The organism is Kribbella koreensis (assembly GCF_039525325.1).
In the GTDB taxonomy this organism is placed as follows: domain Bacteria; phylum Actinomycetota; class Actinomycetes; order Propionibacteriales; family Kribbellaceae; genus Kribbella; species Kribbella koreensis.
The window spans coordinates 320,476-378,146 of sequence record NZ_BAAAHK010000017.1 but is presented as its reverse complement, the minus strand read 5'-3'; the positions used below and the strand labels follow the sequence as shown (position 1 = coordinate 378,146).

Genomic DNA, 57,671 nt, shown 5'->3' with positions numbered 1-57,671 from the left:
CCTTCTCGAAGTGCCGCCGCTGACTCGACGGAAACCGGTACGTCGCAACCTCCGACACCCACTCGCACCGCCCGATCAGCTGCCCAACCACCGGACTGGGCAACGACTCCGCGAACGCACGCACCCCGTCCTCGTCCCCAGGCGGCACATCCCCATGCACCCCCGCCAACGTCACCTGCCACCGCTCCCCCTCAACCGGCAGTACGGATCCACCCCGAAACGACCCCGGATTGTCCACACACGCAATGAAGTCCCCCTCGAAGTCCCCCGCCGAACGACGCATGAGGAAGGACGCGTACCCGATATCGATGCCCACCCGCGTAACCGGCACCTCAAGCCGCCCGGAGCTCGCCAGGTCATGGACGATCCGCGAATTCCGGCCCGAGCAATCGACCACCAGCTCAGCCGCCCGCTCCGCACCTCCGACCACAACCCCACTCACCCGCCACTCCCCGGCACCACCGCGGATTGCCTCGCCCGCTCCGGCCGGAGCCGCCCTGCGGTCCACAACGGTCAGCCGCTCGACCAGGGCGCCGTCTTCGATCGCCACCCCGGGCAGGGCTGCGACTCGTGCCCGGATCACCTGCTCCAGCAGGGGTCGGGTCATGCAGAGCACTGGCCGACCCCAGTCGCCGCGGGCTCGGTAGGCCCCACCCTGGTACACCCAAGCATTGCGGCCGTCGACTCGTACCGCGCCTCGGGTGACCAGCTCATCCTCGATGTCCGGGAACCAGTCGCAGAGCCGGTCCAAGCCGGCCGCGAGCAGCAGATGCAGGTGCCGGCCCTGCGGGACGTGGCCACGAGGTGCGACGGCACCTGGGAGCCGCTCGCGCTCCAGCACGACCACCGAAGCAGCGTGCTCAGCAAGGGCTCGGGCGGCGAGCAGCCCGGCAATGCTGCCTCCGACAACAATCACGCGCCCCTCACGCGACCTCGCCACGGCCCACCTCCCTCTCGTACTCAGGTTAGATCGCCGTAACCGCCCGCTCCCTTGACTGCCACGCCCGCCAGGTCAATCGTCAGAAGGAGGGGGATTTCCGATGACCACAAAACCTGAGCCCGACGACCGGGTGTTGCCCTACACCCGCATCCTGTCGCTCGCCATCGTGCCGTTCCTGATCGCGGGATTCGTGATCCTGTACCTGTTCCCGCACCACACCGCCCACCTCTGGGCCTGGCCGCTCCGCCCGACGATGACCGCGATGGTCCTCGCGTCGGCGTACCTCGGCGGCGCCTACTTCTTCGTCCGGGCAGCCCTCGAACGCCACTGGCATGTCCTTGCCCCCGGCATGCTCTCGGTCACCGCCTTCGCCACCCTCCTCGGGCTGGCGACCGTCCTGCACTGGAACAAGTTCACCCACGACAACCCAGCCTTCTGGATCTGGACCGCCCTGTACTTCGCCGCCCCCGTCCTCGTCCTGACCGCCTGGCTCCTCAACCGCCGGTACGCCGCCCCCGCTCGCACCCCCGACGACCTGCTACCACCGTCGTTGCGCGCGGCCGTGGCCGCCATCGGCACTCTGGCCCTCGTCCAAGGCGCCGCCATGTTCATCACACCAACGACCTTCATCGACCTCTGGCCCTGGCCTCTCACCCCACTCTCAGCCCGGACCCTCGCTGCCGTCCTCTGCCTGGGCGGCGCAGGACTCGGTATCTGGCACGACCCCCGCTGGTCAACCCTCCACCGAATGCTCGAGGTCGAACTGGTCATGGTCACCCCGATGCTGCTCGCCGCCGTCGTCGCCCACGATCAACTCGATGCCGGCAAGCCACTCGCCTGGCCCCTGCTGACCGGCTTCGCCCTCCTTTTCGTCACCTCGGCGGTGGTAGGAGGACGCCGAAGCCAGCGACCGCTAGTCGCAGCAGGACCTGGCCGGGTGTGAGCAGGTCGGCGATCTTGGCCGCGCTCAGTAATTCGAGTTCTGCGAGCCGGATGGCATAGGCCTCCGCGGAGATCACCCGAGCCTGGTGGAGCTCGACGGTGTTGTGCCAGACCTTGCGGCGGGATTCGCGGAGGAAGCGTTTGGAGGCTCGTTGGTTGAGGGGGCGGAGGGCGCGGTCGAGGAGGGTGCGCGCTGAGCGGGTTGCGAGTTCGGCGTCCTCGGCGGCTACCCGGTCGGCCAGCACACCGTCGATTCGTTCGTGGTCGCGGCGTCGGCGGTCGAGTAAGGCGGCGTCGTCGAATTCCTCGGCGGAGATCACGGCGAGCAGCGACTGCGGCAGGTCGTAGTTGATGTGGGCGTTGACGCCGAGCAGTACGTGCGCCAGCGGCGGCAGGGTCGCGGGTGCGTCGAATGCCAACCGCCACGGGCGCGGGACACTCTCACCGGCCCGGTCGGCGTCGAAGGCCTTCAGGTAGAGGCCGGCGAAGTCGACGTCCCAGACCTCGACCCAAGCGGGATCCTCGAAGGCTCCACGATCGACAGCGCGGGCCACCGCGCTCGTTGTGCGCTGGTAGGTCGCGAGGAACTCACGGCGCGACTCCTCGGCGGGCGTGAGGCTGTCGAGCCGCTCCTGCAGAGCGGCGACAACCGCCGCGATGTCCCCCGATTGCTCCATGACATTCAGTATGTTCTCGCCGAGCTTTCCCGGCGAGAACATACTGAATGCGCTACGCCGGGAGCTGGGCCTCGATCGCGGTGATGATCTCGTCCGACTCCGGCAGGGTCTGCGGGCGGAAGCGGGCCGCGACGGTGCCTTCGGGGGTGACGAGGAACTTCTCGAAGTTCCACTGGACGTCGCCTGCAGCACCGTCCGCGTCGGGGGTCAGGGTCAGTTCGGAGTACAGGGCGTGCCGGCCGTCGCCGTTGACCTCGAGCTTGTCGAGCATCGGGAACGTCACGCCGTACGTGGTCGAGCAGAACGTCTCGATCTCCTCGGCCGTGCCGGGCTCCTGGCCGCCGAACTGGTTGCAGGGCGCGCCGAGCACGGTGAAGCCGCGGCTCGCGTAGCGCTTCTGCAGGTTCTCCAGGCCTTCGTACTGCGGGGTGAGACCGCACTTGGAGGCGACGTTCACGAGGAGCACCGCCTTGCCCTTGTACTCGGCCAGCGAGGTCTCGGCGCCGGAAAGGGTCTGCAGCGGAATGTCGTACAGGCTCATCAAAATCCTTAGGAGGTCGGCAGGTTGCGGGAGAGGAATTCTTCGGTCCGGCTCCACGCGAGGGCTGAGGCCCCGGCGTGGTGGAAGGCGGGCATCGGGTTGTCGAAGGCGTGCCCGGCCCCGGGATAGCGATGGATCTCGGTGCGGGGACCGTCGACGGCCGCGATGATCTTGTCGACGACGTCGCTCTTCAGGTAGTCGTCGGCGTCCCCGAAGTGATGCAGGCTGACCGCGTCGACGGAGGGAGCCAGCTCCAGCAAGTTGGGCAGCGCGGAGCCGTAGTAGCTCACCAGTACGTCGGGAGACGACACAGCGGCCACATTGAAGGCCAGTCCCCCGCCGAAGCAGAAGCCCACGATGCCAACACCCTGCTCGCGGCTACGCAGGTAGTCGAGCGCGGCGACCGAGTCCGACACCGCGGTCGGCCAGTCGACGCGCTGCATCAGGCCGACCGCCTGGTCCAGGACGTCCGGCGCCGACTCGTCCAGTTCGGCGCCGTCCAGGCGCCAGTAGATCTCCGGTGCGATCACGTAGTACCCGAGGGCGGACAGATCGAAGGCCCGCTGCCTGATGTAGTCGGAGACCCCGAAGATCTCTTGCAGCAGCAGGATGCCGGGCCCGGATCCGTTGGCAGGTTCCCACACGTGTGCCGGCATCAACCCCGTGCCGGTATCAATCTCCAAGGTCACACCTTGGAGCCTACTTCGCGTCGACAGACTCCCGTCGCGACACCTGCTCGGCTGGTGCGGGCATCCAGCGCTGGGACTCCGCTATAGCCGCCCGCAGGAGCTCGTAGAGCCGCTCATCCGGGTTGGAGACACAGGCCTGCGAGATGCCCTCCACAGCACACGACACAGCCCGTGGAGCCGTCCGGCGCGCGAAGTCCGGAGTACCGCGGTGTGGTCGCGCAGTGAAGGTCTTGGCCCACTTGGTAGCCGCCGGTACGCCGTCCAGCGCCTCCTGAGCCTCAGGTCGCAAGCTGTCCAGCGGACGGCCGTCCAGCCCAGCCAGGTGGCGCTCCCCCACGAGCAGGGCGACTGCCAGGATGTACTGCCGCTCCTGCGACACCACCGGCAACGCATGCTCGATGCAGACCGCGGTCACCATCGGTATGACGTGCGGGTCCTCCGGGACCAGCCCGATCACCGAGGGGATCATCGGCGCCAACCGGGCCCGTCCTGCGTCCGTCGTGCAGTCATTGACGTCGCGGGCCACTCCGGCCAGCAGTGGATGGGTACAGGCCGGATGATCCGACCAGGGCTCGCCCGCGAGATACGAGGCGAACTCCATGAAGCAGGCACCCTTGCGAGGGTTTCGGTGTTTGCCCCGCGACAGAACCGGGACAGCAAGCTCGGAATTGTTCATTGCGGCTCCTGAGACGCTCCTCGTCCCAGAATGCGCCCGAAATCCCGTGGATGCCACGGGTTACCGACATCGGCTTGTGAGCAGCGGCACAGGCGTGGCGGGTTGGGGTGGAGTGTTACCGACGGGTAGCCTTGGTCCTGCTCCCACTCCTGGAACCCAGAGGAGGGCCTCGTGCCCCGTGAGATCCGCGATGTCGTCTTCGTCGACGGCGTTCGCACCCCGTTCGGAAACGGCAAGGCCACCGGCCTGTACGCCGAGACGCGCGCCGACGATCTGGTGATCAAGTGCATCCGGGAAATTCTCCGGCGCAACCCGTCGCTGCCGCCGGAGCGGGTGGAGGAGGTCGCCATCGCGGCCACCACCCAGCTCGGTGACCAGGGCCTGACCATCGGCCGGACCGCGGCCCTGCTGGCAGGTCTGCCGAACACCACGCCGGGCTACGCCATCGACCGGATGTGCGCGGGCGCCATGACGGCCGTGACCACGCTCGCGTCCGGGATCGCCTTCGGTGCCCAGGACGTGGTGATCGCCGGCGGTGTCGAGCACATGGGCCGGCACCCGATGGGCGAGGGCGTCGACCCGAACCCGCGGATCATCTCCGAGAAGCTCGTCGACACCAGCGCGCTGGTGATGGGCTCCACCGCGGAGAACCTGCACGACCGGTACCCGAGCATCACCAAGGCCCGGGCCGACGCCTTCGCCGTCCAGTCCCAGGAGCGCGCCGCCAAGGCGTACGCGAACGACCTGATCCAGCCGGACCTGGTCCCGATCGCGATCCGCTCGGCCGAGCACGGCTGGGGTCTGGCGACCGCCGACGAGCCGATGCGCCCGGGCACCACGCTGGAGGACCTGGCCAAGCTCAAGACCCCGTTCCGCCCGCACGGCCGGGTCACCGCGGGCAACGCGGCCGGTATCAACGACGGCGCCACCGCCGCCCTGCTCACCTCGGCCGAGGCCGCCGAGGAGCTCGGCCTCAAGCCCAAGATGAAGCTGGTCTCCTACGGCTTCGTCGGCGTCGAGCCCGAGGTGATGGGCTTCGGCCCGATCCCGGCCACCGACAAGGCGCTCAAGCTGGCCGGTCTGACCATCGACGACATCCAGGCCTTCGAGGTGAACGAGGCGTTCGCCGTCCAGGCGCTGGCGTTCCTCGAGCACTACGGCATCGCCGACGACGACCCGCGGGTCAACCCGTACGGCGGCGCGATCGCCTACGGCCACCCGCTGGCCTCGTCCGGCATCCGGCTGATGACCCAGCTGGCCAAGCAGTTCGAGCTGCGCCCCGAGGTCCGGTACGGCCTGACCACGATGTGCGTCGGCCTCGGCATGGGCGGAACCGTCATCTGGGAGAACCCGAACTTCGAGGGGAACAAGGCATGAGCTTGCAGGACCTCATCGACGAGGCCGTCGCGATCGAGAACGACGAGCTGGTCACGCTCGCGCCGAGCCGCGACGTCGTACTGCCGAACAAGGCCGGCACGCTGGCCCTGATCACCCTCGACAACGGCCAGGACCACACCAAGCCGAACACCTTCGGCCCCAAGGGTCTGGCCGAGCTGAACAAGGCGATCGACGCCGCCCTGGCCCGCGAGGACATCGTCGCGATCGGCGTCACCGGCAAGCCGTTCATCCTGGCGGCGGGCGCGGACCTCAGCGGCGTACCGAAGCTGGCCGGGCGCGAGCAGGCGCTCAACCTGGGCAAGATCGGCCACGGGGTGATGCGCAAGCTGCTCGACGGTGGCAAGCCGTCCTTCGCGTTCGTCAACGGGGTCGCTCTTGGTGGCGGCCTCGAGGTGGCGCTGCACGCGCAGTACCGGACCATCTCGGTCGCGGCCGGGATGATCTCGACGCCCGAGGTCTTCCTCGGGCTGCTGCCGGGCTGGGGCGGCAACTTCTTGCTGCCGAACCTGATCGGCGCGGACAAGGCCGTCAAGGTCGTCGTCGAGAACGCCCTGAACCAGAACAAGATGCTCAGCGGTCCCGAGGCGGTGAAGTTCGGGATCGGCGACGTGCTGCTGGACTCGGCCGACTTCCTCGAGCAGTCGCTGATCTGGGCGAGCAAGGTGCTGACCGGCGAGATCGTCGTCGAGCGGCCCGAGATCGACCGGGGCGAGGCCTGGGACGCGGCGGTTGCCCGCGGTAAGGCGTTCGCCGACCTCAAGGTGAGCGGCGCGGCGCCGGCGCCGTACCGGGCACTGGACCTGATCGCGGCGGCCAAGGACAACGACCGCGACCGTGGCTTCGCGGCCGAGGACGAGGCGCTCGCCGACCTGATCATGAGCGAGGAGCTGCGCAGCGGCCTCTACGCCTTCGACCTGGTCAACAAGCGCGCCAAGCGGCCCGCGGGCGCGCCGGACAAGTCGCTGGCCCGCAAGGTCACCAAGGTCGGCGTCGTCGGCGCCGGTCTGATGGCCGGCCAGCTGGCACTGCTGTTCGTCCGCCGGCTCGAGGTGCCCGTGGTGCTCACGGACCTCGACCAGGAGCGCGTCGACCGCGGTGTCGGCTATGTGCACGGTGAGATCGACAAGCTGCTCGGCAAGGGCCGGATCCGGCCGGACAAGGCCAACCAGCTCAAGGCACTCGTCACCGGCTCGGTCGACCGCTCGGTCTTCGCCGACGCCGACTTCGTGATCGAGGCCGTCTTCGAGGAACTGCAGCTGAAGAAGACGATCTTCGCCGACCTGGAGAAGATCATCCGGCCGGACGCGATCCTCGCGACCAACACCAGCTCGCTGTCCATCACCGAGATGGCGGCCGATCTGGAGCACCCCGAGCGGGTCGTCGGGTTCCACTTCTTCAACCCGGTCGCGGTGCTGCCGCTGCTGGAGATCATCCGCGCGGACCAGACCGACGACGCCTCGCTGGCGACTGCCTTCGCCGTCGGCAAGACGCTGAAGAAGTCCTGCGTGCTGGTCAAGGACGCGCCGGCCTTCGTGGTCAACCGGCTGCTGACCCGCTTCCTCGGCGAGGTCAGCGCGGCGGTCGACGAAGGTACGCCGATTCCCGAGGCGGACAAGGCGCTGTCGGCGCTCGGTCTGCCGATGCCGCCGTTCGTGCTGCTGCAGCTGGTCGGGCTTCCGGTCGCGCTGCACGTCGCCGAGACGATGAACCGGGCGTACCCGGATCGCTTCGCGGTGTCGGCGAACCTCGCCAAGGTAGTTGCTGCAGGCAAGAGTTCGTTCTACGTCTGGAGCGCCGAGGGCAAGCCGTCGGTCGACCCCGAGGTCGAGGCCCTGGTGACCGTCGGCGACAAGCCGTCGACCGCCGAGGAACTGCGCAGCCGGGTGCTGTCCGCGCTGGCCGAGGAGATCCAGATCATGCTCGACGAGGGCGTGGTGGCGCAGGCGCAGGACATCGACCTGTGCCTGCTGCTCGGTGCGGGCTGGCCGTTCCACCTCGGTGGGATCACGCCGTACCTGGACCGTAGCGGCATCGCCGAGAAGACCAACGGCAAGCGATTCCTGCCCAAGGGGCTCGCGAGCCTCGCGTAACACCTTCGGTCTGCTGGGGGTCGGTCCGGTGCCGGAAGCCCGGTCCGGCCCCCAGCATCTTTTCCCCACGACTTCTGCTTTTTCTTCTTTTTGCAACATGCGTCGCGGAACTTCCACCCAGTGTCATCAGTTGTCCTTCATGGACTGAACCAGAGCTGGGGAGAAAATGAGCAAGCGCGTGGAACAGAAGTCTCAGGCTCGCGAGCGGGCGGCCTCACTGGCCTCCGAGCAGGCGCGGGCCGAGCGCCGCCGGAAGCTGCTGATCGCGATCAGCGCCGTCGTGGTCGTGATCGTGGTGATCGGCGGACTCGTCGCCGTCCGCCTCGCCGGCGGCGGCAAGAAGGACGAGGCGGCCGGCCCCTCCGGTACGGCGGATTCGAGCCTCGTCTCCACGCTCGCCAACATCCCGCCCGCGACCTTCGCCGCGGTCGGCAGCGACGCCGTGAACGCCTCCCCCGCGGCCATCACCGCCCCGCCGCTGACCGCCAACGGCAAGCCGAAGGTGCTCTACATCGGCGCCGAGTTCTGCCCGTACTGCGCCGCCGAGCGCTGGCCCGTCACGGTCGCGCTGTCCCGCTTCGGCACCTTCAGCAACCTCGGGACGACCCACTCGGCCTCGGCCGACGTCTTCCCGAACACGGCGACGCTGTCCTTCCACGGCTCGACCTACACCAGCCAGTACCTGTCCTTCACCGGCGTCGAGACGACGACCAACGAGCAGGTCAACGGCCAGTACGCGCCGCTGGACACACCGACCGCCGAGGACCAGAAGACGTTCGCGACGTTCAACCAGCCGCCGTACGTGAAGAGCGGCGGCTCGATCCCGTTCGTCGACCTCGGCGGCAAGTTCGTCGGCTCCGGCGCGACGTACTCGCCGGAGATCCTGGCCGGCAAGACCCAGACCGAGATCGCCGACGCGCTGAAGGACGCGAACAGCCCGATCGCCAAGGCGATTGACGGCTCGGCCAATGTCTACACCGCAGCCATCTGCGCCCTCACCGACAACCAGCCCGCCGCGGTCTGCTCGACCGACGCGGTCAAGGCAGCGGCCGGCAAGCTCGGGAAGAGCTGATCCGGTGAGCTCCGGTGTCGCGACGCAGCAAAAGTCGATCGGCTGGCTCCCCTGGACGACTTTGGTGTTGTCCGTCGCAGGGGTCGCGGTCGCGGCGTACCTGACCTACGAGCACTACACCGCCGGTACGACGCTCGCCTGCCCTGACACCGGCGTCGTGAACTGCCTGAAGGTGACCAGCAGCCAGTACTCCAAGCTGTTCGGCATCCCGGTCGCCCTGCTCGGCCTGCTGTTCTTCGTCGGGATGACGGCGCTGTCGCTGCCGCCACTGTGGCGCACGGCGTCCCCGTGGCCGAGCCGGCTCCGGCTGGCGGCGGTCGTCGTCGGAGTGGTCTTCGTCTGCTACCTGATCTGGGCCGAGCTGTTCCAGATCGACGCCATCTGCCTGTGGTGCACGGTCGTCCACGGCCTGACCATCGTCCTGTTCGGGCTGGTCGTCATCCGTCAGGCTCTGCCACCTCTCGAGGACTAACCCCGGAACTTCTTCACTGCGGTGACCAGCTCGGCCGTTGTCTTGCCCGTGTGCTTCTTGATGATCGCGGCGTCGGCGGCCGGGCTGACACCGTGCTGGGCGAGGTCCGTGTAGAGCGCCGCCATGCCCTTCACGCCCTCGGTGGAGACCAGGTACTCCGTCGCCCACCAGGACTGCCCGTACGACCGGTCGCCGCTGGCGTCGAACTCCTTCTCCCCCGGCAGCACCTTCATCGACGGCAGGTACTTCGTCTTCACGATCGAGCGATACGGATCGACGGTCCAGCGCGGGTCGTCCTCGATCGACCGGCAACGGACGTACTCCGCGACGCCCTCGACCAGCCATGTCGGCGTACCGAGGCCGATCGGCACCGTGGCGACATGCGTCATCTCGTGCACGAGCAGGTCCTCTTCGAGGTCCTTGCGGACAGCCGGGTTGATCACGATCCTGCTGCCCACCGGCGCGACGGCCTTCACGCTCAGCGGCTCACCGTCGTACAGGGTGACGGCCTTCGCCGCGATCGTCCAGCCCGCTCCGTTGCCGGTCGTCCAGTGCATCGACATCACCCGGGGCTCGGGCATCGCGATCACCATCACCTTGCCGTTCCAGGGCCGCGGCCAGTGCTTGCGGACGGCGGCGACGGCGTCCTGCGCGATGCCGGCGATCTTCTTGCCCATCGGGATTTCCTTCTTGTCCACCACGACGGTGACCGTGCCGCGGTGGACCACCTTGACCGGCTGGAAGTCCCACGGCTGGCGATGGCCGTCCTCGCTCAGCGACTCCTCGATCGCGTCGTCCGCGACCAGGATCCAGTGGCCGGAGCGGAGTACGAAGGTGTAGCCGAGGTCGGTCTGGACCGGCTTCGGGTCGAGCCCGGTCAGCTCGTAGCGCATCATCACGCGGGTGGTGAAGGCCGTCTTGCCGTACTTCGCGACCATCTTCGGCGCCGGTTTCTCGTCGGCGACGAAGTACCGCAGATTGGTGAAGTCGAACTGCCGCAGATTGCCGAACAGCACCCGCTGCTCGGCGACGAGCTTCGGCTGCTTGGGATCGACGGAGGCGATGAAAGCCTTCTCGTCGTCCTTGAGGACTGCGGTCGCACGCTTGGCCAGGACCGCATCCACAGCGGCCTTCCGGGACTTCGACGAGCCGGTTTTGGCGGTGGCCTCCGCGGCGGCCGCAGTACCGCCAGGAGACCTGCCGACGTCCGGCTTGGTCACCACGACGACGCCGACGGCACTCGCCAGGACCAGCGCGGTGGCGCCCGCGAAGAGGCGTCCCCGCTTCATCGTCATCTCGCGCTCCTCGCCCGCCCCGATCCGGCCGGACGGATATTACTCCCCAAATCCCTACTCCGGGGTTGCGAAGAGGCCGCGCCCTGGCGGACACGGCCTCTTCGTGAGGTGGACGACTACGCCCTGGTGCTCTCGCCGGTGCGCTCCGTCTCGCCGACACGGCTCTTGCGATAGCCGTAGACCGCGTAGACGGCGAAGCCCAGCACCATCCAGACCAGGAACCGGATCCAGGTCTCCAGCGACAGGTTCAGCATCAGGTAGATGCAGATCAGCGCCGCCAGGATCGGCACCACCGGGTTGCCCGGCACCCGGAACGAGCGCGGGATGTCGGGCCGGCTGCGACGCAGCAGCGGCACCGCGATGGAGACCAGGGTGAACGCGGCCAGGGTGCCGATGTTCACCATTTCCTCGAGCTTGCCGATCGGGGTCACACCGGCCACGATCGCGACCACCACGCCGATACCGATGGTGAGGCGGTACGGCGTACCGAACTTCGGGTGCGTCTTGCCCAGCGTGGCCGGCACCAGGTGGTCGCGGCTCATCGCGAAGACGACACGCGCGGCGCCGATCATCAAGGTGAGCACGACGGTGGTCAGACCGGCGACCGCGCCGGCCGAGATCAGCGTCGCGAAGCCGGGCTTGCCGACCGACCGGAAGGCCTCAGCCAATGCCGCTTCACCACTGATGTCGGTGTACTTGACCATGCCGGTGATGACGATGCAGACCAGCACGTAGAGCACCGTGCAGATCGCGAGCGACCCGAGGATGCCGCGGGGCAGGTCGCGCTGCGGGTTCTTCGCCTCTTCCGCGGTCGTCGCGACCACGTCGAAGCCGATGAACGCGAAGAACACCAGCGAGGCGCCGGACACCAGGCCCATCACGCCGAACGTCGACGGCGCCCCGAAGATCCACTGGATCAGCGGAGTGGTGATGGAGGCGTCGTCGTTGGCGGCCGGCACGCTCGGCGGGATGAACGGGGTCAGGTTCGAGCTCTTGATGTAGAACAGCCCGGCGATGATCACGAACAGCACGACGAACAGCTTGACCGCGACCAGCGCGAGGTTGACCCGCAGCGACTCCTTGATGCCGACCGTGGCCAGGATGGTCAGCACGATCACCAGCAGCATCGCCAGGACGTTGACGTTGGCATCGGGCCCGATCGAGTCGGGCCAGCCCAGTCCTATCTCGTCGAGGAAGAGCTTCGCGTAGGTGGACCAGCCCTGGGAGACGACGCTTGCCCCGAGCATCAGCTCGAGCAGCAGGTCCCAGCCGATGATCCAGGCAAAGATCTCGCCCAGCGAGAAGTACGAGAACGTGTACGCCGAACCGGAGACCGGCACGGTCGAGGAGAACTCCGCGTAACACAGCGCCGCCAGCGCGCAGCAGATCGCCGCGAACACGAACGACAGCGCGATGCCCGGACCCGCGTAGGCCTTGGCGGCGCGGCCGGTCAGGGTGAAGATGCCGGCGCCGATGATGACGCCGATGCCGAAGACGGTCAGGTCGAGGGCGGTGAGGCGTTTCTTGAGCTGGTACTCCGGCTCGTCGGTGTCCGCGATCGACTGCTCGATCGTCTTGGTTCGCAACAGACTCATCTGTACGCCTCCTCAAACTCGGACGGAACCCTCCGAACCCTGCCAACCTGACGGGTTGAGGTCAAACCGCCACTCAGCGTTGAGGCTCGTAGTCCTTAAGGTAGATCCACAGTGTCGCCTCGGTGAACCCGGTGCGAGTCAGCAGGATCCGGTCCCGTGCCGCCTGATCGGTGCCGTGCCTGGCCAGATCCTCGTACAGGTCCTCGACAGCCGCCAGTCCGAGGCGTTTCACCAGGAAGCGGACGGCCAGCCAGCTCACGCCGTACACGTCGGCGTTGTTGTTGTAGAAGCCCTGGTCGGTCGGCAGCGCGCTGAGCAGCGGCAGGGCGTCGTCGATGACCTCCTGCTCCCATTTGCCGACCTCGCCGGGTCCGCTGATCGCCTCGATCCCCCGCCAGGACACGTACTCCGCCGCGCCTTCGGCCAGCCACAACGGTTCGTAGCCACCGAGGTCGGCGGTCGCGACGTGAGTGATCTCGTGGGACAGCAGGATCTCGTCGACGCGGTCGCGTTCCTTGGGATTGACCACGATGTACGCGCCGGCGACCGTACCGTCGGCGGTGTCCTGGCCGGGCAGCGACGAGAAGGTCGACCCGGCGCTCGCGGCCGACTCCACGTCCTCGTCGTTGAAGCGCGCGTCGCGGACATCGGAGTCGTCCAGCGCCGCGATCAGCACGGAGCCATGCCACTTGCGCGGCCAGTACGCGGTGACCTCGCCGAGCGCCTCGGTGGCCTCGGTGACGATCGAGCGGCCGCGTTGGGTGTCGCCCTTGTCGACCAGCACGAGCACACGCGGGCCGCGATGGACCTCGAAGCGGCCGAGGTCCCAGGCCTCCTGGTGCGCGCCCGGGCCGAGCTCGTCGTCGAGGTCGTTGTCGTCGGCCATGATCCAGCGGCCGCCGCGATGCACGAACGTGTAGCCGAGCTCGGTCGTCACCGGCACCAGATCGACCTCGTGGATCTGGTACCTCATCAGCACCCGGACCAGGTACGTCGAAGCGCCGTGCGCGCGGACCGCCTTCTGGTCGAACCGCTCCTCGGCCTGGCTGTAGCCGATCTCGTCGAGGCCGAGCTCGACCAGGTTCGCGAACAGCACCTTCTGCTCTTGCCGCAGCTTCTTGTTCGCCGGGTCGACGTCCTGGAGGAACATCTTCTCGTTGACGGTCCGGACGGCCTTGGCACGGCGGAGCAGGATCGTGTCGACGGCCAGCCGGCGGGCAGCGACGGCCGCGGCGGTCTTGGACGGCGGCTTGGTGCCGTTGTTCGGCTGGGTCGTCGGCGGCTTGGTGAGGGCCGCGCCGGGCCTGGCCCGGGCATCCTGCTCGCGGTCCTCGACCGCGTAGACGACGCCGGCGGAGACCACGGCCACGGCAATGAGCAGGCCCAGCCAGCGGCGGGGCCCGTGGGGCGGAACCTGAGCGCCGGACGGTGCGGCGCTAGGTGTTGTCGAACTCACGTCGGGTCGATTCCTCCGGTCCGCCCGTCCTGCTACAGCCCGGCTACCCTACTCGCTCCTACAGTTTCCACCACCGACACGCCGGGTATACAGACTGCCCCTAAATGCCCGCCTCTTTTTTCAGAGCGAGAAAGAGGCGGCCCTCGGTGAGGTTGAGGTGCTCCAGCATGATCCGGTTGCGCTCGGCCTGGGTGCTGCCGAGCGAGGCCATCTCCTGGTAGAGCGTGCCCACCTCGACGCCGCCGAAATGTCGGAACAGGTAGTCGACCGCGAGCCACGACATCGGGTACGAGCTGTCCGAGTCCTTGAAGAACACGTTGTCCGCGGGCAGCCCCTTCGTCTTGGCCAGGTACTTCGTCTGGACCTCCTTGCGGTACTTGTCCAGCGCCAGGTTCTCCTCGCCGGCCATCGGCAGGAACTCGACGTACGTCGCCGCGCCCTCCACCAGCCAGCGCGGCGCGTACGCCCCGTACGGCGCCGTCGCCACGTGCGTGAACTCGTGGGCCAGCGTCCGGGCGTCGACCTTGTCGCGGTTGCGCGGGTTGATCACCACGTACGAGTCGGCCCGCTCCCCCATCGCCGTCACCTCGCCGGGCAGCGTCCGGTACACCCAGGTCGCCATCGCGAGCGCGTCCTCGGCGTTCTTCGGCACGGTGTAGTCGGCGCCGCGGACGATCTTGTCGTCCAGCGCGATGACCACGCCCGAGCCCGTCCAGCCACCCGGCCAGGCCTTGCTGACGGCCTGTACCGCGCTGACCGCTTTCGCCGCGAGGTTGTTCGCGAGCTTGGTCTGGTTGTGCTCGACCACGATCAGCACCCGCGGCGCGCGCTTCACCAGGATCTGGCCGAGGTCCCAGGCCTCCTGGTGCGATCCGCGCGGAAGCAGATGGTCCATGTCGCTGTCGGACACCAGTAGCCAGCTGCCATCGGACTTCTGGGTGAAGGTGTAGCCGAGCATCGTCCGCACCGGCTGCGGGTCGATGCCCTTGATCTGGTACCTCATCACGACACCGACCAGGTAGGTCGACGGGCCGTACTTGTCCACGAGCCGCTGGTCGAACTGCTCCTGGAGCTGCTCGTACTGCAGGGTCGCGAACCCGAACTGCCGCAGGTTCTCGAAGAGCAGCGTCTGCCGTTGGCGCAGCGTCTTGTTGGCCGGGTCGACGTCTTGCAGGAACTCCTGCTCGTTGTTGCGCTGGACCGCCTGGGCGCGGCGGAGCAGCACCTTGTTCACTCCGGCCGCGCGGGCCGTCTCGTCGATCTCCGGCGGGCCGGACGTCTTCGGCGAGGCGATGGCCTGGTCGGAGTCGGCGCTGGACTTGTGCAGGGCGAGCCCACCGGCGACGGCTCCGGCGACGAGAACCAGCGAGAGCAGCAACGGCCAGAGCCGGCGCTGCCGGGGAGCCGCGGAGTGGCGCCCCCTCGCCGGTCCCCCGTCAGGCCCCGCCCGGCCTGCCGCTCGCGGTGTCTGACTCACTGGTGATCGCGTCCCCTTGCTTGGCGATCAGCTCTATCACGTCCCGGGCCAGCCCCTGGCCGGTCAAACCGATCTCCTGCAGGATCTTGTCCCGCTTGGCGTGCTCGAGGAACTCCTGCGGGATGCCGAAGTCGCGCACCGGGGTGGTCACACCCGCGTCGCGCAGGGCCTGCGAGATCGCGGCGCCACAGCCGCCGGCCCGGCCGTTGTCCTCGATCACGACGACGAACTTGTGCTTGCCGGCCAGCTCGACCAGCGCGGGGTCGACGGGCTTCACCCAGCGCGGATCGACCACGGTGACGCCGAAGCCCTGCTGTTGCAGCCTGGTCGACACGTCCACGGCCGTCGCGGCCATCGAGCCGATGCCGATGATGAGGACGTCGGTGCCGGTGCGGACCAGGACGTCGCTGCCGCCGACGCGGTCGATGGCCTCGATGTCGGGGAACACCTCGCCCTTGGCGTAGCGAAGTACCGTCGGGGCGTCGTCGACCTCGATCGCCTCGTTGAGCAGCTCACGCAGCCGGGTGCCGTCGCGGGGCGCGGCCAGCCGCAGGCCGGGGACGACCTGGAGGATCGACATGTCCCACATGCCGTTGTGGCTCGCGCCGTCGTCACCGGTCACGCCGGCCCGGTCGAGCACGAAGGTGACACCGCACTTGTGCAGGGCGACGTCGAGCAGCAGCTGGTCGAAGGCGCGGTTGAGGAACGTCGCGTAGAGGCCGACGACCGGGTGCAGTCCGCCCATCGCGAGGCCGGCCGCACTCGTCACCGCGTGCTGCTCGGCGATACCGACGTCGAAGATGCGGTCGGGGAACTGCTCGGCGAACGGCGCCAGGCCGGTCGGGTGCAGCATCGCGGCGGTGATCGCGACGACATCCGGGCGGCGGTGGCCGATCTCGATGATCTCGTCGGCGAACACGTCGGTCCAGCCGCGCGGCTTGCTCTTCGGCCGGACCTGGTGGAAGTTGTCTTCCTCGTCCTGCTCGGCAGCGGCGTACCCGAAGCCCTTCTGGGTGACCGCGTGCACGATCACCGGGCCGCCGAACGCCTTGGCCTTGGTGAGCGCGTCCTCCATCGCCTGCCGGTCGTGGCCGTCGACCGGGCCGACGTACTTCAGGCCGAGGTCCTCGAACATGCCCTGCGGGGCGAGCATGTCCTTCAGGCCCTTCTTGACGCCGTGCAGCACCTCGTACATCGGCGGGCCGACGTACGGCGTGCGGCCGAGGTTCTTCTTGACCAGGTCGAGGATCTTCTCGTACCGCGGGTTGGTGCGCAGGCTGGTCAGGTGCGTCGCGAGGCCGCCGACGGTCGGGCTGTAGGAGCGGCCGTTGTCGTTGACGATGATGACGAGTTTGAGGTCCTTGGCCGCGGCGATGTTGTTGAGCGCCTCCCAGGCCATCCCGCCGGTCAGCCCGCCGTCACCGATCAGCGCGACGACGTGGCGGTCTTCTTTTCTGAGCCGATAGGCCTTCGCCAGCCCGTCGGCGTACGAGAGGCTGGTCGAGGCGTGGCTGTTCTCCACCACGTCGTGCTCGGACTCGGCCTGGCTCGGGTAGCCGGACAGGCCACCCTCCTGACGGAGCGTGTCGAACCTGGCCGCCCGGCCGGTGAGCAGCTTGTGGACGTACGTCTGGTGCCCGGTGTCGTAGATCAGCCGGTCCCGGGGCGACTCGAACACCCGGTGCATTGCCAAGGTGATCTCGACCATGCCCAGGTTGGGCCCGAGATGCCCACCCGTCCGGGACACCGTCTCGACCAGAACGTCACGGATCTCCGAGGCCAGCTCACGCAGTTGCGAGTCGGTCATCCGTTTGAGGTCCGCCGGGCCATCGACGGTCTCCAGAACGCGCATCGAGCTCCTCCGCAGGTTGTCCTCGAACGCTTGAGTCTATGCACGGACAGCGACGATTCCGAACTCAGCAGGCCGTCAGATGCGTTTCTCACACTCCCCCAGGCTCACCGACCCCGCTTGCTCGCTTGTGATGCCACCCTCACCTAAAGTCACACCTATGGAGATGGTGAGGACACTCTTCTGCAAGTACGACGGCACGCCCCACCGCCTCCTGGAGTCCATCAACCTCGGCGAGGACGAACACGGCCTCTGGGTAGGCTCCCTCCCCGGCTCCCGCGGCCAGCGCGCCGACGGCACCTGGGTCACCATCGACCACCACCGGGTCCGCCTCTACCCAAGAGGCCAATGGTGGAGCGCCCTCTTCAACGACACCCCGCACCCCACCCGGATCTACTGCGACATCACCACCCCACCCGTCTTCGGCGTCGACTCCGTCACCACGGTCGACCTGGACCTCGACATCCGCCTCCTCCGCGACGGCACCATCAAGGTCATGGACGAAGACGAATTCCTCCACCACCAGAAGCTCTACAACTACCCACCCCAAATCATCGCCACCGCCCAAGCAACCTGCGCCTGGGTAGTAGCCAACATAGCCACCGCCGAACCCTTCACCACGGTCTACCAGACCTATCTGGAAAAGCTCCGCGCGATCGCGCTCAACTGTCCGGGATGATCGAGTAGTTCGGTGGGTTGAGGGTTCCCCAGGGGGTTGTGGAGGCTTGGGGTGGGAGGGGGGCCGGGGCCGGCATCGGGCCGGTCAGGCAGGTGTTGCACCAGAAGTAGGCGGTGCCGTACGCGGCGCAGGGGTCCTTGACCTCGAATTCGAGGCGCAGATTGTGGGCGCCGCAGTTGGGGCAGCCGAGGGTGGGCAGGGACGTCGGCTGGTGGTGAGCCAGGCTGTAGGCGTCCATCCAGCGTTGGTACGGGGTGTCGTTCGAGCAGAGCCGGATGAAGATCTGCCAGACGGCCCACAGATCGTCGGCGCGGCCACGGGCCTGGGCGTAGGTGTCGGCGGCGTCCACGGCGTCCTGCAAGTGGCTCAGCAGGAACTTCTCGCGCTCGTGCACGATGCCGGCTGGCAACGAAACCTCAACCGACAGCGTGGAGCCCTCCAGACCTTTGACTCGTACGCCGATGCAGTGGTCCGGGCTACGAAAGTGCACTCTCAGCCGGAGACTGGCAACGAGTCCAGTCTCCAGCTTCTCCGCGCGTGTTTGCAGGTCGGCGATCTCCCGCTGCCACCCCTGCGCCGCATCCACCAGCGACAGCACGCGCTCACACGTTGCCATCGCGCCCCACCATCAATCGAACTCTCATCGGACCATAGAAAGGTCAGGAGCCGCAGTTGTCGAGACCTGGGTAGTCTTCGCAGAGCCTCGTTTGCGATGCGACACCGGCGTACAGCCGGAGATCGTCCACGCTGCCGGCGAAGGACTTGCCGCTGGTACGGCCCGCGCCGACCACCGTGCTGCCGGCTCTCGGCGGGCTCGCCTGGTACGAGGTCTGCCCGATCGTGCGGATGTCCAGGGCCAGCCCGATGCTGGCGGAGGAGCCACCCGCCCGGGCGTCATAGGTGGCGCTGATCAGATGCCAGCCGCCGACTTCCTCGCGGTCGACGGTCCCGATCGCGAGCGTCTCGGTGGTCGATGCCGTGTCGCCCCGGGCGAACACCCACTGGCTGCTGAACTGGTCGACCGGGCGGTACTCCAGCCGCCAGCTGTCCTTGCCGGTGGTTCCCTGTCGCGCGACCACCATCGGCTTGGCCGGATCGCCGACCTTGACCCAGACCGCGAGGGTGAAGCTGCCGCTCGCGTCGACGACCGGGCGGTCCAGGCTGACGGCTTCGCGGGACCGGCCGGTCAGCTGCAGCACCCGTCCGCGTTCGGCATCGTTGACGAAGGCGCCGGACTGGTTGCTGCCGGCACCGAAGCCCGCGACGGTGAGGTCTGCGCCACGCACCAGCTCCGGGGTCCGCCAGGCGTTGCCCGAACCCTGAAGAGCGTTGTCCAGCGGCCAGTACGCCGCCGTACCGGCAGCAATCCGGTCGTTGCCGCTCGGGCCCGTCCGGGGCTCCACCAGATTGGGGAGTTCCTCGGCGACGAGCAAGCGCTGCCAGATCTGGAGCTGGTCGATGGATCCCGCGAACTGGCCGGCGAAAGCGCCGGCGTACTTGGCCCGCCCGACGGTCAACGGGCCGACGGCGTGCCAGGCCACGGCCGTCGGTGAGGATGCCGTCTGCTGCAGCCGACCGTTGACGAACAGCTCGAGCGATCCCGTCGCGGCGTCGTAGCTGCCGATCAGGTGGGTCCACGCGCCGTTGACCGGTGCTTCCGTCGACAAGGCACGGTACAAGGTCGGGTTCTTGACGTCGGCGGAGCTGCGGGCGAAGGCCCATCGCTTGGCGGACGCGTCGTAGTACAGGCCGAAGGCGCTGCTGTTGGTGCCGGCAACGGCCGCGATCACGCCGGTCTGGCCGGCCTTGGTCGGCCTGGCCCAGGCTGAGATCGTGAAGCTCTTCGAGGTGTCGACCACCGGCTCGGTCGCCTCGGCATAGTCGTCGGTCCCGTCCAGCGCGAGCGATCCGGCGATCCGGCCCTTGCCGTCGAAGGCTCCGCCGTTGACGACCGTGAGCGGATGCGCCGGAGTGGCGGAGTCGGCGGCCGTCGTCCCGGAGCCGTCGTCGAAGGACCACGAGCCGATCGGTCCCGGCCGCGGTCCGGCGTTGAACAGGAAGTTCGCCGAGGTACCGAACTGGCCGATCTCGTTGATGCTCTGCACGTCGAGGGTGTTCCAGCCCGCACTGGGCGGGATCAGGGACAGCGTCAGGTTCGCGCCGTCGAGGTCCTCGACCGTGGAGTTGAACCGGACCCGGTGCCTGACCACGTTCGGCGAGGTGGCGGTGATCGTGACGGTCACCGGCTCACCGGCGACGGCCGTCTTCGGGCAGACCGTCTGGTTGAAGCAATTGGCGATCTCGACGCCGTTGTAGCTCAAGGTGATCTGCGGTGCGGCCGGCGGGACCGGTGGATCCTCAGCCGCGGCCGGCAGCCCGGTCAGCCCTGAGATCACGAGCCCCAGCGCCGCGACCACACCCAGTCCGCGCGCGCCGCGTACACCCCACCAGCCCATTGAGCCCTCCCCATGACACACCGGGCTCCAGTAGCCGGTCGGCCGCAACAGCCTGAGGGCTACAGAGGCGAGCGTCTACCGAACCGTGGAAAGTTGCAGCAACCTGCAACGGCGGGGTCAGCGGCCGAGGAGTTTGTACTTGGCTTCGGTCTGGGATTTGGCGGGTTTCCACCAGGTGGGGTTTTCGCGGTACCAGGTGATGGTGGCGGTGAGGCCGGTGGTGAAGTCGTAGGTGGGGTGCCAGCCGAGTTCGGTGCGGAGTTTGGTGGTGTTGTTGGAGTAGCGCAGGTCGTGGCCGGGGCGGTCGGGGACGTGGTCGTAGGCGTCGGCGGGCTGGTCCATCAGGGTGAGGATCTGTTCGATGATCTGTTTGTTGCTGCGCTCGTCGCCGGAGCCGATCAGGTAGGTCTCGCCGATGGTGCCGTTCGCGATGATGCGGTGGACGGCCTCGTTGTGGTCGTCGACGTGGGTCCATTCGCGGACGTTGTCGCCGGCGCCGTAGAGCTTCGGCCGGTCGCCGAGCAGGACGTTGGTGATCTGGCGCGGGATCAGCTTCTCGACGTGCTGGTACGGGCCGTAGTTGTTCGCGCAGTTGGAGAGGGTGGCGGCGACGCCGTACGAGCGGACCCAGGCGCGGACGAGCATGTCGGAGCTCGCCTTGCTCGCGGAGTACGGGCTCGAGGGGTCGTACGCCGTCTGCTCGGTGAACTGCTCCACGGAGTCCAGCGGGAGGTCGCCGAACACCTCGTCGGTGGAGATGTGATGCAGCCGCTTGTCGTGGCGGCGGACCGCCTCGAGCAGGGTGAAGGTGCCGAGGATGTTGGTCCGGATGAACGGCGACGGGTCGTTCAGCGAGTTGTCGACGTGGGACTCGGCGGCGAAATGCACCAGTACGTCGGTGTCGCGGACCAGCCCGTCGACCAGGTCGGCGTCGCAGATGTCGCCGTGGACGAAGGTGATCCGGTCGGAGACCTGGTCGAGGTTGCGCTGGCTGCCGGCGTACGTCAGCAGATCGAGCACGGTGATCGCGAGGTCGGGGAAGCGCCGCAGCGTGTCGAGGACGAAGTTCGAGCCGATGAATCCTGCCCCACCCGTGACGAGCATCCGCTGCATGCGGCTCAGGATAGCCAGCGCGGAAATCCGGCGGCGGGGTGACCGCGTGCACCGGTACGGTGACGCCATGCGGAACGTCCGGGTGGTCTATCGCAAGTTCGACGAGAAGCTTCACTGGCATCAGTGGATGCAGTACCTGGGCGAGGACCGGTACGGCGTCTGGCTCGGCGCCCCGCCGAGCTCGGTGTCCCAGCGCGGCGACGAGCCGGAGGTGCACCACGACCAAGCGCACGTCCAGCTGTTCCCGCGGGACCTCTGGTTCACCGCCATCTTCAACGACGAGCCGCGCTCGACCGAGATCTACTGCGACGTGACGACACCGGTCGAGTTCGGCGACGACGTCTTCACGATGATCGACCTCGACCTGGACGTCATCCGCAAGCGCGACGGCTCGATCTACATCGACGACGAGGACGAGTTCGCCGAGCACCAGGTGAAGTACAACTACCCGCCGGACGTGATCGCCCAGGCCCAGGCCACCGCCGACCGGCTGGTCACGGCGGTCGCCTCCGAAGAACCCTTCCTCACCGTCTTCAAGACCTACCTGGACAAAGTGCGCTAGCAGCGCGGCGAACAATGCGCCCTCCCCCGGCGTCAACCAGGGAAACGATCTGGGGGTCAAAGTGGCGATGCGACGAATTGCGGCCGGTCTGGCCGTAGTACTGGTGACCACCGGAGGTGTGCCGGCGACGGCGCAGGAGCCGGCGAAGTACCAACTGTCTTTCACGGTGATCGGCCCGGACGGCCGGCTCGCGCGCAATGCCGAGCTGCTGTTGTCTCCGCTCACCGAATCGGGCGAGGACCCGGGCACCATCACGGTCACGAACGGCCATGCCCGGGTCCGGGTGCCCAAGGGCGGCTATCTCCTCGACAGCAGTGTGCCGGCGGCCAACGGCGACAGCTACCGCATCCTCCAGCCTGGACTGCAGGTGAACGGTCAGCAGGTCATCGTCGTGGACGCCCGGCAGGCGAAGCCGGTGAGCACCACGGTCCCGCGGAAGTCGGCGCGGGTGATGGACGCCATCCACGTCGACTACATAGCGCGGCTGGGCGACGCCGGGGTGGCAGACACGGCGCACGCCGAGCCCGGGCATCGGTTGTTCACCGCACAGGTCGGCCCGATCCCCACCGGGATGAGCCTCGTATCCCATATCAGCTCGCACTGGGCCGTCCCCGGGCCGAAGGGCGACTTCGCCGACACCCCCTTCAGCTACGACCTCTCGCAGCGGATCTCGGGCTTTCCGACTGGCTATCAACGGGTCGTCCGCGAGTCCGGCCTGACGAAGGTCGTCTCACAGCACACGAGAACCTCCGACCGGCCGTTGGTGAAGCTGATGTCCGCCTCGGCAGGCGAGATTCCCGGAGCGGTCGCGGAGTTTCCTTTTCGCCACTCGGGCACCGTGACGCACTACCTGGATCCGGTTCGGTGGGACGTGGAGCTCACCGAACTCGGCGGCTCGCGCAGTACCGATGTCTTCGGCTATGACGAACTCCCTGCCGCCGGCCGCCGCTGGAACGCGGCCCCCTTCTATCCCACGTGGCGCTTCCTCGGCCGGGCCGAGCGGCAGCACAACCAGATGATGTTCGATCTGATGTCCCACAGTGATCAGGACGGCCACCCCGGCTACTCTCCCCTCGATACCGACGCGATGCGGCTGTACGCCGATGGCCGCCTGGTGAAGTCATCGGCCGACCTGAGGCTCACTGCGACTGGTCTGCCCAGCAAATCCACCAGCTACCGCCTCGAAGCCGAGTACTCCCGGCCGAGCTGGTCGCAGCTGTCCGTGCGCGGCTCGGCGGTTTGGACCTTCCCCTCGCAGTCTGTCGTCGCAGTGACGGACCTGCCCCTGCAGACCGTCCGCTTCCGCCCGTCGATCGATGCCGCCAACCTGGTACGACGTACGCCGCTGACCGTGCTGCCCTTCCAGGCCGACTCGCGGGACGGGGTACCGGCGCCCAAGGCAGCCAAGCTGCAGTACTCCGGTGACGACGGCAAGACCTGGCGTCAGGCGGCCGTGATCCGGCGGAAGAACGGCACCTTCGTCGCCGTGTTCGGCACTCCGAAAGGCGCCTACGTCTCCCTGCGGGCACAGCTCACCGGGACCACGGGAGCCACCGTCGACCAGACGCTGATCCGCGCCTACCAGCTGAAGTAGCGGGTCACCGGACTCGATGCAGGCGCAGCGACACGTCGTCGAGCCGCAGCGAACTCGGCACCTGACCGTTCTGTCCGGCGAACATGTCAGCCACCGGAGAGACGGTCAGGAAGAGCGTCTTGCCGGCCGGTACGTCGACCGCGATCCCTGGCAGGTCGACCGTGCGCCGGGCGCCGTGGACGGGACGCTTCTCGCGCAGCGGCATCGTGTTGTTCTGCACGATCTTCGCGTCCAGCGGAGTCGTGCCGACGCTGAGCGCGAAGAAGGCGGCCGCGTTCGGCAGCAGACTGCTCACCCGGGCCCTCAGCTGTGGCACGCCCGCCACCGTGATCGGCCCTTGAGCCACAGCAGTCGTCAACGCCTTGACAGCCCCCAACCGGTACTGCGAATTGACGCCGAGTTGTCGTTGCGTAAGGCAACGGCCATCCGCGGTCGCCAGGTGATAGCTGCCGAAGCCGCTCAATCCAGTGGACTCGTGCTTCAAGTTCAACGCCATGAACCGTTGCTCCAGCGCCGCGAACGTCGGGCTCCCCAAAGCGATCGAGCAAGGATCCCCGGGCGTCACGAACCCCGGCGGCACGATGCTCGGCAGCGTGTGACCCGCGTTGTAGCCCACGAAGATCGACTTCGACCGAGCCCGCGGGGTCAGCGCCTGGTCGAAGTTCTTCAGCCCCTGGTTGAGGTTGAACAGGTTGTCCGACAGCCCTTGCCCGATGATCACCGGGATGTCGAGCTTGCGCCCGTGCGCGACCTGCCAGGACGGCCCGTTCTTCCGGAAGAACGCATCCAGGTCCCGGCCCGCCTGGCCGACCGGCCATTGCCCCGTCGTGATCAGCGCGACGAACCCGGCCTGCACCGCCGGCGGCAGATGCGTGCCGCCACCCGCGTAGAGCAAGGACAGCCACATCGTCCGGGCCGCCTCCGACGGCGCCAGGCTCTCCTTGAGATCCCACCAAGTGATCTCAGGCGCCAGCGCGTCGAAGCGAGTCCGGCCCTTGTCACGCACCTCGGCAAAGGCCCCCGCAAACTGATAGCCACCCCCGTACGACCCACCGATCGCCCCGATCAGCGGATCACCGGGCCGTTGTTTCGTCACCCAGTCCAGCCCGGCGACGAGATCGACCAGCTTCACCACGTCACGCCCCTCGAGCTCCGGGTTCATCACGTGCGCGACCCCGGTCGACTCCCCGAAACTGCGCTGGTCGAAGCTCAGTACGCCGTACCCAGCGTCCAGCCACGACTTGAAAGCAGCCGCGTCCTTGGTCCGGCTCCCGCCCCACCCATGACTGTGGAAGATGAGCGGCACGGTGTGCGCCGCCGACGCCCCGACAGGTTGGAAGAGCGAGTAGCAGATCCGCACCGGCGTCGTCGTACCAGGCTCAGGCACGCTCGCGACGCATCCGTTGGTCGTCACCGGTCCGGCCGCGTGGGCCGGTGCGGCGATGACCACCGACCCGATAAGCGCGAGGCTGACGGCCGTACGGAAACTGACGCTGCGGAGCGGGCGGCGGGACATGTGACCCCCAGTGATCAGAGTGTGCCGATGCGCACACGCTAGATGATGGCAGGCCGCTCGGACAGTTCGTGATCTCCGCTGTGGGCGAACCATGCAACAGCAGTCCGCGTGGCCTGCGACACTGTGCGCGTGGATATCGCGATCGAGATCGTTGCTCTCGTCGCCGTGGTCGCGGCCGGTGCCGCTCTCGCCCGGCGGATCGGGATCTCGGCTCCTCTCTTGCTCGTCGTCATCGGGATCGCGGCCTCGTACCTGCCGTTCGTGCCGCGGGTCGAGCTGTCCCATGAGGTCGTCCTGGTCGGCTTCCTGCCGCCGCTGCTGTACTCCGCGGCGATCAAGACCAGCCTGGTCGACTTCTCCCAGCACCGCCGCTCGATCGGACTGCTGTCCGTCGGACTGGTCGCGTTCACGACCCTCGGTGTCGGCCTGGTCGCGTACTGGCTGCTCGGCCCGTCGATGGTCAGCGACGACCCGCTGCCGCTGTGGGCCGCCTTCGCGATCGGCGCCGTCGTCGCGCCGCCCGACGCCGTCGCGGCCACCGCGATCGCGAAGAAGGTCGGCCTCCCCCGCCGGGTCGTCACGATCCTCGAGGGCGAGAGCCTGCTGAACGACGCGACCGCCCTGGTCTGCCTGCGGACCGCGATCGCCGCTGCCCTGATCACGCCGACCTTCCTGCACGTCGGACTCGACTTCCTCCGCGCGGCCGGTGGCGGCGTCGCGATCGGCCTGGTGTGCGCCTTCGTGCTCGCCAAGGTCCGCAAGCGCTTCACCGATCCGGTACTCGACACCACGCTCAGCCTGACCGCGCCGTTCATCGCGTATGTCGCCGCCGAGAACCACTACGTGCATGCGTCCGGCGTGCTGGCTGTCGTCGTGACCGGTCTGCTGCTCGGCCACAAGGCGCCGATCATCCAGTCGGCGGCGTCGCGGATCTCCGAGCGGACCAACTGGCGCACCTTCCAGTTCCTGCTCGAGAACACGGTGTTCCTGCTGATCGGCCTGCAGACCCGGTGGATCCTCGACGACCTCTCCCGCAGCCCGCTCTCGGCCTGGACCATCGCGACGGCCACCTTCGGCGTCTTCGCGGCGACCGTCCTGCTCCGCCCGATCTGGCTCTTCCCGGTCACCTATCTGTCCCGGCGCATCCTCGGCCGCTCCCGGCCCGGGCCGGTCTCCGTCCAGGCGCTCGTGGTCGTCTCCTGGGCCGGCATGCGCGGTGTGGTGACGCTGGCGGCCGTCTTCGTGCTTCCCGAGGACACCCCGCATCGCGAAGTACTGGTCTTCATGGCCCTCGTCGTCACCGCCGGGACGCTGCTGCTCCAAGGGTCGACGCTCCCCTGGCTCGTACGCCGGTTGCGCCTGCCCGGCCCCGACCCGGCCGAAGACGCGCTGCAGGAGGCCGCAGTACTGCAGGGCGCTCACCGTGCTGCAGAGGAGACCCTCGACCAGCTCGTCACTCCGAGCGACCCGCCGGAGGTCGTCAGCCTGCTGAGGCAACGTGGCGAATCCCGCGCACTCGCCGCGTGGGAACGGCTCGGCCGGCCGGAGACCGATCTCGAGACGCCGAGCGAGGCGTATCGCCGGCTGCGGATGGCGATGCTGGAGACCGAGCGGGCGCACATCCTCAAGGTCCGCGACGACGGCCTGGTCGCCGACGAGGTGCTGCAGCGCGCGCAGATCGCGCTCGACATCGAGGAGTCGATCCTGGACCGCGCCGAGGCCGACGACGTCGGCGGTACGTCGGAGAACCTCAGCGCTCCCCCGTCGCCCGTCGCCGAGTGCGAGCACCTGGCCAGCGCGCCCTGCGTACTCACCCCGAACACGCCCGACGGCTGCGAGGAGTGCCTGCGCGACGGCGGCACCTGGGTCCACCTGCGGCTGTGCCTGGGCTGCGGTCACGTCGGCTGCTGCGACTCGTCGCCCGCCCGCCACGCGAGCAAGCACTTCGACGAGACCACGCACCCGGTGATGCGCAGCTTCGAACCGGGCGAGACTTGGCGCTGGTGCTTCGTAGACGAGAAGCTGGGCTGATGGCGGACTGTCTCTTCTGCTCGATCATCGCCGGCTCGACACCGGCCCACATCGTCTACGACACCCCAGAGGTGCTCGGCTTCCTCGACATCAGGCCGGTCTTCAAAGGCCACACCCTGCTGGTCCCCCGCGAGCACATCGCCACCCTGGTCGAGCTGCCCGACGACCTGATGGTCCCGCTCTTCAGCGCTGCCCGATCAGTCGCGGCTGCGGTCCGTACGGCGTACGACGCCCAGGGCTCCTTCGTTGCCGCCAACAACGTCGTCTCCCAGTCCGTGCCCCACCTCCACGTCCACGTAGTCCCCCGCACCAAGGGCGACGGCCTCCGCGGCTTCTTCTGGCCCCGCACCAAGTACACCGACGACGCCGAAGCAGCGCAGTACGCCGAGAAGTTGCGCGACGCACTCTAGGATCCGTCCGAGTTCAGCCCAGTTCGCGGTCGAGCCGGCGCTCCAGTCTCTCCAGTGCGCGCTCGACCGCGACCCGGACCGCGTTGTCCGGATCATCGCGCAAACCCTCGACGGCACGGGCGTGTTCGTACTCTCCCGCCGCGCCAATCGCCCGTACTGCGGCCGCCCGGACGCGCGGTAGCTCGTGATCGAGCATCGGCAGCAGTGCGTCGACGAGCTGGCCGAGCTCGCGTTGGGCCGTGATCCGGGCGACGTGTTCGCGGACTCGCCAGGCTGGGTCGTCGGCGACCGCGGCCAGCGCCTCGACGGCGTCGTCGCGCCAGACGTAGAGCAGGGCTCGCGCTGCCCAGACCCGGATCCAGTAGTAGTTCACCGGATCGACCGGTTGGGACCAGCCGCCCGGGTTCGCCGAGCCGGTGATCGCCACCAGTTTCGGCAGGTCCGGGCCGTAGGCGTCCTCGCCCGAGATCTCGCCGGTGAGGAACGCGACGCACCAGTCGATCACCACGTCCTGGCCGTACTGCGCGCAGGCGGCGGCGATCACCTCACGCGGATGCTCCCGTTCCATGCCATTCAGTAAATCGGACCCCGCCGACAGTTTTGAGCACCACAGCTCAGCCGCGCGCCAGCACCTCGATCATGAATGCCTTGATCGTGCCGACGCTCGAGTTGCTGCCCGCCCCGGAGATCTGCACCCCGGTCAGGACGCCGGCGTGTTCGACCGCGGCGTACCAGATCGGGATGCCGCTGACCGACGCGCCGATCGCGAAGCCCTGGTCGCCGACGCCTTCGAGCAGCTTCTTGCCGCGGGCCTTCTTCGCCTTCGCGTCGGCGATCATCTTCTGCGTGAAGGCGCCGTACAGCGAGCCATCACCGCGGGTGATCGTGACGACGCCGGGACCCTCCACCGGCTTCACCGTGTTCCAGGTGCAGGTGATGTACGGCCCGTTCTTGCTGGTGACGGCCTTGCGGACGGCGAGGCCGAGTGTCTTGGTGATCTCGGCCGTACTGAAGATCTCGCACAGCGGCTTCGGCGGCGCGGTCGACTCCTCCACGATCGGAGGCAGCGTCGACTCGTCGATCGGCGCGGTGGTCTTCGGCCGGATGGTCGGCCCGGCGGTGGTCGGGCCGTAGGTGGTCGGCTCCTCGGCCGCGCAGCCCGCGACCAGCAGCACCACGGCGAGCAGAATCGCTGGGTAACGCAACGTATCCCCCCGGATCTGGAACCCCGACCCGCCCGGCCGAGGCACCGTTAGCTAACCAGGACTTTGTTACCAAGAGCAACCTGTGCCGTGAACAGACCGGTACGGCGTACCACGGACGACAGCCCGCGGTACGCCGTACCGGCTTCTGACTCAGTTCGCGATCAGCGAGCGCAGCACGTACTGCAGGATGCCGCCGTTGCGGTAGTAGTCGGCCTCGCCGGGGGTGTCGATCCGGACCACGGCGTCGAACTCCTTGACCGAACCGTCCGTGCCGGTGACCTTGACGTGCACCGTGCGCGGGATGCCGCCGTCGTTGAGCGCGGTGACCCCGGTGATGTCGAAGGTCTCCTCGCCGGTCAGGCCGAGGGTCTCCGCGTTCTCACCCTCGGGGTACTGCAGCGGCAGGACGCCCATGCCGATCAGGTTCGACCGGTGGATGCGCTCGAAGGACTCGGTGATGACGGCCTTCGCGCCGAGCAGTGCCGTGCCCTTCGCGGCCCAGTCGCGCGACGAACCCGAGCCGTACTCCTTGCCGGCCAGGATGACCAGCGGCGTACCGGCGGCCAGGTACGACTCCGACGCCTCGTAGATCGAGGTGACGGGCGCGTCCGGCTTGGTGAAGTCGCGGGTGAAGCCGCCCTCGGTGCCGGGCGCGATCTGGTTGCGCAGCCGGATGTTGGCGAACGTGCCCCGGATCATCACCTCGTGGTTGCCGCGGCGGGAACCGTACGAGTTGTAGTCCTTGCGGTCCACGCCGTGCTCGGCCAGGTACTTGCCGGCCGGGCCGTCGGCCTTGATCGAGCCGGCCGGGGAGATGTGGTCGGTGGTGACCGAGTCGCCGAGCTTGGCGAGCACCCGCGCGCCGGTGATGTCGGTGACCGGCGACGGCTCCTTGGCCATCCCGTCGAAGTACGGAGGCTTGCGCACGTAGGTCGATTCGGCGTCCCAGGCGAAGGTCTTGCCCTCGGGCGTCGGCAGCGACTGCCAGCGCTCGTCACCGGCGAAGACGTCGGCGTAGTCCTTGGTGAACATCTCCTTGTTGATCGAGGAGGCGATCACCTTCTCGACCTCGTCGGCCGCCGGCCAGATGTCCCTCAGGAACACGTCGTTGCCGTCGGTGTCCTGGCCGAGCGCATCGGTCTCGAAGTCGAAGTCCATCGTGCCGGCCAGCGCGTAGGCGATCACCAGCGGCGGCGACGCGAGGTAGTTCATCTTCACGTCCGGGTTGATCCGGCCCTCGAAGTTGCGGTTGCCGGACAGTACCGACACGACCGCGAGGTCGGCTTCCTGGACACCGGCCGAGACCTCCTCGGGCAGCGGGCCCGAGTTGCCGATGCAGGTGGTGCAGCCGTAGCCGACCAGGTGGAAGCCGAGCTTCTCCAGGTACGGCGTGACGCCGGCCTTGTCGTAGTAGTCGGTGACGACCTTCGACCCCGGGGCGAGCGACGTCTTGACCCACGGCTTGCTGGTCAGGCCCTTGTCGACCGCGTTCTTGGCCAGCAGCGCGGCGGCCAGCATGACGGACGGGTTCGACGTGTTCGTACAAGAGGTGATGCTGGCGATCACGACGTGGCCGTGGTCGAGCTCGACCTCCTGGCCGTTCAGGCTGATCTTGGTCTTCTTCACCGGGCGGCCCGCGTCGCCCGCACCGTGCGGCACGTGCGGGTCGTCGTCGGTGTGGCCGTGGCCGTTCGGCGCGTCACTGGCCGGGAAGCTGCCCAGCTCGGACGGGTCGACCTCGGCGCCGTCCTCGTGGCTGGCGTAGTCGGCCAGCGCGCCGCGGAAGCCTTCCTTGGCCTCGCTCAGCGAGACCCGGTCCTGCGGCCGCTTCGGGCCGGCGATCGACGGCACGACGGTCGACAGATCCAGTTCCAGGTACTCCGAGAAGCGGGGCTCGATCGCCGGGTTGTGCCACAGGCCCTGCTCCTTGGCGTAGGCCTCGACGAGGGCGACCTCGTCGTCGCCGCGGCCGGTCAGCCGCAGGTACTCCAGGGTGACGTCGTCGATCGGGAAGATCGCGCAGGTCGAGCCGAACTCCGGGCTCATGTTGCCGATCGTGGCGCGGTTGGCCAGCGGCACCGCCGCGACGCCGTCGCCGTAGAACTCGACGAACTTGCTGACCACACCGTGCTTGCGCAGCATCTGGGTGATCGTCAGCACCACGTCGGTCGCGGTCGCGCCGGCCGGCACCGAACCGGTGAGCTTGAAGCCGACCACCTTCGGGATCAGCATGCTGACCGGCTGGCCGAGCATCGCGGCCTCGGCCTCGATACCGCCGACGCCCCAGCCGAGCACGCCCAGGCCGTTGACCATCGTGGTGTGGCTGTCGGTGCCGACACAGCTGTCCGGGTACGCCTGGCCGTTGCGGACCATCACGGTCCGGGCCAGGTGCTCGATGTTCACCTGGTGCACGATGCCGGTGCCCGGGGGGACCACCTTGAACTCGTCGAACGCGGTCTGGCCCCAGCGCAGGAACTGGTACCGCTCCTTGTTGCGGCCGTACTCCAGCTCGACGTTGCGCTCGAAGGCGTCCTGCCGGCCGAAGACGTCGATGATGACGGAGTGGTCGATGACGAGCTCGGCCGGCGCCAGCGGGTTGATCTTGGTCGGGTCGCCACCGAGCTCGGCGACCGCCTCGCGCATGGTGGCCAGGTCGACGACACACGGCACGCCGGTGAAGTCCTGCATGATCACCCGGGCCGGGGTGAACTGGATCTCGGTGTCGGGCGCCGCGCTCGCGTCCCAGTTGCCGAGCTTGGTGATGTGCTCGGCGGTGATGTTCGCGCCGTCCTCGGTGCGCAGCAGGTTCTCGAGCAGCACCTTGAGCGAGTACGGCAGCGTCTCAGCGCCTTCGATACCCGCCAACCTGAAGATCTCGTACGACGTTCCGTTGACCTCGAGTGCACCCTTGGCACCGAAGCTGTCGACGCTGGCCATCAACCTGCTCCTCTATCCGGTCCTGTATCCGCTGAACCCATCCTGCCGAGCCACCGGCCCGGCCGCGAGGTCAGGCTCCCCTAACCTCGCCGTACAAACTCTCTCGACATCAAGATACACGACATCGAGCCACTTCCGCTGCTTCTGGCCTCCGGATCAAGACACCTTGGGGAGGACCTCGGCAGCGATCAGCTCCAGCTGGTCGAGGTCGGTCAGGTCCAGGAACTGGACGTACTGGCGCTGGGATCCGGCGGCCGCCAGGTGGCCGAGCTGGTCGATGACCTGCGCGGGGGTGCCCATGATCGAGTCCGGCTGCGGGTTGTCGGGGTTGCGGCCCACGGCGGCGGCGCGGCGCTTCACGTCCGCGTCATCCTTGCCGACGACGACGCAGTGCGCGGTCGACAGGGTGAGGGTCTTGGGATCGCGGCCGGCCTCGTCGCAGGCTGCCCGGACCCGGCCGAAGATCGTCTTGATCTCGTCGACTGAGCGGAAGCCGGCATTGAACTCGTCGGCGTACTTCGCGGCCAGCGCCGGCGTGCGCTTCTTGCCGGCGCCGCCGATGATGACGGGCGGGTGCGGCTGCTGGACCGGCTTTGGGAGCGCGGGCGAGTTGACGAGCTGGTAGTGCTCGCCATCGAAGTTGTACTTCTCCCCTACCGGTGTGTCCCACAGGCCGGTGATGATCTCGAGCTGCTCGGTCAGCAGGTCGAAGCGACCGAGGGTGTCAGGGAAGTCGAGTCCGTAGGCCTGGTGCTCCTCCTCGAACCAGCCGGCGCCGAGACCGAGCTCGACGCGGCCGCCGCTCATCTGGTCGACCTGGGCGACGGAGATCGCCAGCGGGCCGGGGTGGCGGAAGGTGACCGGGCTGACCAACGTACCGAGCTTGATCCGGCTGGTCTCGCGGGCGAGTCCGGCGAGCGTGATCCAGGCATCCGTCGAGCCGGGGAGGCCGTCGCGGTCGCCGAACGCGACGTAGTGGTCCGAGCGGAAGAACGCGTCGAAACCGCACTCCTCCGTCTTGCGGGCGACCGCCAGCAGGTCGTCGTACGAGGCACCTTGCTGGGGTTCGGTGAAGATCCTGAGCAACATGCCGCAACGCTATCTCGCGCTGGTGTACAGCTTCTCCAGGTACGACGGTTGCCAGTCGGCGCCGCGCCCGTTGAGCCGCCGCACCAGGCCGTCGACGTCGAGCCGCGGCTCGACCGGGTTGTCCCACCAGTCGGGCACGCTGTCGTACCAACGGTCGATCCGTAGCGTCCGGCCGGCCGCGTCCATCCGCGCGAACAGCCAGCCACCCTGCTCACTCTGCGACTCTGCGAGCCACAGGTCACCCAGCAGCTCGGTGAGCCTCTCAGCCCCGTACTCCGGGTCGTCGACCTCCGGCGGCTCCAGATCGAACCGGTAACTGGGCGCCGCCGGGTCGAGCACCTGCACCTGGATGGTGAAGCCGGACGGTACAACCTTGGTCCGCGCCCGGCACCACTCTCGCAGCGCCCTGAACGCGTCCGATTCCTTGGGCCGCGGCCGAGGACGCTCAACCTCGGCCCGCATGGCTTCCTCGATCGAACCAGCCGGTGTCTCGACCCGCGGCCCTTCCCCGCCCACGACCCCAACCCCTGGGATCGCGACAGGACGGCCTTCGTCCGGTACCACCAGCTTCTCTGGGCGCTCTGGCTGCGCGTCGCCCTCGACCGCAGCCGCAGCCATGTCTTCCGGCTGCGGCTCGTACTCGTCCCGGATCGCCTCAAACTGGGCCGTGACATCATCGTCAGCCGCCGGCTCCTGCTCTTCCGACTGCCGCGCCTCGGCCTCCGCACCAACCTCGAGCACGCCCTCCTGCTCCGGCGCCTCGCCCTGCGCTGCCTCGTCGTCCTGCCCTGCCGCCTCGCCCTGCGCTGCCTCGTCGTCCTGCCCTGTCGCCTCGCCGCCGCCCAGCCCTTGCGCCTCGCCTAGCTGGTGCGCCTTGCCTAGCTGGTGCGCGTCGCCCAGCTCATCCTGCTCGCCCGGCGTTTGCACCCCGCTCAGTTCATGCGGCTCGCTCAGCTCATGCGGCTCGCCCAGGGTTTGCGGCTGCTCGCGTGGCTCGTCCGCCTCGTGCGCAGCCTGCTGCAGCGGCTCTTGAGGCCTGTCGCCTGCCTGCTGCGGTTCGCCCAGCTGGTCGGCGGTCCAGTCGGGCTCGCCGAGGATCTCGTCATGGAAGTTCTCGCCCAGCCGGTAGTCGAAGTCGCCGAGCGGCTCGAGACTGCTGAACCCGCCCGGCGGGATGTCCCGCGCTTCCGGCGCGAACGGTGACCGCTGGTCCGCGTAGTACTCGTCCTCAGGATCCTGCTCGACCACCACCGGAATCTCGGCCGTAGGAGCATCACCCTCAACCTCACCCTGAGGTTCCCCGACCAGCTGATCCCCGCCCGTCAGTCCGTCCCCGGGCTCCTCCGGCTCAGCCTGTACTCCCGCCAGCCGCTCCTCAGCCGCCGCATCGCCAGACCCCCTGGCCGCGACTCCGAAGACTCGCTCGGCGGCCTGCTCGAACGGGTTGACCGCTTGAAGGTGTTCCTCGGTCACCGGCTCCTCGACGGCCCGAACCTCATCGGCACGCTCCGAGAGCCCGTCCCCCGACCCGCCGTCAGCCGCCAGCTCGAACCGCTCGTCGTAGTCCGACCCCTCTTCAGCCGCCCCTTCAGCCGCCGACTCCTCAGCCGCCGACTGGTCACCCGGCGCCTCGTCGCCCGCCCGCGCGAACGGATCGACCCCTTGGACCTGCTCCGCCGCCGGCTCCCCGGCGGCCTCGAACTGCGCGAGATCCAGCAACCGCTCCTCGGTCGGCGGCTCGTCAAGCGCCGAACCTGCCGGCCCCTGGTCGAGACCGGAGACCCCGACCACCCGCTCCTCAGCCGACCGACCCTCCGGCACAAAAGCTGCCGGACCCTGGTCGAGACGATCCAACCCGAGCACCTGCTCCTCGGTCGGCGGCTCGTCGAGCGCTGAATCCGCCGGCCCCTGGTCGAGACCAGCGACCCCGACCACCCGCTCCTCAGCCGACCGACCCTCCGGCACAAAAGCTGCCGGGCTCTGGTCGAGACGATCCAGCCCGAGCACCTGCTCCTCGGTCGGGGGGTCGTCCGAGGCTTGCTCGTGGGGTGTGGGTCCGAGGACGTGTTCCTCGGTCGGAGAGTCGTCAAGCGGCGGGAGTTGGCTGAAGTCCTCCGTGGGCAGCTCTTCTACCGAAGGTTTGGCCGGACCAGCGGCGTGCTGAGCCGCGAGGTACGCGGCGACGTCCTCCACCCACACGCCATTGATCCAGGCGCCCCCGATCCACTCCGGTTTCGCCGGCTCAGCCCGGCCCTCCGGCACATACTCCGCCTCCGGCTCCGACCCTGCCGATCCACCTGACTCCGGCTCCGACGCCAGCTCCGCCGACGGCACCAGCCCCGACTCCACCGCTGGTCCGGGCTCCCGCCCTACCTCTTGCCCCGGCGCCAACTCCCGCTCCGACGCCAACTCCCGCCGTCGCTCCGACGCTAGTTCGCGCTCCGGCGGGAACTTCCGCTCCGACGCTAGTTCCCGCTCCGGCGCTAGCTCCCGCTCAGGGGCTAGCTCCGGCGCTAGCTCGCGCTCCAGCGCGGATCCGGCCAGCTCCCGCCCCGGGGCTAGCTCCCGCTCCGGCGCCAACTCCCGCTCTGGCGCTAGCTCGTCCTCCGGCGCGGATCCGGCCAGCCCCCGCCCCAGGGCTAGCTCGCGCTCCGGCACGGATCCGGCCTCGGGCGCGACCTCGGACCCGCCCACCGACGCCATGCGCTCGTCGCCGGCAGCGGCCTCCGGTACAGGCTCGGGGCTGGCCTCCAGCAGTTCCGTACGATCCTCGAAGGCTCCCGTAGCCTCACCCGGCCCGCTCCCCGGACCACCCGCATCGAGCCGCTCCGGCCCCTCGCCCGGCAGCCCGACGCCGACCCCATCCGCCGACCGCGTGCCATTCGTCATCCCGCCGACGGCTGCCGTCCGGGCGGCATCGCCGTCGCCAAAGCCCTCGACCGAATGCAGCGACGAGCCCCCACCGGAGCCCAGCTGCGCATCCCCACCTGGCCCTGCACCGAAGCGCCCGTCCGAGGCATCCGCGTCGACGGCAATCAGCCCGTCCTGATCGGCGTCCGATGCACTCTCGGCGCGGCCGGTGCCCGCGCTCGGAGCCGACCCGGCGTCCGTGAGCCGTCCGGTGTCGGTTGTCGACCGCGCTTCCAGCGCGCCGGGACCAGCAGTCGGCTGGGCGTCCTGCGCCGACCTAGCGTCCGCTGGCGGCTCAGCCGCCGCGCCAGGCCAAGCGTCGGTGTCCCCGGCCCCGCCGGGGAAGTCTGGGTGGCTGGCGAACGGGCTCCGGGCGGCCGGAGATGCGGCTTCGGGAGTGGATGAGGGCGCGGCAGGTGAGCCCGGATGGCCGACCGACGCAGACGGAGCAAAGGGGCTCTGCGCAGCCAGAGGCGCAGCTTCGGGAGTGGATGAGGGCGCGGTAGATGAGCCCGGATGGCCGACCGACGCAGACGGAGCGAAGGGACTCTGCGCAGCCAGAGGGGCAGCTTCGGTGGATGAGGGCGCCGTGGATGAGCCCGGGTGGCCCGCCGACGCCGGCGGAGCAAAGGGGCTCTGCGCAGGCGGAGGTGTTGCTTCGGGGATAGGTGAGGGCGCGGCAGGTGAGCCCGGATGGCCGACCGACGGGGGCGGGGCGAAGGGGTTTTGGGGAGTGGGGAGCTCGTTTTCGGGGGCGGGGACCGGGGGGATCACGCCGGTGTCGTCGGCGGCGGAGATGCTGGGGACCGGCGGGACTTCGCCGGTTTCGTCGGAGATGGCTGCGATCTCGTTGGTGGCGTCGTCGGCAGACCAGGGCTCGTCACCGGCAGGGGTGTCGCGGATTACGTCCGGTACGTAGGTAGCGGCGGCCGGCGCGTCGGCGAAGAGGCTTGCGTAGAAGTCCTCGCCCTCGTTGAGCGGGCCGCCGACTCGGGGCTCGGATGACGGCAGCTGGGCCATCGCTGGAGTGCCCGCGTCGGCCTGCGCGGGCTGGTCGCCGGTGGAGCGCCCGTACTGGTCGCCTGCTGCCGGCGTGCGCGGGCCGTCGGTTGGTGAGCTGTACGGCACGGGTGACCGGTATGGCTCACCGGCAGCCGGCGCGTGCGGCGTGCTGGGCTGGGATGTGGTGGCGGGTGGGGGGTTGGGGTCTTCGTGTTTGCGGCGGCGGAAGAGGCGGGGCTTCTTGGCGACGACGCCGTAGTCGTCGTTGTGGGCGGCGGCGTCTTCCGGCTGGTACGGCGGGTCCGGGTCGGGCTCCGGGGTGAACGGGGGCTCGGGGGTGTACGGCGGTGGGTCCGGCGCGAAGGGCGAGTCCGGGCGGAACGGGGGCTCGGGGTTGAGCGGCGGTTCCGGGGTGAAGGGCGGCTCGGAGGCAACCGGTGGCTCGGAGATGTAGGGGTCGTTGCCGCCGATGATCAGGTTGGCGTCGTCGCCGATCGGCTGGCCGGTGAACGGGCTGATGCCCGGCGGAACCGCGACGGACTCCTCGTCGTCCGCTTCGTCAACCAGTGCCTCCACAGCCGGATACGCGTCGCGCTGCCCGGCCTGCGTCGAGTACTGGTCGGAAGGGGCGGGCTGATAGGTCGCCTCGGGGGTGGCCCCGCCCTGCGGGGATACGCCAGCTGGCTGGCCTGGTGCCGGCGTGGCGCGCGGCGAGGCGTCGGCAGGTGCTGGGGAGCTGACGGCGGTACCGCTGAACGCCCCTGCAGCGGCCAAGGCAGCACGCAGGTCAGGGTGCTGGGGCGATTGCGGGCCGATGCCGAGGCGGTCGAAGAGGTTGAGGAGGGACTCGGGGGTGATGCCAGTGGTCGCCGCAGTGCGGATCAGCTGGACGCCGACCGGCAGCAGCTCGTCGAGCCCGCCCAGGTAGTCGGCCCACTCAGCCGCCCACTCGATCATCTCGCGGGCGGCCTCCTCGTCGGAGGTGATCCACTCCCCGATCGGCAGGAAGCCGTCGTCCAGCGGCTGCCACGGGTCACCCGGGTACGACGCCCGCGCCCATGTCCCGTTGAAGCTGCCGTAGACGAACCCGAGCTCCCCCGCGGCCATCCGGCGCTTGACCTCGGGCTGCCCGATCCAGGGCGGCGCACCGGCGAGCAGGTCGGCCTCAGCCGTCTGCGTGTGCTGCGTGTGGAACCCGAACAGCACCGCCCGCCCACCGTCGAGCCGCACCATCCGCAGGTCGCTGCCTGTCTCGTCCTGGTGGTACCAGCCGTGCTCGTCCGCGTACCAGCGCCGGTCGTAGCCGGTGGCATGGGCGACCGCGGCGAGGGCGCTCCAGCGGGCGCGCAACTCCTCCGGGTCGTCCAGGTCGACGAGCGGCATCGGTTCTCCTGCTCAAGTGCCAGATCCAGCGATTCAAGCCAGAACGGTACCCGAGAAAGCCACCCTAAGCAGGTCGCGGTTCGAGCACAGCCACGCACTCTATGTGATGCGTCATCCCGAACAAGTCGAACGCCCGCAGCGAACTCACCCCGTACCCCAGTCCCCCGAACGTCTTGAGGTCCCGCGCCAGCGCCGCCGGGTCACACGCCACGTAGGCGATCCGCCGTGGCGACAGTGCCGCGATTCGCCGTACGACGTCCTTGCCGGCGCCAGTCCGCGGTGGGTCGAGCACGACCAGGTCAACAGCCTCCAGCCCTTGCCCGGCCGCGTTGTTCAGCACCTTGGCCACATCCCCGGCCTCGAGCGTCACCGCCGGCAGGTCATGCAGGTTCCGTCGCGCGTTCTTCACCGCGTCCTTGCTGCCCTCCACAGCCAGTACTGCGCACCCCGCCTCAGCCAGGAACGCAGCAAACAGCCCAACCCCGGAGTACAGATCCAGTGCCGTCTCACCCGACCGCGGCTCCAGCCCAGCCAGTACTGCGTCCACCAACGTCTCGGGAGCAGCCGGGTGCGCCTGCCAGAACCCATTGGCCTCCACCCGGAAGCGGCGGTTCCGCACGACCTCCACTACCCGTCCACCGGAGTTGTCGTCGGTCAGTACCGCCGTCTTGCCCTCAGACGACACCACTGCCTTCACCGACGAGGCATCCGGCCACTGCTCATGCAGTACGTCGGGCGTACCGGGGTGCGCGATCAGACACTTGTCGATCATCACCAGGTCATGCGACCGGTGCGCACGCATCCCAGGCCGGCCGTCGACCACGGCGTACCGCATCCGGGTCCGCCACCCGAGTCCGTCGTCACCGGGCGACTCCATCACGATCGCGCGCTCGATCCCGCCGATCCGCCGCAGCGTGTCCGACACCACGGTCGCCTTCAGCCGCCGCTGCTCGACGATGTTGGCGTGCTGGAAGTCGCAGCCGCCGCACCGGCCGGGCCCGGCGTACGGGCAGGGCGGTTCGATCCGCTGCGGTGAGGGCGTCAGCACCTGTACTGCGTCCGCACGGAGGTATTTGGTCGTCTGCTCGGTCACACGGGCGTGCACCAGCTCACCTGGTAGCGCGTGCCGCACGAAGACCACCTGGCCCTCGTAGCGCGCGACACAGTGCCCGCCGTGAGCTACTGGCCCCACTTCCAGCTCCAGCAGCGTCCCGACGATCTGGTCTTCCGTCACCGGTCTCCTGAACTCTTGCGCGCGCCGCGCCGTACTTGGCCGGCTACGCGTTCCTCACGGTCCTGCCGCTCCTCAGCCGCCTGGGACGAGATCAGCTGGTACGGAACGGACGTAACCATCACACCAGGTGTGAACAAGAGCCGTCCCTTGAGCCGCAGTGCGCTCTGGTTGTGCAGGATGTGCTCCCACCAGTGCCCGACCACGTACTCGGGGATGTAGACCATGACCACGTCCCGCGGCGACTGCCGCCGGATATCCCGAACGTACTGCACGATGGGGCGAGTGATCTCCCGGTACGGCGACGCGAGCCGCTTGAGCGGTACCGGGATGTCCCGCGCGTCCCACTCGGCCTGCAACTGCTCCGACTCGTCCCGGTCGACATCGACCGTCACTGCCTCGAGCATGTACGGCCGGGCCGCCTTGGCGAAGGCCAGTGCCCGCAGGGTCGGCTTGTGCAGCTTGGAGACGAGCACGATCGAGTGCACCCGGGCCGGCAGCATCAGCGAGTCGTCGGCGTCGACGGCCATCTCGCGGCCGACCGTGTCGTAGTGCCGGCGGATGCCCTTCATCAGCAGGAACAGCACGGCCATCGCGATGATCGCGATGTAGGCGCCGTGGGTGAACTTGGTCAGCAGCACGATCACCAGGACCAGCCCGGTCATCGTCAGGCCGATCGCGTTGATCACCCGCGAGCGCATCATCTGCGCCCGCTTGGCGCCGTTCGTCTCGGTCTTCAGGTGCCTGGTCCAGTGCCGGATCATGCCGAACTGGCTGAGCGTGAAGGAGACGAACACCCCGACGATGTAGAGCTGGATCAGCTTGGTCACCTCGGCGTTGAAGGCGATGATCAGGCCGACCGCGCACAGCGCCAGCAAGATGATGCCGTTGCTGTAGGCAAGCCGGTCGCCGCGGGTGTGCAGCTGCTTGGGCAGGTACCCGTCCTTGGCCAGGATCGAGGCCAGCACCGGGAAGCCGTTGAACGCGGTGTTCGCGGCCAGCACCAGGATCAGCATGGTCGCGCCGATCACCAGGTAGAAACCGGGCGAGAAGTTGGAGAAGACCGAGTCGCCGATCTGGCCGATCACCGTCTTCTGGGTGTAGCTGTCGCCGACCGGCTGGCCGTTCTGGAGCAGCTGGGTCGCCGGGTCCTCGGCGTAGCGGAGCTTGATCTTGCTGGCCAGGAACAAGATGCTCATCAGCATCGTCACGGCGATCGTGCCGAGCAGCAGCAGCGTGGTCGCCGCGTTCTTGCTCTTCGGCTTGCGGAACGCCGGTACGCCGTTGCTGATCGCCTCCACCCCGGTCAGCGCCGCACAGCCCGAGGAGAACGCCCGGGCCAGCAGGAACGCGCCGGCCAGCCCACCGAAGATCTCGTGCCCCGCCTCGGGCGCGATGTCGAACTTGGCGCTGTCGGCCAGCGGCAGGTCACCCGCGCTGAGCCGGATGAAGCCCCAGATCGCCATCCCGATGATCGAGGCCATGAAGATGTACGTCGGGATCGCGAACAGCGCGCCCGATTCGCGCACTCCCCGCAGGTTCAGCGCCGTCAGGATCAGCACCAGCGTCACGGCCAGCGGAGTTTCGTGGCCGGCCAGGAACGGCAGCGCGGACTTCGCGTTCTGCACACCCGACGAGATCGACACCGCCACCGTCAGCACGTAGTCGACCATCAGCGCGCTGGCCACCGTCAGCCCGGCGGTCGGCCCGACGTTGACCGTCGCGACCTCGTAGTCGCCACCGCCGGACGGGTAGGCGTGCACGTTCTGCCGGTACGACGCGACCACGACGAGCATCACGAAGACGACCAGCAGGCCGATCTTCCAGGAGAACGAGTAGGCCGCCAGACCGGCCACGGACAGGGTCAGGAAGATCTCGTCCGGCGCGTACGCGACCGATGACAGAGCGTCACTGGCGAACACGGGGAGCGCGATCTTCTTCGGGAGCAGCGTCTCGCCGAGCTGCGCGCTGCGCAGCTTGCGTCCGATGAGGATGCGTTTGCCGATGTCGCCTAGAGCGGGAGTCACACCGGTGATGTTAGAGGCAGCACCGGTCCGGTGTAGCGTCTATCCCTGCCGAGACCGATGCCAGCGGCCCCAGGTGGGGCAAGGAGTGATCACGGAGTGCACGTCGTCATCATGGGCTGCGGCCGCGTCGGGTCGACGCTCGCCCGGACGCTGGAGAAGCGCGGTCATACGGTCGCCATCATCGACCAGTCCGCCGACGCCTTCCGCCGGCTGAGCCCCAACTTCTCCGGCCGGACCGTCACCGGGATGGGCTTCGACCGGGAGGTGCTGACCGAGGCCGGGATCGAGGACGCCGAGGCGTTCGCGGCGGTCTCCAACGGCGACAACTCCAACATCCTGGCCGCGCGCGTCGCCCGGGAGAACTTCGGCGTCGGCAACGTCGTCGCCCGGATCTACGACCCCGGCCGGGCCGAGGTCTACCAGCGCCTGGGCATCCCCACCGTCGGCACGGTGAAGTGGACCGTCGATCAGATGATCCGGCGGTTGCTGCCGAGCGGTTCGGAGCCCGAGTGGCGCGACCCGTCCGGCACCGTCCGGCTGGCCGAGGTCTACGTGAGCCCGGGCTGGGTCGGCCGGCTCGCGTCCGACATCGAGAAGGCCACCGGCGCGAAGGTCGCGTTCCTGACCCGGCTCGGCGAGGGCTTCATGCCCAAGGCCGACACGGTGATCCAGGAAGGCGACCTGGTGCACGTGGTCATGCTGGAGAAGGACGCCGCCGCCATCGAGTCCCAACTAGGTACCAAGCCTGAGGAGCTGTGATGCGGGTAGCCATCGCCGGCGCGGGCAACGTCGGACGATCGATCGCGGCAGAGCTGCTGGAGAACGGCCACGAGGTCCTGCTGATCGACAAGGACCCGCGGGCGATCAAGGCCGAGTCCGTGCCGCGGGCCGAGTGGCTGCTCGCGGATGCCTGCGAGCTGTCCTCGCTGGAGGAAGCCGCGCTGCAGCGGTGCCAGGTGGCGATCGCGAGCACCGGCGACGACAAGACCAATCTGGTCGTGTCGCTGCTGGCCAAGACCGAGTTCGGCGTACCGCGGACCGTTGCCCGGGTCAACCACCCGCGCAACGAGTGGATGTTCAACGAGGCCTGGGGCGTCGACGTCTCGGTGTCGACGCCGCGGATCATGTCGGCGCTGGTCGAGGAAGCGGTCTCGGTCGGTGACCTGGTACGCCTGTTCACCTTCCGTCAGGGCGACGCGAACCTGGTCGAGCTGACGCTGCCCGAGGACTCCCCGATGATCGGCCTGCGGGTCGGCGACATCGACTGGCCGGTCGACACCGCCCTGGTGACGATCATCCGCGAAGGCCGCGTACTGCGTCCGGACCCGGAAGGCACCCTCGAACTCAACGACGAGCTCCTCTTCGTCGCGGCCGACGAGACCGAGGAACAGCTCGAGGACATGCTCTCCCCCCACCACCGCAAGTAGTTGTCAGGCCGCACCGAAGCGTTCGGTGTGGATGCGGCGGAGGGGTATGCCACGGGCGGCCAGCTCGTGGCTGACCGAGTGGACCATCGGGGACGGGCCGCAGAGGAAGTAGTTGAGGTGGGCGGGGTTGCGGGGCAGGTGGCGGGTCAGTAGCTCGCCGCCGATCCGGCCGACCTCGCCGGTCCAGTCCGGGCCCGGCTTGCTGAGCACCTCGACCACCTTGAGGTTGAGCCGCCGCCGTACGTCCTCGATCTCCGGCCGGAGCATCATCTCCTCCGCCGTCCGGGCCGCGACGATCAGCCAATGGCGCCGGCGGTCGCGCCGGTCGGCCAGCGTCCGCAACATGCTCAGCATCGGGGTGATGCCGACACCGGCCGCGATCATCATGAAGCCGGCCGAACCGTCGTACCCCTCGATCGTGAACCCGCCGTACGGGCCGTCGAGGAACACCCGCCGGCCGGGGCGCAGCGCGCTGAGCAGCTCGGTGAAGTCGCCGAGCGCCTTGATCGTGAACTGCTTGCGGTACGGACGGACCGCCGTCGAGGAGATGCTGAACGGATGCTCCTCGAAGACGAAGGCGGTCGAGCCGAACTTCAGCCAGGCGAACTGGCCCGCGTTGAACGGTACGCCGTGATGCCGATCCGCCCGGATCGTCAGCGTGACGCCGTCGCCGGGCTCCCGCCGTACCTCCTCCAGCAGGTATGAGCGCCGCCTTGCACGCAAGGGCAACCACAGCCAGCGGCGTACCGTCAGGCCCAGCACCAGCAGCCCGGTACCGAAGAACCAGGCGGCCAGCAACGGCATCGACATCAGGTGCCGCAACCACCAGACATGCAGCCACGCGGTCACCAGCACGATCCACGCCAGCGCGTTGTGGACGAGCCGCCAGCCTTCGTACCGTGGCTGGCGGCGCGCCCTGGTGAGGGCGAGCACGACCATCAGCAGCAGGGCCGCCGTCGAGCAGGTCGCGGCGCGCGCGGCCCAGGTCGTGTGCGCCAGGTCGAAGATCGAGAACCCCCGTGGGTCCTCGATCAGCACCGCGACCAGATGCAGCAGCACCAGGATCGTTGCGGCCCGGGCGATGGAGCGATGGATCCTGAGGATCGTCTCGATCCCGAACGCGGCGATCAGCGGTGAGACCCTGGCCGGCAGGATCACCGCGACCACCAGGGCCGAGAAGGCGACCAGTCCGAGGCTCAGCGCGACCGCCTCGCCGGCCGGCAGATCCTTCGGGCCGAGCGACAGCCAGGTGAGGACGAGCGGCACCAGAAGTGCCTCGAGATAGAGCAGGAACCAGCCGGCTCGCGCGGCCGGTCCGTGGACGTGCGTGGTGACAGCTCTTCGATGGATCATTCCTGATTCCCATCGCTTCCGTGGGGGCGGTGACAGGGAACTTACGCCCGGCGGCGACGCTGCGAGATCGACCGCTTGCAGTCTTGCGACGGGTTTAACAATCCGATTCCTGATCGCCGATTCGCCCCCGGCGACTCCCACTGGCCTGATCCGGCCATCGACGCGCGAGCGATTTCACATCAGGGCCGCGACGGTCTACGGTCTTCCCACCATGAATCGTTTCATTCGGCTGGGGCGGGAGAACCATGAGGGTTCGGCGATGGATCGCAGTGGCGCTGGCGGCAGCACTGGTCGCGGTGAGCCCGGTGCCGATGGCTGAGGCAGCAGCAGCGGACTGGCAAGGCGCTCAATGGATCAGCCCTGACACGGCCGACAGCAAAACCTGGGACGATTTTGTTCTCGACGTCGATTTCACCATCGAGGCGGCGGCCGCGAGCGTTGTCTTCCGGGCGAAGGACACCGGCAGTTTCTACCTGTGGCAGATCAACGCGGCCCTTACTCCGGGCAAGGTGCTGTTGCGGCCGCATGCCAAGGTCGACGGCCGGTTCAGCACGCTCGCCGAGATCGATCTCGGCCCGTTCGACCTCGGTGCTCGACACCACCTGAAGGTCCGGGCCGAGGGCGCCACCATCACGACCTGGATCGACGGCACCCAGGTCAGCCAACTCACCGATACCGCACTCAGCAAAGGCACGGTGGGCTTCCGGTCCTCGACGAGTGGCGGGGTCCAGGAGCGCGCGGCGTACGACAACCTCGCGATCCACAGCCTGGCCGGCGACGAGCTCTACCGGGACAGCTACGACACGGAGCCCGGCGGGCAACTGGAGCCGACCGGTGATCCCACGCTGATCCAGCGCGAGCCGGATGCGCCGATGCTGCGCCGCGAGTTCGCGCTCGGCAAGCCGATCGCCAGCGCTCGCGCCGATGTCTACGGGCTCGGCTTCTACGAGCTCCATCTCAACGGCAACAAGGTCGGCGACCACGTTCTGACGCCCGCCAGTTCGCAGTACGGCGAGCGAAACCTCTACGACTCGTACGACGTGACGGCCGCGCTGCGACGTGGGGCCAACGCGGTCGGAGTCTGGCTCGGGAACGGCTATGGCGCGAACTACAACCCGTACGGTTTCCGTTGGCTCGGGCCGAAGCAGGCGATCGTGCTGATCGACGTCACCTATACCGACGGCACCCATCAGGCGATCACCTCCGACCCCAGCTGGAAATGGTCGACCGGCGCGATCGTCGGCAACGACATCTACGGCGGCGAGAAGTACGACGCCCGCCTGAACCAACCAGGCTGGGACAAGCCGGGCTTCGACGACTCGCGCTGGCTGCCGACCAAGGCCGTCGCCGCTCCCAGCCCGAACCTCTCCCCCAACACCATGCCGGCCATCCGCGTGGTGCAGACACTGCGGCCGGCCAAGCTCACCCAGCCGAAGCCCGGCGTCTACATCTACGACCTCGGCCAGAACATCGCCGGCTGGCCGCGGCTGTCATCCGTGCGAGGTCCGAGGGGCACCACGATCAAGCTGCGGACCGCCGAGGAGCTCGGCAAGGACGGCCTGCTCGACACCTTCACCAACCGGAATGCGGCCGCGACCGACACCTACATCCTCAGCGGGCAGAGCCCTGAGACGTACGAGCCTCGCTTCACCTACCACGGCTTCCGGTACGTCGAGCTGACCGGCTACCCGGGCCGGCCGACGCTGGACACCCTCCAGGGCCGGGTCGTCCACGCCGATGTCGAGTCGACGGGTTCGTTCGACTCCGACAACGAGTTGCTCAACCAGATCTGGCGTAACAACCGCTGGAGCATCCTCAACAACTCGATGAGCCTGCCCACCGACACCCCGGTACGCGACGAGCGGACCCCACCGACGATGGACGTGCAGGCGTATCGCGACGCGGCGGTGCGCGAGTTCGGGATGAACAGCTTCTACGCCAAGTACCTGCGTGATCTGCCGCCAGGCACGGCATTGCCGAGTGACGCGGCCAAAGCGCAGTACCCGGACATGGCCGGCGGCCAGATCAGCCTGGCCTGGACGCTCTACGAGCAGTACGGCGATCGTGCGACCCTCGCGGAGACCTACCCGAAGATGAAGGCGTTCGTGGACAGGAACGCCACCGACGTTCCCAGCCATATCTGGCCGGCGGATCAGGGCTTCGGCGACTGGTGTCCGCCCGACCACGGGCCGGAGGCCAACGACGGCATGGGCAGTCCGTCAGCCGGCGACTGCTTCAGCGAGGTCTCGCTGGTCAACACGGCCTTGTCGTACCAACAGGCCGTCGACGTGGCGAAGGCCGCACAGGTGGTCGGCACGGCGACGGAGGTCAGCCACTACACCGAGCTGGCCGACAGCATCCGGCAGGCGTTCAACGAGCACTTCCTCAGCGCGGACGGTACGACGTACGGGAGCGGTCGGCAGACGACGAGCGTGCTGCCGCTGGCGTTCGGTATGGTGCCGGCTGCGAATGTGAAGGCCGTCGGGGAGCAACTGGTCGCGACGATCCTCAGCAAGGACAAAGGTCATCTCGACACGGGCATCTTCGGCACCCGGTATCTGGTCGACGCGCTGGCGAAGATCGGGCGCATCGACGTGGCGATGACGATCCTGGATCAGCGGACCTATCCGAGCTTCGGTTTCGAGATCGCGCACGGGGCGACGACCTCGTGGGAGCAATGGCTGTACAGCTCGGGGATGGAGACGCACGACCACGCGATGTTCGCGGGGATCAATGCGTCGCTCTACACCGAGTTCGCCGGCATCAAGCCCTCCTCCCCCGGGTACCGGACCGTCACCATCGCCCCGCAGATCCCGCCGCGACTCGGGACCGTCTCGGCCTCGCTCGAGACGGTCAGCGGAAGGATCGCCTCGCGCTGGACGCAGACCGCCGCCGGGATCCGGTTGGCCGTCACGATCCCGGCCGGCGTCACGGCGACCGTCGTTCTCGGCGGCATCACCCACACCGTCGGCGCCGGCCACTGGACCTTCAGCACCAAGACGTGATGCTGCCGGGCGGAGCTGCTACTCCGCCCGGCAGCGGCTTCATCTACTTCAGGCCGAAGGCCCGGGTGATGGTCTGATCGACCGCGGCACCCTTGCCGTCCTCCGCATGCGCCCGCAGGCTGACAAAGCCACTCCGCGGCGCATCGAGCCGCGTCGTCCAGCCCTGAGCAGTACTACGGAGCGCCGCCTTCTGCCACGTCTTGCCATCGTCATAAGAGATGTCGAGCGAAGGCTGACGCAGCCCCGCGGCCGTCGAGCTGACCGACCACTTCGGCGAGATGGTCAGGTCGTCATGCCGCCCGGCCTTGCCGTCGACATCCGTGTCGATCGCATAGTCGAGCTGGATCAACGACACCGGCGCAGCATCCGCGGTCGAAGCGGAGTCGAACGTCCACTCCGTCCGAGTCGCCGTCGAGTACGGGCTCGGGTAGGTCCCCCGCGTGTTGTCGACGACCATCCGATACGGCTGCGACTCCGGCTTGAGGCCACTCACCGTCAGCTGATCGCGGTCGGCCTCACCAACCAGGGTCGACCCCTGGTACAGGCTCAGCTTCTGGGTGAGGTCGAAGTTGCCGAACGCGGTACCGGTGTGGTTTCCGCCGCCGTCGCTCCAGCCCGGCGCGACCATCGCGAGCCCGTCCTGCAGCCGGACCGGCGACAGCCCCTTGCTCAACCGCGGCCGCTGGATCGGTCCGAACCACTGCACATCGGTCCGGCTACCGGCGGCGTACGACGTCCACTCCGGCTCGGCCTGCTGCACCTCGCGGATGATCTGCGCCTGCGCCTGGTAGGGCTCGCCGGCCATCACGTAGTCCGCGCGCTCGGCGACGAGCGGCATCCCGGTCGTGTTCATCGCCGACTCCCAGTCGACGTTCCAGATGTCGAACCGGTTCTCGATCCCAGTGCCCTGGCGGAAGTTCCGGTACGAGACGTTGAGCCGGGCCAGATCGCCCGTCCGCGCCCGGAACGACGGATCGGCGGGCAAGTGATCCCAGTACTTCGACAAGTCGTACGTGTACTCCTGCGTCGGGTTGGAGTTCACCGTGAGACTTCCCCGACCCTTCTCGACGTCGGCGATCAGCGCCTCGCCCTCGTCATGGGTCAGCGTCACGACCGTCAGCGGCACCGGCTGCACCCAGTAGATCGAGTCGGTCCAAGGCGCCGGCCTGCCCACCCCGTCGTTGACCACGACGAGTAGCTTCGCGCCGGCCGCTGCGGCAGCTGCGGCCTGTTCCTCCAGCGATCCGTCGTTTCGTACGACGACCGCCTTGCCACGCTGGTCCTTCGCATCGGCGAGCACCGCGTCGAGCTGGTGCTTACCCTTCGGCAGCGGCGTATCGCCCCGGCGCACCCGCAGGTCGTCGAACGTCTGCTTCGACGAGCTCATCGTCAGCGCAGGCTGCTCCAACCGCCACCGCGCGCCGGTCGTGAAGGTCCCGCTCTTCGCCTTGCCCGTCGGCAGTTCCCAGACGCTGTCGTAGCTCCCGTCCGGCCACCGCGACGATCCCACCGAGAAGACGTCGCGCCCGAAGTCGCGGTAGTTGTTCACCCGTACTTCGCCGAGCGTCGTCGCCTGCGGAGCCGCCACCGTGAGCTGCTTCGCCTTGCGGGCGTCGTAGGTCACCGTGCGGTCCTTGTCGAGGTGGATGTCGAGCAGAGTCAGTACTGCGAGTCCGCGCGACGACGGCCCGTGCGTACCCTCGACATCGGTGGTGAGCCAGGTGGTGTAGTCGCCAGGCGGCAGGCTGATCGTCGCACCGCCCTCCTCGACGACGAACTGCCCATAGCTCGTGCCACCGATCAGGATGGCGTCGCCGGCCAGCGGACGACCGCTGCGGTCCTTGGCGTCGAGAGTCAGGTCGTACCGCTCGCCTTCACGGCCGATACCGATCATCGTGCCCAGCTGCGTGCCGTCGGACTTCTTGGCGATCAGCTGGCCGGACAGTTGCCGGTCAACCGGCGCGACGTCGACCTTGGCGGTCAGCGTGACAGTGGCCGTCCCATGCGCGGGCACAGTCACCGCCGGGCTCGACAGCGCGAACAGGCCGGCCGGTGCGTCCGCGACCTTGGTGCTGAGGTCGAGGGTGACCGGTGCGTCACCGGTGTTGGTGTAGGTCACCACGTTGTCGACGACCTTGCCCGGCTCGACCGGCCAGGCGAAGTGGCCGGAGTACGCGCTCGAGGTCGCGAAGACGGTCGCCTTGCTCGTGGCAGCGATGTCCAGCCGCCCGTTGCCACCCTGGTAGGGGTTGTAGGCAGGGGTCGGCTTCGCAGTACTGACGATCGCGGCCTTGAGCTGCTGGCCGGTCCAGTCCGGGTGCTGCGCGGCTAGCAGCGCGACCGCGCCCGCGACGTGCGGCGTCGCCATCGAAGTACCGCTCATCAGCTGGTACGAACCGCTTCCTTCCGGCGAGTACTGCGACCGCGCGGCGAGGATGTCGACGCCCGGCGCGGTGATGTCAGGCTTGAGCCCGCCATCACCGACGCGCGGACCCCAGCTCGAGAAGTCGGCGAGCTGGTCGGCACCGTCGACAGCGCCAACGGTCAGCGCGGCCTCCGCGATGCCCGGCGCGCTGGCGGTGTAGTACCCCGGACCAGCGTTGCCTGCGGCAACAGTGAAGAGCGCGCCGGTCTCGGCGGACAACTCGTTGAGCGACTGGCTGATCGGATCGGTACCGTCGGTCGGCCCGCCGCCGAGGCTCATGCTGACGACCTTGGCGTGCTGATCGCGCGCGGCCCACTCCATCCCGGCGATGATCCAGGACTCCTGGCCGCTGCCCTCGTTGTCGAGCACCTTGCCGATGTGCAGCCGGGCCCCCGGCGCGACGCCGCGCTCGACCCCGCCCGACGCATCGCCAGTGCCGGCGATCGTGGAGGCGACATGGGTGCCGTGGCCGTGCCGGTCGGTGACGTCGAGGCCGGGCACGAAGCTGGTCGACGCGGTCACCCGGTCATCGAGGTCGGGGTGCTGCAGGTCGACGCCGGTGTCCAGTACTGCGACATCGACGCCCTCGCCGATGTTGCCGCCGCGCCAGACCTCGGGCGCGCCGATCTGCGCCGTACTGTCGGCCAGGTCGGCCTTCAACTTGCCGTCCAGCCACACCTTCTTGATGCCGGCCCCGAACGCCACCCGGCCCTTCGAGCCAGAGCCGCCAGTCAGCGACCGCCAGAAGTCGCCGGTGCGGTCGACCGTGAGCGCGGCGCCCTGGATGCTGCTGAGCGTGCTCTGCTTGCGCGCGCCTGCCGGGACAGCCTGCGTGCGGGCCTTCGCGGCGGCGTCGGTGTACGTGACGATCAACGGCAGGCCGTCGTCGTACCCGTCGGCCAGCAGTTTGGTGACGTTGAACAGGTCCTCGTCGAGCAGCTTCGCCGCGAGGAACCGCGCGGCGGAGCGCGGGTAGACGTAGGTGTCCTTCCCGTCGACCCGGACGTCGTTGTCGACGAGCCGGCCGTCCGGGCCGGTGACGAGATAGCTCTTCTTGCCGTCGGCGCCGACGCTGACCTTGACCAGATCCCCAGTGATCAAGGTGACGGACTGTTCAGCGTGGCCGGCCTCGGCGGCGTACGAGCCGGATGGAGCGATGGGTGGTGCAGCAGCGGCGTACCCGCCGGTCACTGATGCGGCGGCTGCCAGCAGCGCCACCGCCAGGACCGAGAGTCTTCGACCGCGGCCAGGACGTGGAGTCACGAATGCCTCACAGGGGGTCTACGAATGAGTCGCCAGATCGTAGGCCTGGAGTTCCGCCCTGGTTAACCGATTCAGCTGGCCACAATCAGCCGTGTCACGTTTGCGACACCCCGGAAAGTAATGCCGGGTACGGGGTGTCGGGCAGGCCGAGGTTGCGCCAGACGAAGCGTGGGACGCGGGTCAGGAAGCCGATCAGGAACGCCGACGAGTGCTCGATCACCTCGTGGCTGTGCTCGCCGGGGCTGAACCAGACCCAGTCGCCGTCGACCTCGAACGGCGCCGGCGGGCCGGCCATCAGGTACTCCATCTGGCGCGGGTGGATCACGTCGTAGGCGAACTTGGTGTCGTCCGCGGTGACCTTGAACTTCTCGTTGAAGGCGCCGCTCTCGAAGCTGATCCCGCGACCGAACCCCTTCCGGCCGACCGACAGCGCGGGCATCCGGACCGGGAGCTGGAAGCCGAGGACCGCCTCGCTGTGGTTCTCGGTCACCTGCCGGGTCTGGCTGCGGCCTTCGCTGTCGGTGTAGGACTCGGTGCGGGTCGTCTTCCACTCGTGCGTGAACGCGACGAACGGCGGGCCGTTGCCGTCGCGGCCGCGGATCACGTCGGACGTGCTGTGGCTGTGGCCGGACCTGGTCACGCGAGTGGTCTCGAGCAGGCTGTCGTCGACGCCGACCCAGTACCACTCGGGGTGTTGGTAGAAGGTCAACCGCGAGGGCCGGGCCGGCTGGATCCATTGGTCCAACGGCGTCGCGTCGATCGCGTCGGCGATCGCGGCGAGCTGGTCAAGCCACTCGGCGAGGACAGCAGGGTCCTTGCGCGGCGGATCCAGTACGACGAGTTGGTCCCCGTCGATGCTGAGGTTCAGCCCGGGCTGCTTCGCGGCCATCACGGTCAGCCGCTCGCAGAGCTGCGGAGTCATCACGGCTGCGCCGAACGCCTGGTCGAGAGCGCCGACCTTCCACCCCGGACCGAGTTGCTGCGGTGCCGGGACGCTTGTCGCGGTGACGCCGTACCGGAGTTGCGTTTGGCCGCCGATGATCCACAGCTCGGGCAGGCGCCGGGACAGGGTGACCATCCCGACCCAGCCCTTCCAGTGCTCGGAGCCGTACTCGATCACCTGGAACGGCCGGCCGCCGCTCGTCGAGCCGGTGATCTGGTCGTCGGGCTTGCGCACGAACCCCAGTCCGAACGGCGGGTTAGCGAGCTGGGCCACGGCATCCCAGGTCGGGCTGCCGTTGAAGGTCCAGCCGCGCTCGCGGAGCGATCGCACGTAGCGCTGGCGGCGGATGATCGCGTAGAGACCGATGGCGACGCCGATACCGGCTACTGCCAGGACGATCCAGATAGTCGGGCTCACGCACTCCCCCTTGGTTCGCGGCTTGTCCGCGGGGCTCGAATTGTTCCCTATGACGCGGGTCGCCCCCGGCTCAGTTCCGTCAGCATCGCCTGAATCGCCGGGCTCGCATCGGCACTCCGCCGCCAAGCAGCCCGTACTTCGCGAGTCGGCCGGCGCTGGAGTGGTCGCGCCACTAGTCCGTCGGCCAGGGGTGGACGGGCCAGCCGCGGGATGAGTGCGATCACGTCACCCGCCTCGACCAATGCGAGCTGGGTGGCGAAGTCGTCGACCAGATGCCGCACGTCCGGCTCCTCCGGCACATCAGCGAACAATCGCCGAAACCACTGGTGGCAGACAGTCCCGGGCGGACTGGTCACCCAGGCCTGCCCAGCGAGGTCCCCGGCGGTCAGCGGTCGCAGCTGGCTGGCGGGGATGGCGTAGGACGACTCGGCTCGCATCGCCAGCGCGTGGCCGGAGTACTGGGCCAGGGGGTGGGTTCTGCTCATGACGAGGTCGCCGACGTCGGTGTGGATGTGGCGGTGGGTGAGGGAGGCTGGGAGTGGCGGCGGGAGGCCGTCGGCGTCGTGGACGAGGGCTAGGTCAGCCGCACCAGCCTCGACGCTCCGGAGTGCTTGGTCTGGGTCCTGCTCGGTGAGGTGGACCTGGAGCTCCGGAGCGGTCGTGGCGAGGGCCCGCAAGGTTGGTGCGAGCAGCCCGCGGATAGCGGTCGAGAACGCGACCACCCGCAGTACGCCGCGCGGTGTCCCCTCCGACACCGACTGAGCCGCCTCCGCGCACCGCTCCAACGCCTGGAACACCTCGGGCGCCGAGTCGACGATCGCCTGCCCAGCGGGCGTGAGCACCACTCCACGCCCGGCCGGAGCGATCACCGGTACGCCGACCTGCCGCTCCAACCGCTTGAGCTGCTGCGACACCGCCGAAGCCGTGAACCCCAGCTCCTCCGCCGCCCGAGCCAACGTCCCCAGCCCGGCAACCGCGCGCAGCGCCCTCAACGCACCAACCTCGATCATGAAGCCACAGTAAGCAATACCGGTGAAAAAGCATCGCTAGACCGCAGCAATCATCATCGACAACGATCAAACCCATGACCGCAGCAAACCTCTTCGGCACCAACCTCGTCGCCATGGTGACCCCCATGAACCCCGACGGCTCGATCAGCCTCCCCGGCCTCACCAACCTCGTCGACCACCTCCTCACCACCGGCGCCGACGGCCTCGTAGTCGCCGGCACCACCGGCGAAGCCCCCACCCTCACCGACGCCGAAACCACCAAACTCATCCAAGCCGTCGCAACCCAGGCGAACGGCCGCGCCAAGGTCATCGCCGGCATCGGCACCTACGACACCGCCACCACCATCCACCGCGCCCACGCAGCCGAAGCAGCCGGCGCCGATGCTCTCCTACTGGTCACCCCGTATTACTCCAAGCCAACCCAAGCCGGCGTACTAGCCCACTGCCGGGCAGTAGCCGACGCCACCACCCTTCCGGTCATGCTCTACGACGTCCCCCACCGCACCGGCCTGGCGCTCTCCCCCACCACCATCGCCGAGCTGGCCACCCACCCCCGCATCCACGCCATCAAGGACGCCAAGGGCGACCTCCCCGAAGCAATGACCCTGATGGCGACCACCTCCCTGGCCTACTACTGCGGCATCGACGACCTCAACCTTCCCTACCTAGCCGCCGGCGCCACCGGCCTGGTCAGCGTCACCGCCAACCTCACCGCCGGCCCAAACGCCGCCCTCCTCGACGCCATCCGCACCAGCGACCTCCCCACCGCCCAAGCCATCCACCGCTCCCAAATCCCCACCACCACAGCCCTCACAACCTCCCAAGGCGCCCCCAACACCAAGGCAGCCCTAGCCGAACTGGGCGTAATCCCCCACGCAACGGTCCGACTTCCACTCCTCGAAGGACGCCGACTTCACGGCGCACTTGCAGCCAGCCCATCTCGCCACAGTTTGGAGGTCTGATTGTGACCCACAAGGGCGGCCCCCAATTCCGCAGCGAGAGCTCCCGCGAAGAAGAATGCAACCGTCACGGACGCTTCTCCTCTTAGCAGCTGCACCAGGCCACCGACAGTCGCGACGAGGGACAACACGCCGGCGCCGATAATATCGCCGAGCAGGCGCTTTCTGTACGCGAATACGGTCCCGAGGAGATCCGGTGCATAGGCGTCAGGATGGAAGAGATTTCGAGCGCGGATAATCGCGACGACGGCAAGAATGCCGAAGAGTCCAGTCAAGAAGAACCAGGCCATGAGAACGACGCGTGGCGCATCGAAGCCTGCGATCTGGGCGACAAGTACTCCGAACATCAGTACTTCGACAACTGCCATCAGCAACGGCGTCGCCAAGTCTGACAAGGTGGGCACCCTCGACGGCAGCGCAACAGCGCCAGTCATCGTTCCGGCATACGCAGTTGCAACCGCCAGGAGACTGGTAAACCACAGCAACCAGTAGAGCCAGGCCAAACCACTGGGCTCCTTCATGCCTGCTAAAAGACCCGCCGCAACAAGCCCGGCGACCCCTAGCGCGACGCTGACTACCGTGACGTGCAGTCCAAGATAATGGTTCGCGAGGTAACCCCCATAACGCGCGGCCAGTTCCTTCCTCGTCACCCGCGCCATCCCGACTCTTAAGTCATCACCGCCGGCCGAGTCATCGCCTCCGGTCGGGGCGATGACTGCTCTATATGCGTCCTTCCTCGCAACTGATGTCGTTTCGCCACCTCCGCCGGTAGCCGACACGGGATGACAACTCCACATCGCGAGGGTCGAGATGGTGTACAGGAGAAGGAACACGATGACCAGCAGCACATACAGCAAACTGTCCGGCAGGACGTACTCGGCAGGCAACGACGTGAGGGCGACACCACCGATCACCGAAAACACGGAGGCGCCGAAGATCATGAACGAAGCCACGGTCGGGATCCACGCCGGGATCACCGTCGGCGGTTTCCTGAACCAAAGCCACAGCGCGAGAGACCCGGCGATGCCGAGTGTAGTCAGCAGCAAACCAAACCCGAAGGGTCGATCTGGACTGAACTGGGCAGCCTCGTTGCAAGTACTCTGTATAGTTCCGAAATTGCACCTGAAGTGATAGATGTCCAGCACAGCGGTGGCGACCAAGAGCAGGGAAATCGCCGGCCCGATGATACCCACTACTACCCGCACGGCTGACAGCATTGCATCCATGTGGGAGTACGGTGTCGCAGCGAGACCGACAGCGTAGAACATGGCAAGGATCGCCAGGCTGAATGCCGGCCCATTGATGGCAACTGCCGAGAAGGAGTTCCCGGACGCCTCTCCCCCGCCAGCCAGGACGCCATACATGACTGCACTGATGATTAGTCCGGTGATCGTACTAAACAGTACGACCGTCACGGACCTCAGCGTATGAGAGGCAGCGACACCGCCCTCGCCGTCGTCACCACTAGCACCATGGCGCAAAAATCCCAGCAACGCAGTGAACGCAAATCCGGCCAACACCCCAGCGATCTGGGAGTACATCTGGGCCGTTCCGGCGATATTCACAAATGGCTCATAGACCAGCATATTCCCCCACCCCGATGCAGAATAGCGCGTCGTGCCACACCGGACAATATCTCGCTCCCCATGCACAACATTAGATGATCATGGGACACAGATCGCTAACGAAAGAGCGGGTTTGGTTTCGTGCCGATGACGGCCACGACGTGGCCGGCGGCCCTCGTGGGTGAGCATGCGACCAACTGGGCGCACTCTCTATGCGTTCCGGGCTCTGGCGGCGCTACCTACACCTGATGCTCAACAGCATGCGGGTCGCGGGAGCGACGGTACTGCGCTCCCCGTCGTACCGGTCCCGAACGACCAGCCACCCTCGGAAGACCTCGGGCGGCCCGAGGACTAGCCTCCGTCCTCCGCCGTGAGCACGCGGGCGGCGATGGCGAAGGCCGAGTTCGCGGCCGGTACGCCGCAGTAGACCGCGCACTGGAGCAGGATCTCGGCGATTTCCTCGTGGGTGAGTCCGTTGCGGACTGCTGCCTGGAGGTGGAACTCCAGCTCGCTCCAGTGGTGGCCGGCGACCAAGGCCGTCAAGGTGACGACTGACCTGGTACGCCGGTCGAGGCCGTCCCGCTGCCAGACGGTGCCCCACGCGTAGCGGGTGATGAAGTCCTGGAAGTCGGCGGTGAGTGGGGTTCGTGCCGCTTCGGCGCGGTCGACGTGCGCGTCACCGAGGACTTCGCGCCGGATCCGCATCCCCTCGTCGTAGGGATCTGGCAATGGCTCACTCATCGGCCGGCTTCTCCTCGGTCGGGATCCGAGGCGGGACCTCGGTCTGACTTCAGGGCGCGGTCTACCCAGACAGCTGCCGGTTTGAGGTGGGGAGTTGTCCAGGTCTCGGATCCGCCCAGGGTGGAGCGGAGGAGGTCGAGGTTGCGGGCCAAAGCTTCCTGGTCGAAGACCAGGCCGTCGATCAGGTCGCGGGCCAGCGCAGTCGCGCCTCCGGCGAGGCGGAGCATGTCGCGGAGTGGTTGCCACTCGGCGTGCCAGGCACCGGCGGGACGCTCTTGCTCCGCCACTGCGGAGGCGCCGATGATCGCCCCGAGCGCGGGGAGTTGGCGGGCAGCCGACGCGATCAGGACGGACCGCGTCGGGTTCGACTTGTGGGCCATCGACGACGACGTACCGCCGGTTGCCTCGCGTACCTCGCCGATCTCGGTCTGGCTCATCACCAGCACGTCCGCGGCGATCTTGCCGACGGCCGCGCCGACCGCCACCAAAGCATTGGCCAGGCCGAGCACCGGCCCGCGCCGGGTGTGCCAGGAAAGCGTCGGAGCGGACAGCCCGAGCCGCGAGGCGAAAGCGTCCAGTACCAGCGGCCCGTCCGCGCCGTAGACCTGAGCCGTACCGACCGGACCGCCGAGTGAAGCCGGCAAAGGCAGCAGAGCCTGGATCGACTGGACGGCATCGCGAGTACCAGTCAGCCAACCCGCCACCCGCAGCCCGAGCGTCGTCGGCAAGGCCTGCTGGCCAAGGGTTCGCGCGACTACTGGGAAGTCTCGGTAGCGAACAGCAAGCCCCGTCAGCCTCCCAACGATCGCCTCCAGATCTTCGAGAACAACCTCGAGCACGTCGGTCGCCACCAGCATCAGGGCGGTGTCGACGATGTCCTGACTGGTCGCACCGAAATGGATCCAGCGGGTCTCATCACCAACGCCGGCCGACTCTCGCAAACGTTCCACCAACGGGATCACCGGGTTGCCCCCGGCAACGGCTTCCAGAGCCAGCTGAGCCGGATCGATCGAGTGAGCCGGCTCGATCAAGGCAGCCTCGACTTGCGCGGCCACTTCTTCGGCCGACGTGGGCGCCAGTCCCACCTGTATCAGCGCACGAATCAGCGCCGCCTCCGCGGCGACCATCGACCTGACCAGAGCCGTGTCGCCGGTGAGGGATTCGGCGCGGCTCCCGGCCCAGACCGGACTCAGCAGCCCGAAATCCCCGCCCGGCAACTCAGGTCTACCGGTCGCCGACATCGAGGAAC

General features: G+C 68.2%; 43 protein-coding genes (2 of these 43 only partly in view). 14 read left to right on the top strand and 29 right to left on the bottom strand.

From position 1 onward, the window contains the following. A protein-coding gene (locus ABD116_RS31230; RefSeq protein ID WP_343978443.1) for an FAD-dependent monooxygenase crosses the window boundary here: on the bottom strand, positions 1-940 show its 5' portion. 479 nt of this gene lie to the left of the window's left edge; only the first 940 of its 1,419 coding nucleotides appear in the window; the start codon lies at positions 938-940; its stop codon lies beyond the left edge, outside the window. Between the two features lie 100 nt (positions 941-1,040). Here ABD116_RS31230 and ABD116_RS31225 point away from each other — a divergent pair, with 100 nt between their 5' ends. Continuing rightward, positions 1,041-1,883 (top strand): hypothetical protein, encoded by an 843-nt coding sequence (locus ABD116_RS31225; RefSeq protein WP_343978440.1) that lies wholly within the window; start codon positions 1,041-1,043, stop codon positions 1,881-1,883. Here the strand turns inward: ABD116_RS31225 and ABD116_RS31220 are convergent. Genes ABD116_RS31220 through ABD116_RS31205 form a run of 4 tightly spaced genes read right to left on the bottom strand, consistent with a single transcriptional unit; the run spans position 1,813 to position 4,390 of the window. Continuing rightward, the gene (locus ABD116_RS31220; protein ID WP_343978437.1) at positions 1,813-2,559 is read right to left on the bottom strand and encodes a DUF5995 family protein; all 747 of its coding nucleotides are present in this window, start codon (positions 2,557-2,559) and stop codon (positions 1,813-1,815) included. The genes ABD116_RS31225 and ABD116_RS31220 overlap by 71 nt on opposite strands. 52 nt (positions 2,560-2,611) lie before the next feature. Beyond that, positions 2,612-3,100 (bottom strand): glutathione peroxidase, encoded by a 489-nt coding sequence (locus ABD116_RS31215; protein ID WP_343978435.1) that lies wholly within the window; start codon positions 3,098-3,100, stop codon positions 2,612-2,614. 8 nt (positions 3,101-3,108) lie between these two features. Next, complete coding sequence (locus ABD116_RS31210; RefSeq protein ID WP_343978432.1) at positions 3,109-3,789, bottom strand: dienelactone hydrolase family protein; 681 nt, start codon at positions 3,787-3,789, stop codon at positions 3,109-3,111. 10 nt (positions 3,790-3,799) lie between these two features. Then, positions 3,800-4,390: a hypothetical protein gene (locus ABD116_RS31205; RefSeq protein WP_343978429.1), complete on the bottom strand. Its 591-nt coding sequence runs from the start codon at positions 4,388-4,390 to the stop codon at positions 3,800-3,802. Between the two features lie 246 nt (positions 4,391-4,636). On the opposite strand from ABD116_RS31205, the gene ABD116_RS31200 reads away from it, so the two are divergent. The 4 genes from ABD116_RS31200 to ABD116_RS31185 all read left to right on the top strand — a co-directional run bounded on the left by ABD116_RS31200 (position 4,637) and on the right by ABD116_RS31185 (position 9,497). After that, positions 4,637-5,842: a thiolase family protein gene (locus ABD116_RS31200; RefSeq protein WP_343978426.1), complete on the top strand. Its 1,206-nt coding sequence runs from the start codon at positions 4,637-4,639 to the stop codon at positions 5,840-5,842. After that, positions 5,839-7,953 carry a 3-hydroxyacyl-CoA dehydrogenase NAD-binding domain-containing protein gene (locus ABD116_RS31195; protein WP_343978423.1) on the top strand — a complete coding sequence of 705 codons (2,115 nt, stop codon included), beginning with the start codon at positions 5,839-5,841 and terminating at the stop codon, positions 7,951-7,953. The genes ABD116_RS31200 and ABD116_RS31195 overlap by 4 nt, the downstream gene beginning before the upstream one ends. 178 nt (positions 7,954-8,131) lie before the next feature. Further along, positions 8,132-9,025, top strand: a complete 894-nt coding sequence (locus ABD116_RS31190; protein WP_343978421.1) for a DUF929 family protein — start codon at positions 8,132-8,134, stop codon at positions 9,023-9,025. Between the two features lie 4 nt (positions 9,026-9,029). After that, entirely contained in the window at positions 9,030-9,497 is a 468-nt protein-coding gene (locus ABD116_RS31185; protein ID WP_343978418.1) for a vitamin K epoxide reductase family protein, read from the top strand. On the opposite strand, the gene ABD116_RS31180 is transcribed toward ABD116_RS31185, so the two are convergent. From ABD116_RS31180 to dxs, 5 genes are all read right to left on the bottom strand, one after another. Next, positions 9,494-10,792 (bottom strand): hypothetical protein, encoded by a 1,299-nt coding sequence (locus ABD116_RS31180; protein ID WP_343978415.1) that lies wholly within the window; start codon positions 10,790-10,792, stop codon positions 9,494-9,496. The two genes, ABD116_RS31185 and ABD116_RS31180, sit on opposite strands and share 4 nt — an antisense overlap. A gap of 116 nt (positions 10,793-10,908) precedes the next feature. Next, positions 10,909-12,387, bottom strand: a complete 1,479-nt coding sequence (locus ABD116_RS31175) for an amino acid permease (protein WP_343978412.1) — start codon at positions 12,385-12,387, stop codon at positions 10,909-10,911. Positions 12,388-12,460: 73 nt separating this feature from the next. After that, positions 12,461-13,843 (bottom strand): hypothetical protein, encoded by a 1,383-nt coding sequence (locus ABD116_RS31170; RefSeq protein WP_343978409.1) that lies wholly within the window; start codon positions 13,841-13,843, stop codon positions 12,461-12,463. 100 nt (positions 13,844-13,943) lie between these two features. After that, positions 13,944-15,221 (bottom strand): hypothetical protein, encoded by a 1,278-nt coding sequence (locus ABD116_RS31165; RefSeq protein WP_343978406.1) that lies wholly within the window; start codon positions 15,219-15,221, stop codon positions 13,944-13,946. 58 nt (positions 15,222-15,279) lie between these two features. Continuing rightward, positions 15,280-17,172, bottom strand: coding sequence for a 1-deoxy-D-xylulose-5-phosphate synthase (dxs, locus tag ABD116_RS31160; protein ID WP_343978403.1), 1,893 nt, complete (start codon positions 17,170-17,172; stop codon positions 15,280-15,282). Between the two features lie 157 nt (positions 17,173-17,329). Here dxs and ABD116_RS31155 point away from each other — a divergent pair, with 157 nt between their 5' ends. Next, positions 17,330-17,848 carry a DUF402 domain-containing protein gene (locus ABD116_RS31155; protein WP_343978400.1) on the top strand — a complete coding sequence of 173 codons (519 nt, stop codon included), beginning with the start codon at positions 17,330-17,332 and terminating at the stop codon, positions 17,846-17,848. Here the strand turns inward: ABD116_RS31155 and ABD116_RS31150 are convergent. The 3 genes from ABD116_RS31150 to rfbB all read right to left on the bottom strand — a co-directional run bounded on the left by ABD116_RS31150 (position 17,832) and on the right by rfbB (position 21,417). Then, positions 17,832-18,464, bottom strand: coding sequence for a hypothetical protein (locus ABD116_RS31150; protein WP_343978397.1), 633 nt, complete (start codon positions 18,462-18,464; stop codon positions 17,832-17,834). The genes ABD116_RS31155 and ABD116_RS31150 overlap by 17 nt on opposite strands. A 43-nt stretch (positions 18,465-18,507) precedes the next feature. Then, positions 18,508-20,304, bottom strand: a complete 1,797-nt coding sequence (locus ABD116_RS31145) for a laminin G domain-containing protein (protein ID WP_343978394.1) — start codon at positions 20,302-20,304, stop codon at positions 18,508-18,510. Positions 20,305-20,421: 117 nt separating this feature from the next. Next, on the bottom strand, positions 20,422-21,417 hold the full coding sequence (rfbB, locus tag ABD116_RS31140; RefSeq protein ID WP_343978391.1) for a dTDP-glucose 4,6-dehydratase: 996 nt from the start codon (positions 21,415-21,417) through the stop codon (positions 20,422-20,424). Positions 21,418-21,484: 67 nt separating this feature from the next. On the opposite strand from rfbB, the gene ABD116_RS31135 reads away from it, so the two are divergent. Both ABD116_RS31135 and ABD116_RS31130 read left to right on the top strand, forming a co-directional pair. Beyond that, positions 21,485-21,979: a DUF402 domain-containing protein gene (locus tag ABD116_RS31135; protein WP_343978388.1), complete on the top strand. Its 495-nt coding sequence runs from the start codon at positions 21,485-21,487 to the stop codon at positions 21,977-21,979. 67 nt (positions 21,980-22,046) lie between these two features. Beyond that, positions 22,047-23,573: a hypothetical protein gene (locus tag ABD116_RS31130; protein ID WP_343978385.1), complete on the top strand. Its 1,527-nt coding sequence runs from the start codon at positions 22,047-22,049 to the stop codon at positions 23,571-23,573. A gap of 4 nt (positions 23,574-23,577) precedes the next feature. Here the strand turns inward: ABD116_RS31130 and ABD116_RS31125 are convergent, their stop codons facing one another. After that, complete coding sequence (locus ABD116_RS31125) at positions 23,578-25,089, bottom strand: CocE/NonD family hydrolase (RefSeq protein WP_343978382.1); 1,512 nt, start codon at positions 25,087-25,089, stop codon at positions 23,578-23,580. Positions 25,090-25,218: 129 nt separating this feature from the next. Here ABD116_RS31125 and ABD116_RS31120 point away from each other — a divergent pair, with 129 nt between their 5' ends. Beyond that, positions 25,219-27,120, top strand: coding sequence for a Na+/H+ antiporter (locus tag ABD116_RS31120; RefSeq protein WP_343978379.1), 1,902 nt, complete (start codon positions 25,219-25,221; stop codon positions 27,118-27,120). Beyond that, the gene (locus ABD116_RS31115) at positions 27,120-27,530 is read left to right on the top strand and encodes an HIT family protein (protein ID WP_343978376.1); all 411 of its coding nucleotides are present in this window, start codon (positions 27,120-27,122) and stop codon (positions 27,528-27,530) included. The genes ABD116_RS31120 and ABD116_RS31115 overlap by 1 nt, the downstream gene beginning before the upstream one ends. Before the next feature lie 13 nt (positions 27,531-27,543). Here the strand turns inward: ABD116_RS31115 and ABD116_RS31110 are convergent, their stop codons facing one another. From ABD116_RS31110 to ABD116_RS31080, 7 genes are all read right to left on the bottom strand, one after another. Beyond that, complete coding sequence (locus ABD116_RS31110) at positions 27,544-28,098, bottom strand: HEAT repeat domain-containing protein (RefSeq protein ID WP_343978374.1); 555 nt, start codon at positions 28,096-28,098, stop codon at positions 27,544-27,546. Positions 28,099-28,144: 46 nt separating this feature from the next. After that, on the bottom strand, positions 28,145-28,735 hold the full coding sequence (locus ABD116_RS31105) for a DUF3558 domain-containing protein (RefSeq protein WP_343978372.1): 591 nt from the start codon (positions 28,733-28,735) through the stop codon (positions 28,145-28,147). Positions 28,736-28,885: 150 nt separating this feature from the next. Next, the gene (gene acnA, locus ABD116_RS31100) at positions 28,886-31,672 is read right to left on the bottom strand and encodes an aconitate hydratase AcnA (RefSeq protein WP_343978370.1); all 2,787 of its coding nucleotides are present in this window, start codon (positions 31,670-31,672) and stop codon (positions 28,886-28,888) included. 156 nt (positions 31,673-31,828) lie between these two features. Then, positions 31,829-32,761 (bottom strand): LLM class F420-dependent oxidoreductase, encoded by a 933-nt coding sequence (locus ABD116_RS31095; protein WP_343978368.1) that lies wholly within the window; start codon positions 32,759-32,761, stop codon positions 31,829-31,831. Between the two features lie 9 nt (positions 32,762-32,770). After that, positions 32,771-38,056, bottom strand: a complete 5,286-nt coding sequence (locus tag ABD116_RS31090) for a hypothetical protein (protein ID WP_343978366.1) — start codon at positions 38,054-38,056, stop codon at positions 32,771-32,773. A 64-nt stretch (positions 38,057-38,120) separates the two neighbouring features. Next, positions 38,121-39,290, bottom strand: a complete 1,170-nt coding sequence (locus tag ABD116_RS31085; RefSeq protein ID WP_343978363.1) for a class I SAM-dependent RNA methyltransferase — start codon at positions 39,288-39,290, stop codon at positions 38,121-38,123. Next, positions 39,287-41,314 (bottom strand): APC family permease, encoded by a 2,028-nt coding sequence (locus tag ABD116_RS31080; protein ID WP_343978360.1) that lies wholly within the window; start codon positions 41,312-41,314, stop codon positions 39,287-39,289. Before ABD116_RS31080 ends, ABD116_RS31085 begins: the two co-directional genes overlap by 4 nt. Before the next feature lie 96 nt (positions 41,315-41,410). Between ABD116_RS31080 and ABD116_RS31075 the strand changes: the two genes are divergently transcribed. Both ABD116_RS31075 and ABD116_RS31070 read left to right on the top strand, forming a co-directional pair. Further along, positions 41,411-42,073, top strand: coding sequence for a potassium channel family protein (locus ABD116_RS31075; protein ID WP_343978357.1), 663 nt, complete (start codon positions 41,411-41,413; stop codon positions 42,071-42,073). Further along, positions 42,073-42,741, top strand: coding sequence for a potassium channel family protein (locus ABD116_RS31070; protein ID WP_328323076.1), 669 nt, complete (start codon positions 42,073-42,075; stop codon positions 42,739-42,741). The genes ABD116_RS31075 and ABD116_RS31070 overlap by 1 nt, the downstream gene beginning before the upstream one ends. Before the next feature lie 3 nt (positions 42,742-42,744). On the opposite strand, the gene ABD116_RS31065 is transcribed toward ABD116_RS31070, so the two are convergent. Continuing rightward, positions 42,745-44,094: a ferredoxin reductase family protein gene (locus ABD116_RS31065; RefSeq protein WP_343978352.1), complete on the bottom strand. Its 1,350-nt coding sequence runs from the start codon at positions 44,092-44,094 to the stop codon at positions 42,745-42,747. Between the two features lie 245 nt (positions 44,095-44,339). Here ABD116_RS31065 and ABD116_RS31060 point away from each other — a divergent pair, with 245 nt between their 5' ends. Continuing rightward, positions 44,340-47,099, top strand: a complete 2,760-nt coding sequence (locus ABD116_RS31060; RefSeq protein WP_343978349.1) for a family 78 glycoside hydrolase catalytic domain — start codon at positions 44,340-44,342, stop codon at positions 47,097-47,099. Between the two features lie 43 nt (positions 47,100-47,142). On the opposite strand, the gene ABD116_RS31055 is transcribed toward ABD116_RS31060, so the two are convergent. The 3 genes from ABD116_RS31055 to ABD116_RS31045 form a co-directional block, all read right to left on the bottom strand. Next, positions 47,143-50,787 (bottom strand): S8 family peptidase, encoded by a 3,645-nt coding sequence (locus tag ABD116_RS31055; RefSeq protein WP_343978346.1) that lies wholly within the window; start codon positions 50,785-50,787, stop codon positions 47,143-47,145. A gap of 94 nt (positions 50,788-50,881) precedes the next feature. After that, a complete protein-coding gene (locus ABD116_RS31050) occupies positions 50,882-52,147 on the bottom strand; it encodes a hypothetical protein (RefSeq protein ID WP_343978343.1) in 1,266 nt (421 codons plus the stop codon). A 47-nt stretch (positions 52,148-52,194) separates the two neighbouring features. Then, positions 52,195-53,157, bottom strand: coding sequence for a LysR family transcriptional regulator (locus ABD116_RS31045; RefSeq protein WP_343978340.1), 963 nt, complete (start codon positions 53,155-53,157; stop codon positions 52,195-52,197). A 74-nt stretch (positions 53,158-53,231) separates the two neighbouring features. Between ABD116_RS31045 and dapA the strand changes: the two genes are divergently transcribed. Beyond that, positions 53,232-54,119: a 4-hydroxy-tetrahydrodipicolinate synthase gene (gene dapA / locus ABD116_RS31040; protein ID WP_343978337.1), complete on the top strand. Its 888-nt coding sequence runs from the start codon at positions 53,232-53,234 to the stop codon at positions 54,117-54,119. Here dapA and ABD116_RS31035 read toward each other — a convergent pair. The 4 genes from ABD116_RS31035 to pcaG all read right to left on the bottom strand — a co-directional run. Continuing rightward, positions 54,071-55,702 carry a hypothetical protein gene (locus tag ABD116_RS31035; RefSeq protein ID WP_343978334.1) on the bottom strand — a complete coding sequence of 544 codons (1,632 nt, stop codon included), beginning with the start codon at positions 55,700-55,702 and terminating at the stop codon, positions 54,071-54,073. The genes dapA and ABD116_RS31035 overlap by 49 nt on opposite strands. A 330-nt stretch (positions 55,703-56,032) precedes the next feature. After that, a complete protein-coding gene (gene pcaC / locus ABD116_RS31030; RefSeq protein ID WP_343978331.1) occupies positions 56,033-56,422 on the bottom strand; it encodes a 4-carboxymuconolactone decarboxylase in 390 nt (129 codons plus the stop codon). After that, entirely contained in the window at positions 56,419-57,663 is a 1,245-nt protein-coding gene (locus tag ABD116_RS31025; RefSeq protein WP_343978328.1) for a lyase family protein, read from the bottom strand. The genes pcaC and ABD116_RS31025 overlap by 4 nt, the downstream gene beginning before the upstream one ends. After that, on the bottom strand, positions 57,647-57,671 hold the end of the coding sequence (gene pcaG, locus ABD116_RS31020; RefSeq protein ID WP_343978325.1) for a protocatechuate 3,4-dioxygenase subunit alpha. It continues 563 nt past the right edge of the window; 25 of the gene's 588 nt are visible here — the last part of the coding sequence; its start codon lies beyond the right edge, outside the window — the gene reads right to left on this strand; it ends in the stop codon at positions 57,647-57,649. The genes ABD116_RS31025 and pcaG overlap by 17 nt, the downstream gene beginning before the upstream one ends.

Bases quoted from the DNA above. Each gene is read 5' to 3' on its own strand.
- ABD116_RS31225 (WP_343978440.1), top strand. From the start codon at position 1,041: ATGACCACAAAACCTGAGCCCGACGACCGGGTGTTGCCCTACACCCGC.
- ABD116_RS31220 (WP_343978437.1), bottom strand. From the start codon at position 2,559: ATGGAGCAATCGGGGGACATCGCGGCGGTTGTCGCCGCTCTGCAGGAG.
- ABD116_RS31215 (WP_343978435.1), bottom strand. From the start codon at position 3,100: ATGAGCCTGTACGACATTCCGCTGCAGACCCTTTCCGGCGCCGAGACC.
- ABD116_RS31205 (WP_343978429.1), bottom strand. From the start codon at position 4,390: ATGGAGTTCGCCTCGTATCTCGCGGGCGAGCCCTGGTCGGATCATCCG.
- ABD116_RS31195 (WP_343978423.1), top strand. From the start codon at position 5,839: ATGAGCTTGCAGGACCTCATCGACGAGGCCGTCGCGATCGAGAACGAC.
- ABD116_RS31180 (WP_343978415.1), bottom strand. From the start codon at position 10,792: ATGACGATGAAGCGGGGACGCCTCTTCGCGGGCGCCACCGCGCTGGTC.
- ABD116_RS31175 (WP_343978412.1), bottom strand. From the start codon at position 12,387: ATGAGTCTGTTGCGAACCAAGACGATCGAGCAGTCGATCGCGGACACC.
- dxs (WP_343978403.1), bottom strand. From the start codon at position 17,172: ATGCGCGTTCTGGAGACCGTCGATGGCCCGGCGGACCTCAAACGGATG.
- ABD116_RS31155 (WP_343978400.1), top strand. From the start codon at position 17,330: ATGGAGATGGTGAGGACACTCTTCTGCAAGTACGACGGCACGCCCCAC.
- ABD116_RS31150 (WP_343978397.1), bottom strand. From the start codon at position 18,464: ATGGCAACGTGTGAGCGCGTGCTGTCGCTGGTGGATGCGGCGCAGGGG.
- ABD116_RS31145 (WP_343978394.1), bottom strand. From the start codon at position 20,304: ATGGGCTGGTGGGGTGTACGCGGCGCGCGCGGACTGGGTGTGGTCGCG.
- rfbB (WP_343978391.1), bottom strand. From the start codon at position 21,417: ATGCAGCGGATGCTCGTCACGGGTGGGGCAGGATTCATCGGCTCGAAC.
- ABD116_RS31135 (WP_343978388.1), top strand. From the start codon at position 21,485: ATGCGGAACGTCCGGGTGGTCTATCGCAAGTTCGACGAGAAGCTTCAC.
- ABD116_RS31130 (WP_343978385.1), top strand. From the start codon at position 22,047: ATGCGACGAATTGCGGCCGGTCTGGCCGTAGTACTGGTGACCACCGGA.
- ABD116_RS31125 (WP_343978382.1), bottom strand. From the start codon at position 25,089: ATGTCCCGCCGCCCGCTCCGCAGCGTCAGTTTCCGTACGGCCGTCAGC.
- ABD116_RS31115 (WP_343978376.1), top strand. From the start codon at position 27,120: ATGGCGGACTGTCTCTTCTGCTCGATCATCGCCGGCTCGACACCGGCC.
- ABD116_RS31110 (WP_343978374.1), bottom strand. From the start codon at position 28,098: ATGGAACGGGAGCATCCGCGTGAGGTGATCGCCGCCGCCTGCGCGCAG.
- acnA (WP_343978370.1), bottom strand. From the start codon at position 31,672: ATGGCCAGCGTCGACAGCTTCGGTGCCAAGGGTGCACTCGAGGTCAAC.
- ABD116_RS31095 (WP_343978368.1), bottom strand. From the start codon at position 32,761: ATGTTGCTCAGGATCTTCACCGAACCCCAGCAAGGTGCCTCGTACGAC.
- ABD116_RS31090 (WP_343978366.1), bottom strand. From the start codon at position 38,056: ATGCCGCTCGTCGACCTGGACGACCCGGAGGAGTTGCGCGCCCGCTGG.
- ABD116_RS31070 (WP_328323076.1), top strand. From the start codon at position 42,073: ATGCGGGTAGCCATCGCCGGCGCGGGCAACGTCGGACGATCGATCGCG.
- ABD116_RS31065 (WP_343978352.1), bottom strand. From the start codon at position 44,094: ATGATCCATCGAAGAGCTGTCACCACGCACGTCCACGGACCGGCCGCG.
- ABD116_RS31060 (WP_343978349.1), top strand. From the start codon at position 44,340: ATGAGGGTTCGGCGATGGATCGCAGTGGCGCTGGCGGCAGCACTGGTC.
- ABD116_RS31045 (WP_343978340.1), bottom strand. From the start codon at position 53,157: ATGATCGAGGTTGGTGCGTTGAGGGCGCTGCGCGCGGTTGCCGGGCTG.
- dapA (WP_343978337.1), top strand. From the start codon at position 53,232: ATGACCGCAGCAAACCTCTTCGGCACCAACCTCGTCGCCATGGTGACC.
- ABD116_RS31035 (WP_343978334.1), bottom strand. From the start codon at position 55,702: ATGCTGGTCTATGAGCCATTTGTGAATATCGCCGGAACGGCCCAGATG.
- pcaC (WP_343978331.1), bottom strand. From the start codon at position 56,422: ATGAGTGAGCCATTGCCAGATCCCTACGACGAGGGGATGCGGATCCGG.
- ABD116_RS31025 (WP_343978328.1), bottom strand. From the start codon at position 57,663: ATGTCGGCGACCGGTAGACCTGAGTTGCCGGGCGGGGATTTCGGGCTG.